Source organism: Elusimicrobiota bacterium (assembly GCA_016218575.1).
Taxonomy (GTDB): domain Bacteria; phylum Elusimicrobiota; class Elusimicrobia; order UBA1565; family UBA9628; genus JACRDN01.
Genome location: JACRDN010000020.1, coordinates 168,556 through 214,965 on the forward strand (window position 1 = coordinate 168,556; position 46,410 = coordinate 214,965).

The 46,410-nt window shown below is 62.1% G+C and carries 52 protein-coding genes, 1 tRNA gene and 1 pseudogene (1 of these 54 only partly in view); 26 read left to right on the forward strand and 28 right to left on the reverse strand.

Annotated elements, in window-relative coordinates:
- From HY921_11630 to HY921_11640, 3 genes are all read left to right on the forward strand, one after another.
- A protein-coding gene (locus HY921_11630; GenBank protein MBI5631520.1) for an ABC transporter ATP-binding protein crosses the window boundary here: on the forward strand, positions 1 to 68 show its end. The gene continues 859 nt to the left of window position 1, outside the view; the window shows 68 of its 927 coding nt (coding positions 860-927); its start codon lies off the left edge, out of view; its stop codon occupies positions 66 to 68.
- Positions 65 to 844 (forward strand): ABC transporter permease, encoded by a 780-nt coding sequence (locus HY921_11635; protein ID MBI5631521.1) that lies wholly within the window; start codon positions 65 to 67, stop codon positions 842 to 844. The genes HY921_11630 and HY921_11635 overlap by 4 nt, the downstream gene beginning before the upstream one ends.
- Positions 845 to 925: 81 nt before the next feature.
- Positions 926 to 1,666 (forward strand): hypothetical protein, encoded by a 741-nt coding sequence (locus HY921_11640; GenBank protein MBI5631522.1) that lies wholly within the window; start codon positions 926 to 928, stop codon positions 1,664 to 1,666.
- Between the two features lie 35 nt (positions 1,667 to 1,701).
- On the opposite strand, the gene HY921_11645 is transcribed toward HY921_11640, so the two are convergent.
- A complete protein-coding gene (locus HY921_11645) occupies positions 1,702 to 2,013 on the reverse strand; it encodes a hypothetical protein (GenBank protein ID MBI5631523.1) in 312 nt (103 codons plus the stop codon).
- 66 nt (positions 2,014 to 2,079) lie between these two features.
- Between HY921_11645 and HY921_11650 the strand changes: the two genes are divergently transcribed.
- Together HY921_11650 and HY921_11655 are read left to right on the forward strand one after the other, a co-directional pair.
- Positions 2,080 to 2,874 (forward strand): DUF1189 family protein, encoded by a 795-nt coding sequence (locus HY921_11650; GenBank protein ID MBI5631524.1) that lies wholly within the window; start codon positions 2,080 to 2,082, stop codon positions 2,872 to 2,874.
- A 5-nt stretch (positions 2,875 to 2,879) separates the two neighbouring features.
- Complete coding sequence (locus tag HY921_11655) at positions 2,880 to 3,281, forward strand: hypothetical protein (GenBank protein MBI5631525.1); 402 nt, start codon at positions 2,880 to 2,882, stop codon at positions 3,279 to 3,281.
- Between the two features lie 3 nt (positions 3,282 to 3,284).
- Here the strand turns inward: HY921_11655 and HY921_11660 are convergent, their stop codons facing one another.
- From HY921_11660 to HY921_11770, 23 genes are all read right to left on the reverse strand, one after another.
- Positions 3,285 to 4,634 carry a TldD/PmbA family protein gene (locus HY921_11660; GenBank protein MBI5631526.1) on the reverse strand — a complete coding sequence of 450 codons (1,350 nt, stop codon included), beginning with the start codon at positions 4,632 to 4,634 and terminating at the stop codon, positions 3,285 to 3,287.
- On the reverse strand, positions 4,631 to 4,849 hold the full coding sequence (locus HY921_11665) for a hypothetical protein (protein ID MBI5631527.1): 219 nt from the start codon (positions 4,847 to 4,849) through the stop codon (positions 4,631 to 4,633). Before HY921_11665 ends, HY921_11660 begins: the two co-directional genes overlap by 4 nt.
- On the reverse strand, positions 4,833 to 5,399 hold the full coding sequence (locus HY921_11670) for an aminoacyl-tRNA hydrolase (protein MBI5631528.1): 567 nt from the start codon (positions 5,397 to 5,399) through the stop codon (positions 4,833 to 4,835). Before HY921_11670 ends, HY921_11665 begins: the two co-directional genes overlap by 17 nt.
- An 11-nt stretch (positions 5,400 to 5,410) precedes the next feature.
- Positions 5,411 to 6,148 (reverse strand): 50S ribosomal protein L25, encoded by a 738-nt coding sequence (locus tag HY921_11675; protein MBI5631529.1) that lies wholly within the window; start codon positions 6,146 to 6,148, stop codon positions 5,411 to 5,413.
- Between the two features lie 21 nt (positions 6,149 to 6,169).
- Positions 6,170 to 7,147 (reverse strand): ribose-phosphate pyrophosphokinase, encoded by a 978-nt coding sequence (locus tag HY921_11680; GenBank protein ID MBI5631530.1) that lies wholly within the window; start codon positions 7,145 to 7,147, stop codon positions 6,170 to 6,172.
- Positions 7,148 to 7,185: 38 nt separating this feature from the next.
- The gene (glmU, locus tag HY921_11685; protein MBI5631531.1) at positions 7,186 to 8,574 is read right to left on the reverse strand and encodes a bifunctional UDP-N-acetylglucosamine diphosphorylase/glucosamine-1-phosphate N-acetyltransferase GlmU; all 1,389 of its coding nucleotides are present in this window, start codon (positions 8,572 to 8,574) and stop codon (positions 7,186 to 7,188) included.
- Positions 8,575 to 8,918: 344 nt separating this feature from the next.
- Positions 8,919 to 8,989, reverse strand: a tRNA-Gln gene (locus tag HY921_11690).
- A 1-nt stretch (position 8,990) separates the two neighbouring features.
- Positions 8,991 to 9,281, reverse strand: coding sequence for a septation regulator SpoVG (gene spoVG / locus HY921_11695; protein MBI5631532.1), 291 nt, complete (start codon positions 9,279 to 9,281; stop codon positions 8,991 to 8,993).
- A 4-nt stretch (positions 9,282 to 9,285) separates the two neighbouring features.
- A complete protein-coding gene (ispE, locus tag HY921_11700; GenBank protein MBI5631533.1) occupies positions 9,286 to 10,182 on the reverse strand; it encodes a 4-(cytidine 5'-diphospho)-2-C-methyl-D-erythritol kinase in 897 nt (298 codons plus the stop codon).
- Positions 10,160 to 12,313: a tetratricopeptide repeat protein gene (locus HY921_11705; protein MBI5631534.1), complete on the reverse strand. Its 2,154-nt coding sequence runs from the start codon at positions 12,311 to 12,313 to the stop codon at positions 10,160 to 10,162. The genes ispE and HY921_11705 overlap by 23 nt, the downstream gene beginning before the upstream one ends.
- Positions 12,310 to 12,753 (reverse strand): ribosomal protein S18-alanine N-acetyltransferase, encoded by a 444-nt coding sequence (gene rimI / locus HY921_11710; GenBank protein ID MBI5631535.1) that lies wholly within the window; start codon positions 12,751 to 12,753, stop codon positions 12,310 to 12,312. Before rimI ends, HY921_11705 begins: the two co-directional genes overlap by 4 nt.
- Positions 12,737 to 13,342, reverse strand: coding sequence for a tRNA (adenosine(37)-N6)-threonylcarbamoyltransferase complex dimerization subunit type 1 TsaB (gene tsaB, locus HY921_11715; GenBank protein ID MBI5631536.1), 606 nt, complete (start codon positions 13,340 to 13,342; stop codon positions 12,737 to 12,739). The genes rimI and tsaB overlap by 17 nt, the downstream gene beginning before the upstream one ends.
- Positions 13,343 to 13,369: 27 nt before the next feature.
- The gene (tsaE, locus tag HY921_11720; protein ID MBI5631537.1) at positions 13,370 to 13,885 is read right to left on the reverse strand and encodes a tRNA (adenosine(37)-N6)-threonylcarbamoyltransferase complex ATPase subunit type 1 TsaE; all 516 of its coding nucleotides are present in this window, start codon (positions 13,883 to 13,885) and stop codon (positions 13,370 to 13,372) included.
- A 12-nt stretch (positions 13,886 to 13,897) separates the two neighbouring features.
- Positions 13,898 to 14,812: an NAD(P)H-hydrate dehydratase gene (locus HY921_11725; protein MBI5631538.1), complete on the reverse strand. Its 915-nt coding sequence runs from the start codon at positions 14,810 to 14,812 to the stop codon at positions 13,898 to 13,900.
- Positions 14,813 to 15,355: an N-acetyltransferase gene (locus HY921_11730; GenBank protein MBI5631539.1), complete on the reverse strand. Its 543-nt coding sequence runs from the start codon at positions 15,353 to 15,355 to the stop codon at positions 14,813 to 14,815. It lies immediately after the preceding gene.
- A gap of 69 nt (positions 15,356 to 15,424) precedes the next feature.
- A complete protein-coding gene (gene acpS, locus HY921_11735) occupies positions 15,425 to 15,754 on the reverse strand; it encodes a holo-ACP synthase (protein MBI5631540.1) in 330 nt (109 codons plus the stop codon).
- Between the two features lie 7 nt (positions 15,755 to 15,761).
- Positions 15,762 to 17,633, reverse strand: a complete 1,872-nt coding sequence (glmS, locus tag HY921_11740; GenBank protein MBI5631541.1) for a glutamine--fructose-6-phosphate transaminase (isomerizing) — start codon at positions 17,631 to 17,633, stop codon at positions 15,762 to 15,764.
- A gap of 225 nt (positions 17,634 to 17,858) precedes the next feature.
- Positions 17,859 to 18,578 carry a pyridoxine 5'-phosphate synthase gene (locus HY921_11745; GenBank protein MBI5631542.1) on the reverse strand — a complete coding sequence of 240 codons (720 nt, stop codon included), beginning with the start codon at positions 18,576 to 18,578 and terminating at the stop codon, positions 17,859 to 17,861.
- A 2-nt stretch (positions 18,579 to 18,580) separates the two neighbouring features.
- Positions 18,581 to 19,975, reverse strand: a complete 1,395-nt coding sequence (gene glmM / locus HY921_11750) for a phosphoglucosamine mutase (protein MBI5631543.1) — start codon at positions 19,973 to 19,975, stop codon at positions 18,581 to 18,583.
- Positions 19,969 to 20,835 (reverse strand): dihydropteroate synthase, encoded by an 867-nt coding sequence (gene folP, locus HY921_11755; GenBank protein ID MBI5631544.1) that lies wholly within the window; start codon positions 20,833 to 20,835, stop codon positions 19,969 to 19,971. Before folP ends, glmM begins: the two co-directional genes overlap by 7 nt.
- Positions 20,807 to 22,612, reverse strand: a complete 1,806-nt coding sequence (locus HY921_11760; GenBank protein MBI5631545.1) for an ATP-dependent metallopeptidase FtsH/Yme1/Tma family protein — start codon at positions 22,610 to 22,612, stop codon at positions 20,807 to 20,809. The genes folP and HY921_11760 overlap by 29 nt, the downstream gene beginning before the upstream one ends.
- 5 nt (positions 22,613 to 22,617) lie before the next feature.
- Positions 22,618 to 23,169: a hypoxanthine phosphoribosyltransferase gene (gene hpt, locus HY921_11765; protein MBI5631546.1), complete on the reverse strand. Its 552-nt coding sequence runs from the start codon at positions 23,167 to 23,169 to the stop codon at positions 22,618 to 22,620.
- Between the two features lie 25 nt (positions 23,170 to 23,194).
- Positions 23,195 to 24,022 (reverse strand): hypothetical protein, encoded by an 828-nt coding sequence (locus HY921_11770; protein ID MBI5631547.1) that lies wholly within the window; start codon positions 24,020 to 24,022, stop codon positions 23,195 to 23,197.
- Positions 24,023 to 24,150: 128 nt separating this feature from the next.
- On the opposite strand from HY921_11770, the gene HY921_11775 reads away from it, so the two are divergent.
- From HY921_11775 to HY921_11785, 3 genes are read left to right on the forward strand one after another with little or no spacing between them, the layout of a single operon-like run.
- Complete coding sequence (locus HY921_11775) at positions 24,151 to 25,224, forward strand: D-alanine--D-alanine ligase (protein ID MBI5631548.1); 1,074 nt, start codon at positions 24,151 to 24,153, stop codon at positions 25,222 to 25,224.
- Entirely contained in the window at positions 25,224 to 26,606 is a 1,383-nt protein-coding gene (locus tag HY921_11780; protein MBI5631549.1) for a hypothetical protein, read from the forward strand. Before HY921_11775 ends, HY921_11780 begins: the two co-directional genes overlap by 1 nt.
- Entirely contained in the window at positions 26,581 to 27,345 is a 765-nt protein-coding gene (locus HY921_11785) for a TSUP family transporter (GenBank protein ID MBI5631550.1), read from the forward strand. The genes HY921_11780 and HY921_11785 overlap by 26 nt, the downstream gene beginning before the upstream one ends.
- On the opposite strand, the gene HY921_11790 is transcribed toward HY921_11785, so the two are convergent.
- Entirely contained in the window at positions 27,342 to 28,220 is an 879-nt protein-coding gene (locus HY921_11790) for a hypothetical protein (protein MBI5631551.1), read from the reverse strand. The genes HY921_11785 and HY921_11790 overlap by 4 nt on opposite strands.
- A 180-nt stretch (positions 28,221 to 28,400) precedes the next feature.
- Between HY921_11790 and HY921_11795 the strand changes: the two genes are divergently transcribed.
- The 14 genes from HY921_11795 to HY921_11860 all read left to right on the forward strand — a co-directional run bounded on the left by HY921_11795 (position 28,401) and on the right by HY921_11860 (position 41,232).
- The gene (locus HY921_11795) at positions 28,401 to 28,928 is read left to right on the forward strand and encodes a translation initiation factor IF-3 (protein MBI5631552.1); all 528 of its coding nucleotides are present in this window, start codon (positions 28,401 to 28,403) and stop codon (positions 28,926 to 28,928) included.
- Between the two features lie 4 nt (positions 28,929 to 28,932).
- Positions 28,933 to 29,130, forward strand: a complete 198-nt coding sequence (gene rpmI, locus HY921_11800) for a 50S ribosomal protein L35 (GenBank protein ID MBI5631553.1) — start codon at positions 28,933 to 28,935, stop codon at positions 29,128 to 29,130.
- 18 nt (positions 29,131 to 29,148) lie between these two features.
- Complete coding sequence (gene rplT, locus HY921_11805; GenBank protein MBI5631554.1) at positions 29,149 to 29,499, forward strand: 50S ribosomal protein L20; 351 nt, start codon at positions 29,149 to 29,151, stop codon at positions 29,497 to 29,499.
- A gap of 18 nt (positions 29,500 to 29,517) precedes the next feature.
- A complete protein-coding gene (gene pheS, locus HY921_11810; GenBank protein ID MBI5631555.1) occupies positions 29,518 to 30,573 on the forward strand; it encodes a phenylalanine--tRNA ligase subunit alpha in 1,056 nt (351 codons plus the stop codon).
- The gene (locus HY921_11815) at positions 30,573 to 32,993 is read left to right on the forward strand and encodes a phenylalanine--tRNA ligase subunit beta (GenBank protein MBI5631556.1); all 2,421 of its coding nucleotides are present in this window, start codon (positions 30,573 to 30,575) and stop codon (positions 32,991 to 32,993) included. The genes pheS and HY921_11815 overlap by 1 nt, the downstream gene beginning before the upstream one ends.
- Positions 32,990 to 33,223: a hypothetical protein gene (locus HY921_11820; protein MBI5631557.1), complete on the forward strand. Its 234-nt coding sequence runs from the start codon at positions 32,990 to 32,992 to the stop codon at positions 33,221 to 33,223. The genes HY921_11815 and HY921_11820 overlap by 4 nt, the downstream gene beginning before the upstream one ends.
- A complete protein-coding gene (zapA, locus tag HY921_11825; protein MBI5631558.1) occupies positions 33,220 to 33,525 on the forward strand; it encodes a cell division protein ZapA in 306 nt (101 codons plus the stop codon). Before HY921_11820 ends, zapA begins: the two co-directional genes overlap by 4 nt.
- Positions 33,518 to 34,825, forward strand: a complete 1,308-nt coding sequence (locus HY921_11830; protein ID MBI5631559.1) for a replication-associated recombination protein A — start codon at positions 33,518 to 33,520, stop codon at positions 34,823 to 34,825. The genes zapA and HY921_11830 overlap by 8 nt, the downstream gene beginning before the upstream one ends.
- Positions 34,826 to 35,003: 178 nt before the next feature.
- Positions 35,004 to 35,894, forward strand: coding sequence for a hypothetical protein (locus HY921_11835; protein ID MBI5631560.1), 891 nt, complete (start codon positions 35,004 to 35,006; stop codon positions 35,892 to 35,894).
- Positions 35,895 to 36,434: 540 nt separating this feature from the next.
- Positions 36,435 to 38,129: an FAD-dependent oxidoreductase gene (locus HY921_11840; GenBank protein MBI5631561.1), complete on the forward strand. Its 1,695-nt coding sequence runs from the start codon at positions 36,435 to 36,437 to the stop codon at positions 38,127 to 38,129.
- A gap of 469 nt (positions 38,130 to 38,598) precedes the next feature.
- Positions 38,599 to 39,273, forward strand: a complete 675-nt coding sequence (locus HY921_11845; GenBank protein ID MBI5631562.1) for a hypothetical protein — start codon at positions 38,599 to 38,601, stop codon at positions 39,271 to 39,273.
- A 5-nt stretch (positions 39,274 to 39,278) separates the two neighbouring features.
- Entirely contained in the window at positions 39,279 to 39,761 is a 483-nt protein-coding gene (locus tag HY921_11850; protein MBI5631563.1) for a hypothetical protein, read from the forward strand.
- A gap of 24 nt (positions 39,762 to 39,785) precedes the next feature.
- On the forward strand, positions 39,786 to 41,009 hold the full coding sequence (xseA, locus tag HY921_11855; GenBank protein MBI5631564.1) for an exodeoxyribonuclease VII large subunit: 1,224 nt from the start codon (positions 39,786 to 39,788) through the stop codon (positions 41,007 to 41,009).
- Positions 40,990 to 41,232 carry an exodeoxyribonuclease VII small subunit gene (locus tag HY921_11860; GenBank protein MBI5631565.1) on the forward strand — a complete coding sequence of 81 codons (243 nt, stop codon included), beginning with the start codon at positions 40,990 to 40,992 and terminating at the stop codon, positions 41,230 to 41,232. Before xseA ends, HY921_11860 begins: the two co-directional genes overlap by 20 nt.
- A gap of 84 nt (positions 41,233 to 41,316) precedes the next feature.
- Here HY921_11860 and HY921_11865 read toward each other — a convergent pair whose 3' ends face one another.
- Positions 41,317 to 42,063, reverse strand: a complete 747-nt coding sequence (locus tag HY921_11865; protein MBI5631566.1) for an SIMPL domain-containing protein — start codon at positions 42,061 to 42,063, stop codon at positions 41,317 to 41,319.
- Positions 42,064 to 42,381: 318 nt separating this feature from the next.
- Between HY921_11865 and HY921_11870 the strand changes: the two genes are divergently transcribed.
- The 4 genes from HY921_11870 to HY921_11885 are packed head-to-tail and all read left to right on the forward strand — an operon-like array spanning position 42,382 to position 45,622.
- Positions 42,382 to 42,861: a hypothetical protein gene (locus HY921_11870; protein MBI5631567.1), complete on the forward strand. Its 480-nt coding sequence runs from the start codon at positions 42,382 to 42,384 to the stop codon at positions 42,859 to 42,861.
- A gap of 25 nt (positions 42,862 to 42,886) precedes the next feature.
- Complete coding sequence (locus HY921_11875) at positions 42,887 to 44,065, forward strand: hypothetical protein (GenBank protein ID MBI5631568.1); 1,179 nt, start codon at positions 42,887 to 42,889, stop codon at positions 44,063 to 44,065.
- On the forward strand, positions 44,062 to 45,012 hold the full coding sequence (locus tag HY921_11880) for an RluA family pseudouridine synthase (protein MBI5631569.1): 951 nt from the start codon (positions 44,062 to 44,064) through the stop codon (positions 45,010 to 45,012). Before HY921_11875 ends, HY921_11880 begins: the two co-directional genes overlap by 4 nt.
- On the forward strand, positions 45,005 to 45,622 hold the full coding sequence (locus HY921_11885; GenBank protein ID MBI5631570.1) for an HAD family phosphatase: 618 nt from the start codon (positions 45,005 to 45,007) through the stop codon (positions 45,620 to 45,622). Before HY921_11880 ends, HY921_11885 begins: the two co-directional genes overlap by 8 nt.
- Here HY921_11885 and HY921_11890 read toward each other — a convergent pair.
- Together HY921_11890 and HY921_11895 are read right to left on the reverse strand one after the other, a co-directional pair.
- Positions 45,619 to 45,963, reverse strand: a complete 345-nt coding sequence (locus tag HY921_11890) for a rhodanese-like domain-containing protein (GenBank protein ID MBI5631571.1) — start codon at positions 45,961 to 45,963, stop codon at positions 45,619 to 45,621. The two genes, HY921_11885 and HY921_11890, sit on opposite strands and share 4 nt — an antisense overlap.
- 73 nt (positions 45,964 to 46,036) lie before the next feature.
- Positions 46,037 to 46,264, reverse strand: a pseudogene (locus HY921_11895) (DMT family transporter).
- Positions 46,265 to 46,410: the final 146 nt, after the last annotated feature.

Here is a 46,410-nt window from a genome sequence, read left to right on the forward strand (position 1 = left end):
CCAGCCTCGAGGACGTGTTCATCCACCACACCGGCCGGCGCTTCTGGGCGCCGGGGGAGAGGGCGTGAGCCGGCTTCTTCCGGTTTGGACCTTGTGCGAGCGGGAGCTCGTGCGCTTCTACCGCGACAAGAGCCGCGTCATCGGGGCGCTTACCCCGCCCATCGTTTTCTGGTTCCTCATCGGCTCGGGGCTCGGCGCCTCTTTTCGCATGCCGGGCTCCGCCCAGGGCATGACCTTCCTCCAATACTTCTTCTCGGGGACCTTGGTGCTGATCGTGCTCTTCACCTCGGTGTTCTCCACCATCTCCATCATAGAGGACAGGCATGGGGGCTTCCTCCAGACCGTTCTGGTGGCTCCCATCCCGCGCCTGAGCCTGGTGCTGGGCAAGGTCCTGGGGGCCTCGGTGGTGGGCTTCCTGCAAGGGCTGTCCTTCCTGATTTTCGCCCAGCCCGCCGGCATCCCGGTCACGGCCTCGGGCTACGCCTTGGCCGCGCTCACTTTGGGGCTTTGCTCTCTCAGCCTCACCGGGATCGGCTTCTGCATCGCCTGGCTGCTCGACTCAACCCAGGGCTTCCACGCGATCATGAACCTCTTCCTCATCCCCATGTGGATGCTCTCCGGAGCTCTATTCCCCATCGCCACGGCCCCCCATTGGCTGCAGGCCGTGATGAAAATCAACCCCGTGACCTACGGGGTCTCCGCCCTCCAGCAGTCCTTGGCCCTGGGCGGGCTCTCGGCCGCGCCCCTGGCTCCCCTGGGCTTTTGCCTCGTTGTCCTCACCGCCACGGGGGCCTTGGTCCTGGCGGGCTCGGCGTGGCTAGTCTGCCGGCGGCCTGGGCCTTAAGGGCAACTCAAACTGGGCCTTTAGTCTCATACTAGGAGGGAGGCAAGTTGATTATGATGAGTTGTGGTAAAGTCTTCAATCTTGATTCTTTCAGCCGCTCTCGGCCTGGCTTTCAGAGCGGAGGCCCTACTCCCCAATAAAATCAATTCAGACCCGCCGCATACCAGCGAGCGCGCGGTGGAGAAAGCGGTCGAGGCCAATCAGGATCTGAAGAATTTCGTCAAGACCCTCGACCTGTCTTGCGCCTCGGAAGCATTGATAAAAGCGCTCTACGACATCCTAGACGAGTTCGCCCAAACGACGCACCAAGCCCAAGAAGCATTCTTGGCCGTCCAGGAGACGCGCGAGGACGTGATCCATGGCGCTGACCCTGATTCGGTGCTGGAGACGGTCTGGGGCGGGCTGGGGCTGGTCAAGCCCAAGGGCGGGCATTATATATGGATCGAGCCCCATGTGCCTGAAATCAGGAACTTGCGGGAACGGCTTCTCTTCTCCAACCTAGCCCTGGCGCATTTGGCGACCAAGGTGGCGTTCAACAACATGGAGCGGGCTCAAATCGAGACTCTGAAGGAAATCAGGACCTTGGCCCTCGAGTTCAAGGCCAAAGGCTGGCAGGAAAGCCGGCGCCTGCCCGACTTTGCTCCCTACGAGGAGAATCTGGAGGCGGGTCTCAGGAATTGGGCGGAATTGGACCGGGAAATGGAGGCGCTAAAACCGGGCGCTCCCGCCGCCTTCCTTGAAGGGCTGGAAAGATTGTCCGGAGCCGCCATTTATCGCTTATTGCCGGTCCCCCAAGACGAGGGGGCCGGCGGAAGTTACTGACCTCCGCCGGCCTCGAAGCTCTCCCTTGCAACCGATTATTGATGGTCGCCGTGCTTCTCCCCAGCGGGGATGCCTTCGGCGTGCTGATGCATTTTCTCGGCCTTATGGTGCATGTGCGCGGCGCGGCGCTCCAGCTTCTCGGCGCGCTTTTCCAGCCTCTTGGCGCGGCGCTCCGCGCGATGGTGCTTGCGCGCTTTGGGATTGCCGGGAATGGCCGGCCTTTCACCCGGAACCGCGGGCTGGGTACCCGAGGGGGTCTGCTCCGGGGGAGCGGATTGGGTGTTCTCCTGGGCAAAGGCGGCCAAGGACAAGGAAAGGATGCCTGCCAACAACGCCATTTTTCTCATGTGAATCTCCTTGCGAAAGCGTATTTTGGACGCCAGACGCTTGCCCGAATATATTAGAATAAAAAAATGGTCTTGGAACCCTTGAGCAGCGTGGCAAGCCTCGCCTTTTACCGCGAGGTGGCCAAGAAATCCCTCGGGCGGGTGTTCCTCTATCTATGCTATCTATCGCTGCTTTTCTCCCTCGCGGCCACTGTGGCCTTCAAGGTCAAGGTCGGCCCGGCCATAGACGACACCTTCCAGTGGCTGGCAAGCTCAACACCCCCCTTGACTTTCGAGGGCGGAAAGCTTTCCTCTACCGCGCCCCAGCCGCTCACCATCCGGCACCCGAAGATCCCCGAGATCGCGGTCACCATAGACACGGCGCGCGCCGAGCCGGTGACGCCCGAGACTCTCGCGGCCGGAAAGGTTTCGGCATATCTTACCGCCAACGCCCTCTACATCATGAAAAACCGCGGCCAACTGGCCGTCCATGACTTCAGCACGGCCGTTTCCCCCAAGCCGGTGGTCATAGGCCCGGCCTTTTTCCGGGAGGCCCAGCAAGCCTTGAGCCGCTTCCTCTATCCCATCGTCTTCGCCGGGATTTTCCTGCTCTTCCTAGCCTGGAAGGCCTGGGCAACCTTGCTTTATTCCCTGCTGGCCCTGCTGTTCAACGCCGCGGCGGGAACAAATCTCTCCTATCGCTCTTTGCTTGGGATTTGCGTCTACGCCCAGACCTTGGCGGCGGGGCTACAAGCCGCGTGGTTCTTCCTGCCCGTGGCTCCGCCCTACTTTTTTCTGGCGGGGCTCGCCCTCAACAGCACGTACATACTTCTCGCCGTCCTCAAGAACCGGGAGCCGGCGGTTCCCATGCAGAACGTCTAGGCGCGATGGCGCGCTTCCTCCATCTGGCTTGGGCCCTGCTCTTGGGCGGCTGCTCCCTTATCGCGGGTCCCTTTTCCCTCTCCGGAACCATCACCATCGCGGCCCCGCTCCAGAACAAGCTGCCCCGAAACAACTCCGTGCTGTTCGTCGTGGCCAAGAATCAGGGAGGAGTGCCCGTCGCGGTGCGGCGCATCGTCAATCCGCAGTTTCCGGTCTCCTTCAGCCTGGGGCAGGAGGACTTGCTGGTGCCGGGCTCGCGCCCGCAAGGACCATTGAGCCTTCACGTCCAGATGAACACCCACGGCAATGTCGGCAAGCCGATCAAGGGAGATCTGGAGGGAAAGCTTCCCGATCCGGTCCGCGCCGGCGAGCGCGGCATCCATGTCGTGATCGACCGGGAAGTTTAAGGGCTAAGCCACGCTCATGCCCGCCACCCGGAAGGTGGGCGATCCCAGGCTCCCATAGAAGGCAAGGTCGTTTCCCACCGCGTCTATGCCGCCCAGAATTTCCAAGAGATTGCCGGAAATCATAGCTGATTTTACCGGGGAACCCAAGCGTCCCCTCTCGATCGAGATGCCGGAAACGCCCACGGAGAACTCCCCGGAGATGGGATCGGCCATATGCATTCCCATGACGTCGAGGACCAGTATCCCATCCTTGGTGTCCGAGATAATCTGCTCCCGGCTAACAGACCCGGGAGCCAAGTAGAAATTGGTGGAGCTCGGCCCGGGCAGGCCCTTATAGGACCCGCGGCCGGCGCTGGCGTTACCTCGGCGCCCCTCCTTATGCGCGGTGTAGGAGTCGTAAAAGTAGTCCTGGAGCATCCCCCGGTCGATCATGATCTTGCGCGCTGTCGGGCAGCCCTCATCGTCGTAAAGGGAGCTGGAGCTCCCTCCCAAGCGCCGGGGATCGTCCACGAAGGTGACAAGGCCGCAGGCCACTCGCTTGCCTATTTTGCCGGCCAAAAGGGATTTGCCGCGCTGGACTTGATCCGCGCAAAGAAGCCCCGCCACGAGATCCAGTATCTCGCCGGCCACCCAGGGGTCGAAGACCACGGAACGCCGGCCGGTGGGAAGCTTGCGCGCGCCCAACAGAGCGGCGCTCCGCCAAGCGCCCTCCTTGGCCGTTTTCCTAAAATCGAGATCCTTGCTATGGCGGGCCGACTGGTAGGCCGACCCCACCTGGGAGTCCTCCCCCTCCTTGGCTAAGGCCGAGAAGCCCACGCTCGCCGATCCCCCTCTTTCCAGAGCGGCGACGCCGCAGCTGTTAAGAATGGAGACCTCGCCCCGCGATTCGCCGTAGCCCAGGCGCAGGACCGAATTGATCCTCTTGTCGAAGGCCAGTATCTCGGACTGCATGGCCTCAAGCTGCGGCAAGACCTTCTCCCAATGAGCCGTAAAGAGGGATTCGTCCCATAAGGAAGCCTCGAGAGCCGTATCCGCAAGCGACGGGGCCGCCTCCGGGAACACCTTGTCGGGATCAGTTTCGAGGTGGGGCATTTGCTCCATGACGCGGGAAAGAAGCCCCCTGGCGGTCTCCACGCTGGCGCCTCCCGCGCAGGCGAATCCCATTTTGCCCCCCGCCAGGACGCGCAGGCCCAGGCCCTCGCTCGAGGACTGATGAGCCCCCTCCAGGCGCCCCTGACGAAGCTCAATGCCTCGCTCCTCGGCGCGGGAAAGATACAATTCCGCCTCCGCGCCGGGCTCAAGGTGAGACTCGACCCAGGAGAATATCTCCCGGCCCAGCTCGAGGAAGCTCATCTCCCGAGAGCGCTCAATCCCATGTAGAGCAGAAGGAATCCGATCAAGAGAAAAAAGGCCCCCCATTTCCTGCGCTCGAGCGCTATGTAGGCGTCATTGAGAAGGTACTCGCGCAGGAAGGTGTTCATTCTCTCGATAAGGTCGGGTCTGTACAAGTAGCCAAGGCCCAGGAGGAAAGAGGCCGTCCCGAGGCTGATTTTAAGCAGAGGATCCATGGTGTTCTCGATTGAACTCGCTCATCGCCGCCGGAAGGCCATCCCGGGCCGCCCGTTGCGCGGCGCTCGCGGCTGATTCTAGCACACTCGAGAGCTCCCTTTCCTGAAGGGGCGTGAACGGCGCCAAAACATAATCCGCGGAATCCACACCTGCCGGCTGGGGGCCGACGCCGATGCGCAGGCGCGCGATTTCCTGGGTCCCCAAGGCTTCGATGATGGACTGCATGCCCTTCTGGCCCCCGGCCGAGCCCTGGGGCCTCAGACGCAGCCTCCCCAGCGGCAGGGCCACGTCGTCGAAGCAGACCAGGATGCGGTTCGTCTCGATTTTGTGGTAATGGGCGAAAGCGGCCACGAAGCGCCCGGATTCGTTCATGTAGGTAAGGGGCTTGGCCAAAATCAGCGGGGAGAGGTGGGAGAACTCCCCCAGGCCCTTGAAATCCTTCCAAGAGGCCTCCGGCCCGGCCAGGAAATCGACCAGTCTGAAGCCCGCGTTGTGGCGGGTTCGAGCGTAGCGCGGACCCGGATTGCCGAGCCCTACGATGAGGCGCAGACCAGCCGCCGTTATTTAGCTCCCTCTTTCTTGGCCGGCTCCTTGCCCTTCTCGGGAGCCGCGGACGCGGCGGCCTTGGGCAAGGGTTTGCCTTCCTCGTCCTTTTTGCCCTTGGTGGCGCTGAGCTCGGGCTCGGCGGCGGTCGCGGCGGCTTCCTCGCCGGCCGCGGGAGCGGCCACGGCGGCGACCTCTTCCTTAACCTGGGTGACGTGCACCACGATGTGCTCGGCATCGTCGAGGATCTTGAGGTCGGATCCGACCTTCAAGTCTTTGACGTGCACGGCCTGGTTGAGCTCGAGGCCGGTGACGTCCACCTCGATGAACTGAGGGATGTGGGTCGGCAGGGCCTTCACGCTCAGGACGCGCAGCTCATGCTGGAGGATCCCGCCCGAGTTCTTGACCCCGGGGGCCTCGCCCATGATCTGAAGGGGCACCTTGGCCTCGATCTCCTGCGTAAGCAAAATCCTTTGAAAGTCGGCATGGACCAGCCGCTCGGTCACGGGATGGCGCTGGAGCTCCTTGACGATCACGGTCTCCTGCGCCTTGCCCAGCTGAAGATGGAGGATGGCGTTGACTCCGCCTTTCTTGCGCGCGGCCAGCAGCTCCTTCTCCGAGAGAGCCACCTGGACCGGGGGCTTGTCGCCTCCATAGATCACGGCCGGTATCTTGGCCGCGGCCCGCAAGGTGGACAGCTCTCCTTTGGTGTTTTTTCCGTCCCGTTTCTCGACGACTAGCTTAAGCTCTTCCATGGTGTCTTCTCCCAGATGCGGCTACACGAACAGCGCGCTGATCGACTTGCCCTGATGATTGCGCAAAATAGCCTCTCCCATGAGGGAGGCGATGGACAACACCTTGATCTTGCCGCCCTCGAGGTGGTGGACGGGAATGGAGTCGGTGAGGATCATCTCCTCCAAGGCCGACTGCTCCACCAAGTCCCGGGCCGCGCCGGAGAGAACTCCGTGCACGCAAGCCGCGTAGACCTTGAGGGCCCCGGCCTCCCGTATCTTGCCAGCGACCTTGGTGAGGGTGCCGCCCGTGTCCACCATGTCGTCCAAGATGACGCAATTCTTGCCCTTCACGTTCCCGATGATGTTGTAAACCGAGGCCTCGTTGGGCCGGGGCCGGCGCTTGTCGATGATGACGAGGTGGGCGTTCAAGCGCTTGGCGAATGCCCGTGCCCTCTCCACCCCTCCCACGTCCGGAGAGACGATGACGAGGCTGGCGAGCTTCTTCTTGCGGATGTAGTCGAGGAAAACGGGGGCCGCGAACAAATGATCCACGGGGATGTCGAAGAAGCCCTGGATCTGCGAGGCGTGCAGATCCATGGTGATGACGCGGTTGGCCCCGGAGGTCGTGATGAGATTGGCCACGAGCTTGGAGGAGATGGGCACGCGGGGCGCGGTCTTTCTGTCGGCCCGGGCGTAACCGAAGTAGGGAATCACCGCAGTGATGCGCCCGGCCGAGGCCCGGCGCAGGGCATCTATCATGATGAGGAGCTCCATCAGGTTCTCGTTGACCGGCCGGCAGGTCGGCTGCAGCACGTAGCAGTCGAAACCCCTCACGTTCTCGTCTATCTGGACGTTGATCTCCCCATCGGCGAAACGACCCACGTGGGCTTTGCCGCACTCAGCACCCAAGTAGCGGCCGATATCCTCGGCCAAGGGGCGGTTGGCGTTGCCGGAGAAAATCTTAAGCTGCCGGGAGGTCTTGCTAGGCGCGGCGAGGCTTGCCGCGGAGTTGTGCTTCATTCCCATGGATTTCTCCAGAAATTGGGTCTTGGCCATTTCTAAGTCTTGTTGACCTGGCGGGCCCGGGCGATAGCCAGGGCCGCGTCCGGGACGTCCTCCGTTATGGTGGAGCCGGCCCCGATCCGGGCGCCGCGCCCCACCTTGACCGGGGCCACCAGGTTCACGTTGGAGCCCACGAAAGCCTTGGCCGCTATGGTGGTCTTGTGCTTGAGCTTGCCGTCATAATTGCAGGTGATGGTTCCGGCGCCGATGTTGACGTCCTCGTGTATCTCGGCGTCGCCGATGTAGCTCAGATGGTTGACCTTGGAGCCGAAGCCCACCCGAGAGGCCTTGATCTCGGTGAAGTTCCCGATCCGGGCGCGAGGGCCCACCACGGAGTCCGGCCGGATGTTGCTGTAGGGGCCGACCGTGGTCTTCTCGAGAATGCGGCAATTGACCAGCTGGGAAAGGCGAATCTCGCTTTCGTTGCCGATCTGCGCGTGCTCGATGTAGCAGAAAGGACCCACGCGGCAGTGCTTGCCGATCCTGGTCTTGCCCTGGAGGATGGTGAAGGGATGAATGATGGTATCCTGGCCCACCTCCACGTCGGCATCGACGTGGGTGGAGGCAGGGTCGAGCACGGTCACTCCGGAAAGCATCAAGCGCTCCAGGAGCCTGCGGTTCATGACCCTCTCTGCCTGGGCCAGCTGGACGCGGCTGTTGACCCCCAGGACCTCCTCGGAGGTCTGGCTCAAGTAGGCGTTGATCTTGCCGCCCTTGCCGCGGATGAGCTCCATGATGTCGGTCAGGAAATGCTCCTTCTTGGGGCCCTTGGGCCCGATGAGCTTGATCCCCGCCAAGAGGGAATCGAGCTCGAAGCAGTAGGCACCGGAGTTGACCTCGCTGATGCCGAGCTCCTTGTGGCTGGCCACGGATTCCTCGACGATGCGCTGGACGTCTCCCAAGGGCCCTCGCACCACGCGGCCGTAGCCCTTGGGGCTGGCGAGCTTGGCCGTGAGCAAGGTGACCTGGCCTTTCTGCTCCTCATGGCTGCGCACCAGGCCATAGAGGCTCTCGTAGGTCAAAAGGGGAGTGTCGCCGCACAGGACCACTATGGTCTTGAATTTCCTGAGAAAGCCGACCGCCTCGAGCACGGCGTTGCCGCTGCCCAGGGCTTTCTTTTGATGGATGAAGGAGATGGGGCGGTGTATTCCGGTGTCCTTGGATATCTCGGCGACGGCGACCTTGACCCGCTCGGCCTCATGCCCGACCACGACGCCGATCGCCGTGGGCTTCAAGGCGTTGGCCACGCGCAGGACGTAGAAAAGCATGGGGCGGCCGCCGACCTGGTGCAGGACCTTGGGTATGGTGGACTCCATGCGGGTCCCCTCCCCGGCGGCGAGAACCAAGACGGCGAGAGATTTGGCGTTTTTCAGTGGCTGGCTCATAGGTGTCGTAAGGCCCTGTCAAGTAATAATATGATCAATTTGGAGGCCCGAGCTTGAGACGAGTTCGAGGCGCGACGAGGGAGCATAGCGGTAGCTATGTGACCGAGGAGCAACGAAGAAATCGGCCAAGCTCGGGCCTCCCCGTCCCTTTCCAAAATATTGGAAGGGACGGCCCCTTCCAGTATTCTTGGAGAGGGGCCGAAGGGGCCAAGCGTTTTTGGGCTGCGACCGCGTCGCTCGTCGCTCACATACCGCTGTGGGTATGCTCGCTCCTTGCTTCTTGTCTCGCTCCAAAATCGCTTGGCCAAATTGATCATATTATTACTTGACAGGGCCTAAATAAGTTCCCAGGCCTGGACTCGAACCAGGAATAGCGGATTCAAAGTCCGCTGTGTTACCATTACACCACCTGGGAGTCAGAAAGGTTCGCATGATTTGGCCGAGGGAGCTTCTTTTTTGATCTCGGCCTCGTAACAGGCCATGACTTTGTCCTCCAGCAGCTTGCGGAACTCCATGTTGATGGGGTGGGCTATGTCCTTGTAGCTGCCGTCGGAAAGCTTGCGGGAAGGCATGCATAGAATAAGGCCCTTGTTGCCCTCGATGATCTTCATATTCCTGACGACGAAGCAGTTGTCGAAGGTCACCGTGGCGAAAGCCTTCAACTTGTCCTCGTTGCGCAGATGAACTCGGATTTCCGTGATCTCCAAAGTGTCAACCATTACAGCAGGTAAGAAAAACCTTCCAGGGATAACCCTGCAGGCGCTTGAGCAGCCTGGCCCCCTCCTCATGGGAAGAGACGAATCCAAAGACCGAGGACCCGGAGCCGGACATCCTCACCCCCCTGGCCCCGAGCCGGCTCAATATGCGCCGCGCCCTCTCCACATGAGACAAGGCCGGCACCGCCGCCTGTTCCAAACGGTTGAACAGGAGGGATTCCCAGTCTTGCAAAGGCCTTTCCCGCTTGAGACTGCCGATGAGTTTATCAAGATGGGAAAGCCTTGTCAACACGTCGCAACGGGAGGGCTTGGGCAAAGCTTTATAGGACTCGGCCGTGGAAATCCCCACTTCGGGGTAGACCAGGACCATGTAGGGAAGGGGTCCCGCCACCCGGATGGGCTTCAAACGGTCCCCGATTCCCGTGCCCAGGCAAAACGGGGCGGGATGGAGGAAAAAAGGAACGTCGGCCCCGAGGCGCGCGCCCAGGGCCCTGAGCCTGGCCTTCTTGCGCGCGTCGAGTTTGATCTCGAAGAGCTTGGCCAGGCCCAGAAGAGTCCCGGCCGCGTCCGAGGAACCGCCCCCGAGTCCGGCCCCGACCGGGATGCGCTTGACGAGATGGATTTTAACCCCCCGGCCGACCCGGAAGGCGCGCAGGAAAGCCTGGGCCGCCCGCCAGACCAGGTTCTCGGGACCCGCCGAAACCGCGCCGCCCGTCACGTTACGGTCCCCCTCCACGGTGAGCTCGATGCCGGGCCTGGGCCCGATCGAGAGGTCGAGCACGTCGTAGAGGTTGATCTTGGCGAAAAGCGTGGCCAAGCGGTGGTAGCCGTCTGAACGCTTTCCCGTCACTTCGAGGAATAAATTGATCTTAGCGGGGCATTGGACTTTCATGTTCGATATTGGCACTTTCCCAAGAGAGGCTCATGGAAAGACCCTGGCCGCGCACGGTCAGGCGGCGCGGCACCAGGCGGCCCCTCACGAAATCGAACTCGTCCAGGGACAGCTCGTAGCGCCCCTCTTTGGGCTTGACCGAGACCGCGCGCGCCCCCGCTGAATCCAAGACCAGGACATGGCCCGCGGTCTCGACCTCGCGCCTTCTCCAGCCCTTATGGTAGCGCGCCGGCCGCTCCTGGAATAAGGCCCCGGAAAGATAATCGCGCATCAGGTCGAAGGTCTGGGAAGCCGCGTCCAGGACTTCCTCGGACCTCACCCCCTCGAGGTTCAGGGGATCCATGGAGAAGCTGTCGCGACCCGCCCGAATGCGGAAAAGCGGGATGTAGAGGGGGCCGAGGAGGTCCAAGGACAAGTCCTGGCCGCCGCTGAAGGTGATTATGCCCTTGTAAGAAAAAGCCTTGCGCCCGGCCCGGACCTCGAAAGCGCAGAGGGCGCTCAGCCTCGACAGCCCGCCCTGGGCGCGGGAAAGATAATCCAAATAGAAACCGCCCAGCTCTTCAGGGCTGAAGCCTTTCCCAATGGCTTCAGCCCTATCGCCGGCCCGGGCCGCCCCATGAAGCTGGGCCTTCTTGAACGTGAACCAGGCAGAGGGCTTCTGCCCCAGGGCTGAATAGACGGCCCCGAGATGCTCCCAGATATTCTCGTCCTGGGGAAGCTTCTCCAAAGCCTGAAGAAGCTCCCCCAAGGACTGCTGCAGGCGGCCCTGCTTGAAGTGAACCCATCCCAGGGAGTCGAGATACGCGCCGCTCTGGGGCTCCAAGCGCGCGGCTTGCGCCACCAAGGCCTCGGCCTCCTCGAGGCGCAGGCCCCGGTCGGCCAAGGAATACCCCAGGTAGTTGAGCGCGAAAGCGTCATCCGGCTTGCTCTCGAGCAATATCCTAAACTGCTGCTCGGCCCGGGCCACATCCCCGCTTCTCTCCAAAAGCATGCCCAACTGGTAGCGGGCCTCGCGGAAATCGGGTTTGAGCTCCAAGACCTTGCCGAGCATGCGCGCGGCCTTGGACTCCTCCTTGACGTCAATGAGGCCCAGGGCCAGGAAATACGCGACCTGGTCGTTGTTGGGCCAACGGGCCAGGGCCTGCTCGAGCTCGGCCACGGCCTCCTTGAGCCGCCCAGCCTGGGTCAAGTAATAGCCGAGCCTCAGGACCAAGGAGGAGTCATCCTTGAGGGCCTTGCTCGCCTTGACGCAGGAAATCGCCTGGGCATAATCCCCGCGCCTCTCCGCCTCCAGGGCCAGCCAGTGGTTGGCCAGGGGATCTCCCGGCTCCAAGGCCTTGGCCGCCTCGAAGCGGACCTTGGCCTGCGCCCAATCGCCCTTGAGGAAATAGAGCTGGCCCACGTGGTCGATCAAGCCGACGTTCTGGGGCTCGAACTTGAGAATTGCCTGGTACTGCGCCAAGGCCGAGTCCGTGGACTTGCTCGCCTCATAGGCGTGAGCCAAGGCATAGCGCATCGGGATCGAGTCTATGTCGGGATCGAGGGAGATGGCCGTCCTCAAATGCTCCTCGGCTTGAGGTATGCGCCCCACCCCAAGCTCGATCTTGGCGATCTCGAAATGGGCCTCAGGGGCCTGGGCGGGATTCTGCTTGAGGAAGGTCTCTAGCAGGCCCTTGGCCTTCTTGGGATCCTTGGCCGCGATGAGGCTGCCCAAGGAGAAAATGGAGTCGCTGGATTTCGGATCGAGCTTCAGGGCCTTCTCGAAGTAGGCCTGGGCCGATGAAAGGTCACCCTCCGCCCAAGCCACCTTGCCCATCAGTAGGTGGGACTGGGCCTGGCGCGGCTCGAGCTCTAGGGCCCTGCGGGCCCAGGGTTTGGCCTTGCCGAGATCCCCCAGTTCCAGGGCCAACTCCACGGCCTGGCGCGCGACATAGGCCGAGCCCGGATCAAGAGACAGAGCCTGGTCATAGGCCTCGAGGGCTTGGGCTCCCTCGCCACGCCTCTCCAAAAGGATCGCGCGCAGATACTGCCGCTGCGCGGCCTGGGCCTTCTCGGAGGAAGGCTGGTCCGCCCCGGCCGGAAGGCGGCACAAGACCATGACGGCAGCCAGAAGCACGAATTTGGGTTTCAAGGAAGGGCCAAGTCCATTAGGATAGCGTCGGAACCGTCATTATAGAACTTTGCCCGGCGGCCCACAACCCTGAAGCCGAACCCGCGGTACAACCTCAAGGCCCGCTCGTTCTTCGCACTGGCCTCGAGACTTATCTTCTTCAAGCCACGGCCGCGGCACAACTCGATCAAATGGCCCAGGAGCAGACGCCCGAGCCCTTGCCCGGCCGCCTCCGGCGCCACGGCCAAGGTCGTGACCTGGGCCTCTGGCGGCAGGATCCAGAGCCCGGCGTAGCCCCGAACCAGCCCGCCAAGCTCCAAGACCACGAAATAGGAACGCTCGAAATCAAGCTCCCTCTGAAATTGCTCCCGGCTCCAGCCCGGCGTGGTGGGCCAGCGCTTCTCTATTTCGAAAAGGGCTTCGATGTCCTGGGGCCTGGCCGGCCTAACGCTTGGCTTCATAGCCGGCCGGCTTGAGGTAGAGAGGCTCGAATTTGGGGAGCTTCTTGGCGGAAAGATGAAATAGGGCGGGCTCCAGAAGGTCGCGGGCGCGGATCGGGAACTCGACCAGGACCCATCCCCCCTTCTGGAGGTCCCGGAAGGACTTCTCCCACTCTGGCCGGCGCAGCCACGCGGGCTCCCCGGCGGGGAGCGGGACGCCGCCTGAGCGCTGGAAAAGCTGGTGGAATTTTTCCTCCCGAAAGCCCGGCGCGACCGCGCAGAGGCGCTCCGCGCAGGATTTGAAGGCGATGGCCTCCAGGCGCGAAACCGCCACGGCCGGGATTCCCATTTGGGCCGCGGCCACTGCGGCATAGGCCATCCCGACGCGGATGCCCGTGAATCGCCCGGGGCCGCTCGCGACGGCGATGGCGTCCAAATTCTTCAACACAAGCCCGGCTTTCTTGAGGATCTTTTCGACGCTCGGGATCAGTATCTCGTCCTGGCCCAGACGGCAGGAGCGCTCCAAAGTCAAGATATCTTCCCCCGACTTGAGCGCGAGACTCAAGGCGTCCGCCGTCGTATTTATGGCGAGAAGATTCCGAACGTTCATTGCTCTCTTGCAATCCACTTGCATAAATTATGCAGTATGACTGCAAATAAGTCGACGGGCAGCACGACCTACCCTAAGGCCTTTTTTAAACTCCTTCAGGAGAAAGCTCGAGCGCGGCCCCAGCGAGCGCAGGGAAAGCCTGCGGCCCCTACCTCCCCGCTCGTGCGAGAACCGGATCTCGAGCCTGTCGGCCGGATAGTAGGCCAGCCCAGCCTCGGGCCACTCGATGACGCAGACCCCCTGAGGATCGCTCAAGCAATCCTCGATGCCGATGTCTCCAGTTTCCTTGGAACCCACCCGGTACAGATCCAGATGGTGGAGGTTCCATTTTTTCCCCTGATAAAGACGCATGAGGCCGAAGGTCGGGCTCATCACTCTGGCTCTGCAGCCCATACCCCGAGCCAGCCCCGAGGTAAAGGTGGTCTTTCCGCTTCCGAGGTCGCCGTAGAGACAGACCAAGTCGAGTCCGGCAAGAATACGGCCGAGGCGCAAGCCGAGGGCCTGAGTTTCCTCCGGAGTTGTGGACTTGAAAAAAACTCGCACCGCAAAAATATATCATTTACTCTGCTCTTTTTTGGCCAAATCCCGGAAGGCCTGGGGGAGGTAGGAAATCACGTCCTCGGCCGTCATGGCCCAGGCGGAAAGATCCTTCTCGGCCAAGTCCCCGGCCCGTCCATGCAGCCAGCAGCCCAGAGCCGCCGGCCAAAACGGCCCTTTTTCAGCGAAGCGCCCCGAGGCCAGGCTCTGGGCCCAAAGCCCCGCGATGAGCCCGGCCAAAACATCCCCCGAGCCGCCCTTGGCCAGGCCCGGCCCGCCGGTAGGGTTGCGATGGACCTTCACGCCGTCCGTAATCAGCGTCCCGCGCCCCTTGAGCACCACGACCCCGCCCCACCGGCGAACCAGCGCGCGCGCGGATTTTCCCCTGTCCCGGGACACGTCTTCGGTCCCGCGTCCGAGGCAGCGCGCCATTTCCCCTGGATGTGGCGTGAAGACATAGGGGCTGCCGCGCCGGCGCAGGAGCTCGCGCACGCCAGGGGCCTCCTGGACCGCCAAAAGTCCCAGGGCGTCGGCGTCCAAGACCGCAGGAAGGCGGATTTTCTCGAGAGCGAGGAGCAGGAACCGCGCCGTGTCGGGATGAAGCGAGATTCCCGGGCCGATCAGCATGACCGCCAAGCGCTTGCGCGCGCAAAATTCAGCCATAACCCCGGCGGCCTCGGGCTTCAGCGTCCCCTCGGCGTTTTCGGGAAGCCCCAAAGTCATCGCGCCGAGAACGCGCGGCGCAAGCCCCGCCTGAAGGCCTTCCGGCACCGCCAAGGTGACAAGACCCGCCCCGGATCGCAGCGCGGACTGGGCCGCCAGCCCTGCCGCGCCCGCCATGCCCCGAGACCCCGCCACGATGAGGACATGCCCGAAGACCCCCTTATGGTCGCCCGGCCTGCGCCTTATCAGCGCTTCTTTGGTGCCAGTCATTTACATTGTTAACTTACTTAACATCCTGGGAGGCCGCGGCGCCGCCCGCCGGTCCTGGAGGGACAGCTGCCACCAGCCGACGTCGTGCCATCGGCCCAATTTATAGCCGACCGAGTCATAGATTCCGACGGGCCGCATCCCCATGGATTCATGGAGAGCCACGTTGGCGGGGTTAGGAAGAGCGAGGCCGGCATACGCCGCGTACAACCCCTGCGCTCTCAGAATTTTGAACAACTCAACGTAAAGCCGGCGGCCTATGCCGATACCGCGACAGCCCTCCCGCACATAAACGGCCAAGTCCACGGCCCATTGATAGGCCGCGCGGTCGCGATGGCGACTGGCATAGGCATAGCCACGAATTTTCCCGGCTTCCTCTTCGACAAGCCATGGATACTGAGGAAGGATAGTGGAAATTCGCCGCTTCATTTCCGCCGCCGATGGCGGAGACACTTCGAAGGATATCGCCGTCTTGATGACTATCGGCGCGTAAATGGCGCGAATTTGCTGAGCGTCCAACTTGGTTGCAAGCCGTATGCGGCCCATTTGCGTATTTTAACTTATTCACAAAACCTCGCCGCGAAGTTCGGTGGACAAGTCTCACCCTGAAACAGCCTATCTTGTCTTTATGGCGGCGGCGAGGGCGTAATGTTCGCTATGGGAAAGAGAGAGCTTAAAGCCCCGGGCGGGCTTGCCCTTGATGAGAACCCCCGGCTTGCCGCGGGCGTCGCGGTCCACGGAAATGTCCTTGAGGCTCACCCCGTCCGTTCCCAAGGCCTTCCAGACCGCCTCCTTGGCCGCGAAGCGCACGGCGAAGTGCTGCCAGGGATTTTTCTTGGCCCGGCAATAGGAGATTTCCTCGCGCGTAAAAACGCGGGTCAGGAATCTCGGCGTGCGGCGGGCAAGCTTGCGTATGCGCTCGATCTCTACGATATCCACGCCCAGCTCAAATTTATTCAACGGTGACGCTCTTGGCCAGATTCCGGGGCTGGTCCACGTCGCAGCCGCGCAGGTCGGCGATGTGGTAGGCCAGAAGCTGCAGGGGAATGATGTTGACGATGGGCGACAATATTTCGGGAACCGCGGGCACGGTCAGGACATGGTCGGCGCCCTTGAGCTTGGGATCCCCCTCAGTCATGAGGGCGATGAGCTGGGCGCCGCGAGCCTTGACCTCCTCGAAGCTGCCGATCATCTTTTCGAAAAGCCGGGAGCGAGTGACGATGGCCACCACGGGCATCTCGCTATCTATGAGCGCGATGGGGCCGTGCTTGAGCTCGCCCGCGGCGTAGCCCTCGGCGTGGATGTAGGATATCTCCTTGAGCTTGAGGGCCCCCTCGAGGGCGATGGCGTAATTGACGTATCTCCCAATGAAGAGGAAATGGTCCTTCTGGCTGAACTTCTTGGCGATCTCCGCGATGGCGGGGTCGAGTTCCAGGGCCTTGCGGATGTAGCCGGGCACCTTGATGAGCTCATCGACGAAGGCCTTGCCCTCTGCATCGGAGAGCGCGCCGCGGACCATGGAGAAATGCAGGGCGAAAAGGATGAGGGCCGTGAGCTGCCCCGTGAAGGCCTTGGTCGAGGCCACGCCGAACTCCGGGCCGCAGTGGGTGTAGAGTTGAAAGTCCGCCGCCCGGGCGATGGAGGAGCCCACTGTGTTGCAGACCGCCAGGACCTTAGCGCCTTTTTCCTTGGAAAGCCGCACCGCAGCCAAGGTGTCGGCGGTCTCTCCGGACTGGCTCACCGCAATGACTAGGTCCTCGGGGCCCAAGGTGGTCTCGCGATAGCGAAACTCCGAGGCCGTCTCCACGTGCACGCCCACGCCGGCCAACTTCTCGATCCAGTATTTGCCGATCAAGCAGGAGTGATAGGCCGTGCCGCAGGCCACCATGAATATCTGGCGGACCTTCTTCAACGCCTCCAGGTCCATACCGAGCTCGCGCTCGAGCAGGCCCTCCCTCAGCGGGAAAAGGCGGCCGCGCATGGTGTCCTCGCAGGCCTTGGACTGCTCATAGATTTCCTTGAGCATGTAGTGCCGGTACCCGGCCTTCTCGGCCATGGCCCGGTCCCATTGGATATGGGTGGGGGTTTTCTCAATTTTCTTGCCCGAGAGGCTAAAGAAGGTGCAGCGGTCGGCCCGAAGCACCGCCATCTCCCCATCCTCGAGAAACACCGCCCGGCGCGTGTGGTCCATGAAGGCCGGCACGTCCGAGGCAAGGAAATTCTCCCCTTGGCCGAGCCCGATGATGAGCGGGGAGGCGGTCTTGGCCGCAATGATGACCTGGGGCGTCTGGGACCAAAGCACGGCCAAAGCATAGGCCCCGCGCACCTCGCCCAGGGCCAGGCGCACGGCCTCAAATAGCAGCGGTTCCCGCAAGTCGGGAACCGCTGCCAGGGTGGGTCCTTTTAAACTCCTGATCTTTTCCTCGATCAAATGGGCCACGACCTCGGTGTCGGTCTCGGACTCAAAAACGTGCCCGGCGGCGATGAGAAACTGCTTTAAGTCCAGGTAATTCTCGATGATCCCGTTGTGGATGACCACCAGGTCCTTGGAGCAGTCGGCGTGGGGATGGGCGTTCTCCTCGGAGGGCTTGCCGTGAGTGGCCCAGCGTGTGTGGCCCAGGGCCACAAAGCCCTTGAGCGGGGATTCCTTGACCACGGCCTCAAGGCTGGCGATTTTGCCGGGAGCCCGGCAGCGCAGGATCTCTCCGACGCCAGCCACCGCGACCCCGGCCGAGTCGTAGCCGCGGTACTCGAGCCTCTTCAAGCCCTCCATGAGGAAGGGCAAGGCCTGCTTATTGCCCGCGTACCCGACGATCCCGCACATCGGGGACAGTATACCTAATTCGGTGACAGTTACTTAATTCCCCGAGTGTCTAAGAACGGAGGAACTTGAGCAATTCCGAGACCATACCACCAGCGGCCGACCGCTGGGCGATGATGGGTTCGTATCGAAACTGGAAAACGCGCTCGGCAGACCTTTCAAAAAGGGCAAACCCGGGCCAAAGTCAATCCAAGGACCCGTTTCGGTAATTCGGTAACTGTCACCGAATTACGAAATCAGGTTTTTCATCTCGGAGACGGCGGACTTGAGCCCGACGAAGACGGCGCGGGCGATGATGGAGAAGCCAATATTCAAGGCCGAGAGGTGGGGAATGCGGGCCACGGCTTCCACGTTGTGGTAGTCGAGGCCGTGCCCGGCGTGGAGGCTCAAGCCCAGCTCCTGGGCCAGATACCCGGCCAGTTCCAACCGCTCGAGCTCGTCCTGGACCTTGCCCCGGCCGCGGGCCTGGCAATAGGACGTGGTGCAGAGCTCCACGGTGTCTGCGCCCAACTTTTTGGCCGCGCGCACGCTGCCGGCCTCGGGGTCGATGAAAAGGCTCACCTCGATGCCGGCCTTCTTGAGGGCGGCGATGGCCTTGCCCAACCGCCTTTGCTCCGCCTCCAGGTTCAGGCCGCCCTCCGTGGTAATCTCGCGCGGGCGCTCCGGCACCAGGCAGACGGAATCGGGCTTGGCCTTGAGCGCGATGGCCGTCATCTCCGGAACGCTGGACAGCTCGAGGTGGATGTCGCCCTTCAGGCGGCAAAGTTTCATCAAGTCCTCATCCTGGACATGGCGTCGGTCCTGGCGCAGGTGCGCCACGATCATGTCCGCGCCGGATCGCAGGCAGACCAAAGCGGCGGCGACAGGATCGGGATCGATGTCGCGGCGCGCCTGCCTCAAGGTGGCGATGTGGTCTATGTTGACGCCCAATTTCACGCGATTGCCCATTTTCATCTTGGATTCCCCTTGCTTCCTGTTTCCTGCGCGTACGTCTGCGCCAAATCTTTGGCCATGGACTTGATCCGGGGCTGGCTCGGCCCCTCGATCATGATGCGCAAGAGAGGCTCGGTGCCGGAATAGCGGATCACGACGCGCCCCTCGCCCTTGAGCTCCCGCTCGCACTGCGCGACTTTTCTCCGAAGGCGCGGCAAGTCCTGGAGCGGGATTTTTGCCGCCACCGCGAGGTTCTTCAAAACCTGCGGCACGGCCTTGAAGCTCTTGCGGTGCTCGCTTAAAGGCCGCCCGGATTCCCGCAAGGCCGCCAAGGTTTGTAGGGCCGTCAAGAGCCCGTCGCCCGTGGCCGCGAAACGCCGGAAAATAATGTGCCCGGAAGATTCCCCCCCCAGGCTCAAGCCCTCCTTCTCGATCGCCTCGGTTACATGGCGGTCGCCCACCGGCACCGAGACCACGGATATCCCCTCTCTCTTGAGGAATTTGAGCAGGCCGAAATTGGACATGACGGTCAAGACCACTTTATTGGAACGCAGAAGGCCCAGGCGCTTGAGCCTCAAGGCAGAGAAGCAGATGAGCGCGTCCCCATCCAGCAAAACCCCCTTCTCATCAGAGAACAAGGCCCGGTCCGCGTCGCCGTCGAAGGACACCCCGCAATCGGCCCGGGACTCGATGACTTTCTTCTGCATGGCTTGGGGAAACAGGGCGCCGCAGGCTTTGTTGATGTTGCGCCCGTTGGGAGCGCAGCCCATGGCCATCACCTCGGCCCCCAAACCCTCGAAAAGGCGCGCCGCCAGGACCGCCGCGGCTCCGTGCGCGCAGTCCACCACGAGGCGCATCCCGCTCAAGTCCAAGGTTGGAGGGAAAGTGCTGCGCAAAAAATCCAGGTAATCCATGACATGCCGCGAGCCGTCCTCGCCTTTTAAGCCCGACCAGGATTTGCGCCAAACGCGGGGGGCACGCGCCGCCGCGGCCAGCCCTCTTTCGATCTCCTCCTCGCAGGCGGGATCCATCTTGTAGCCATCGCCGGTGAAGAACTTGATGCCGTTGAACTCCGCCGGATTGTGGCTGGCCGAAACCACCACGCCGCAAAGGGCGCGCAAGTGCGGGGTGAGGTAGGAAAGGGCCGGGGTGGGGATCACCCCCAAGTCCACGGTCCGGCAGCCCGCCTTGGAAAATCCCGCCACCAAGGCCCCGGACAGGCCCGGGCCCGAACCCCGGGTGTCCCGGCCCATCACGACCAAGGGTGCCGGGCCGTCGGCTCCCGCGGACCAGCGGTCGCGCAGGAGCATCGCCGCGGCGAAGGAAAGCTCGGAGACGAATTCCGGAACCAGGGGGAATCGGCCGGGAATGCCCCTGACGCCGTCGGTGCCGAAAAGCTTCTCGGTCAGCAAGAGATCGCCTCCCAAACCTTGAGGGCGCGGCAAGTCGCTTCGACATCGTGGACCCTAATAATGGAAACATTCTGGAGGCTCGCCCAGCAGGCGACCGCCAGCGACCCCTCCAAGCGGGCCTCCGGGCCGGGGGCGGGACCACCCGGCTTGGCCGCAAAATGCCCCAGGAAGGACTTGCGAGAAACTCCCAACAGCACGGGAGCCAGACGCGAAAATTTACTCAAATTCCTGAGCAAGGCCAAGTTATGCTCCAAGCTCTTTCCGAAACCTATGCCGGGGTCCACCCAAACCTGCGAGGCCCGGCCGCCGGCCGCGGCGAAAAACTCCATGCGTTCCTCCAGGAAATCGTAGACCTCCTCCACCACATCGTCATAGGCGGGACGGTCCTGCATGGTCTTGGGGGAGCCTCCCCCGCGGTGCATCAGGATCACATTGTCGAAACCGCAAGCCACCGCGGCCATGCCGCGGTCGTTTCTCAACGCCGAGACGTCGTTGAGCACCGCGGCCCCGGCCTTCAGGGCTTGGCGCGCGACTTCGGCCTTGTCCGTGTCCACGGAAATCGGAACCGAAACCCTGCCCCCCAAGGCCTTGAGGGCCGGGATCACTCGCCCCAGCTCCTCGGCCTCCGGCACGGGCTCCGAACCCGGGCGCGTGGATTGCCCGCCAATGTCCAGGAAGTCGGCCCCCTCCCGACAGAGCTCTAGGGCCCTTTCCACGGCGGCCACAACCCCGGGGGCGCGGCTTTCCGGGTAGAAAGAGTCGGGAGTGGCGTTCACGATGCCCATGACGCGGGGGACCCGCCGAACCGTGCCTTCCACCGGAGCCGAGGTTTTAGGCCAAGCCGGCCTGGAGGATGGCATCGATGTCTTCACCATTGAGGACCTCCCGGTCGAAAAGCCGGGCGGCCAGATCGTCGAGGATCTTCTTGTGCTTGGTCAGGAGTTCGCGGGCCTTGCTCTGGGCATCTGTGATAATCCTCTTGACCTCCTCATCAATGAGCTGGGCCGTGCGTTCGGAATACCCGCCTTTCTGGGTGATATCCCGGCCCAGGAAGACCTCCTGATCCGGCTTCTTCAAGGAAAGCGGCCCCACCTTCTCGCTCATGCCGAACTCCGTCACCATTTTCATGGCGTAGGCGGAGGCCTTGGACAAGTCGTCGGCGGCTCCAGTGGTCACTTCCTCGAAAATGAGCTCCTCGGCGCAGCGCCCGCCCAAAAGCACGGCCAGGCGGTTCAATATCTCGCTGCGGGTGGTGAGGAATTTGTCCTCGGTGGGCAGCTGCAAGGTGTATCCCAGGGCATGGCCGCGGGACACTATGGAAACCTTGTGCACGGGATCGGTGTTCGGGAGAAGCTTGGCCACCAAGGTGTGGCCGGACTCGTGGTAAGCCACAATTTTCTTCTCTTTGTCGGACATCAGGCTCGACTTCTTCTGGGGTCCGGCCATGACCCGCTCAATAGACTCCTCGAGGTCGGACATCTCCACGTGCTCCTTGGAGCGCCGCGCCGCGAGCAAGGCCGCCTCATTGATGACATTGGCCAGGTCCGCGCCCGAAAATCCCGGCGTGCGCCGAGCGATGATACCCAGGTCCACCTCCTTGGCCATTTTGACTTTCTTGGAGTGAACCTGGAGGATGGCCTCCCGCCCCTTCAGGTGGGGCACCGGGATGTGGATTTGACGGTCGAAGCGCCCGGGCCTAAGCAGCGCCGGATCGATCACGTCGGGCCGATTGGTAGCCGCGACCAGCACGATCCCCTGGTTCTGCTCGAAGCCGTCAAGCTCGATCAGGAGCTGGTTTAAGGTCTGCTCGCGCTCGTCATGCCCGCCCCCGATCCCCGCGAAGCGGTGCCGCCCCACGGCATCGAGCTCGTCGACGAAGATCACGGCCGGGGCCGCCTTCTTGGCCTGGTCGAAGAGGTCGCGCACGCGCGAGGCCCCCACGCCCACGAACATCTCCACGAACTCCGAGGCCGAGGCCGAGAAAAAAGGAACCCCGGCCTCGCCGGCCACGGCGCGGGCGAGCAAGGTCTTGCCAGTGCCGGGCTGACCGAAAAGAAGGACGCCGCGGGGCATCTTGCCCCCCAATTTTTGGAAGCGGTCGGGGTTCTTCAGGAACTCCACGATCTCCTGGAGTTCCTCCTTGGATTCGTCGCAGCCAGCCACGTCCGCGAAGGTGGTTTTCTTCTTCTTGTCGTCCACCATCTTGGCCCGACTGCGGCCGAAGGACAAGGCCTGCTTGCCGCCCAGCTGAACCTGACGGATCACGAAAAGCCACCATAATGCGAAGAAAAGCAGTATCCAGCCGACGTTCACTAGAAGCCCCGTCACCCAGGAGCGGTCGGGCTCGCCCTGGAAATTCTGGACTTTATAGGTTTCGAGATCATCCACCAGCTTCAGGTCCGGCAAGGGCAAGGTCCTGAAGTGCTGGACCTGGCCTTTTTCCGCCTTGTACTCGCCCCGGATGAGGTCAGGCCGGACCTTGACCTGGGAGACGTCCCCATTCCTGAGCTTGGCCTTGAAGGCGGAATACGGGATCTCGACCTCCACGGTGGGGGCCTTCAAATTCTGAAAAAGCGCTATCAGCAAGAAAAAGGCCAAGCCCCACAGAGCGAGTTGTTTGATGTTCTTGTTTTCCATGTACCTCAGGAGCTCCTGACCGCCTTCTTTTTGAGAACGCCCACGTAGGGCAAATTCCGGTACTTCTCCTGGTAATCCAGGCCGTAGCCGACAACGAAATGGTTCGGAATCTCGAACCCCACGTATTTGGCCGCTATGGGCACTTTCCGGCATTCCGGCTTGTCGAGGAGAGCGCAAACCTCGACAGAGCGGGGCTGCCTGGCCTGCAAGGCGTCCAAAAGATAATGCAAGGTCAGGCCAGTATCCATGATGTCCTCGACGACCAAAAGGTCCTTGCCTTGGGCGCTCTCGCGCAGGTCCAGGATCAGCCGCACGGCACCGCTCGAGCTGGCGCCGTTATAAGAGGAAACGCAGATAAAGTCGATCGAGCACTCGAGTTCCAAGGTCCGCATCAAATCCCCCAGGAACACCACGCTCCCCTTGAGTATCCCGACCAAGGTGAGCTTGCGCCCCGCGTAATCCCGCGATATCTGCGCGCCCAAGGCCCGGACCCGCTCCCGTATCGCCTCCTCATCCAACAAAACCCTCTCGATGTCCGGGTGGACTGGGGCTTTCATGGGAATCACTCGGGATAGGATAACTTTATTGCGTTTCCCAATCAAGAATCTCGGTGGGACGCGCGGGATTGCGGTAGCCGCCCACGGTCGCGTCATAGGCCTCCAACGGCATGATCCACCTCCGGCCGGTCTGGGGATCCACGAGCCCCTCGTCGTAACCGCTGGTCGCCTCGCGCTGGGCCTTGGCGATGCGGTCCTCGGAAAGGCCCTTTTGACGCCAGGTCTCAAGCAGCGCCGAATTATCCAGGGGATTGTTGCGGACCGGGATCAAGGAATCGTTTCCCGCGGCCTGGGCCTGGTTGGTGAGGACAATGCTGCGGGCCACCTCCACCAGCCAGGTTTTCGCCTTTTCCCATTTGGCAGCCTGGGCCTGGTAGCCCACGACCGCGGCATTGAATGTTCCAAAATAGGGCTGAATGCCGACCGTCCAGGCCGCCCGCGCCGGCCCATTCTTTGTCCGGCAGCTCATCTGGAACTCCTGTATCTCCCAGGGGCCGCCCAAGCCGGGCTGGGAGGGCAAAATCCCTGTCGAGAGTATCTTGACCTCCTGGTACTCGGGAATTTGACCGAACATCCAGAGCAAAAAGTCCCGCGGCGTGGTCTGGCCCGGCGCGCGCATCAAAATGTTCGAGGAGGCCAGCAGTTCCTCTCCGGGAGAGCTTAAGGTGACTCCGTTGGCCGTCTCGGTTTCTTTCCACCCCGCTGGAGAAGCCCAGCGAAAATACCGGCCTTGGCGAATCTCCAGCGCGGGGCGAGCTTCCCGCGCCGGCCTGGATGCGGCCTTGACGGCATGCCCAGGCCGCGGCGTCCAGAAAGACAATCCCGCGACCACAAGTCCGACTACTTTTTTCATGGGCTCTATAGATTAACAGGAATGCACGCCAGCCGCAAGGTCAGCTAGAAAAATGCTAGAAATAGATAAGAGTCCAACTGTGGGCGCCCACAGTTGCGCCCGCGGCCCCTGAAGGGCCGCACACGACAATGAAGAAGCTGCGTATTTTAATTCTCTGCGGCGGAAAGTCGGCCGAGCGCCAGGTGTCCTTGGTCTCGGCCAAGCAAGTCCTCTCCAAACTTGACCGCTCGCGCTGCGAGCCGGAGCTCGTGCTCATCGACGCCAAGGGCCGCTGGCTCAAGGCCGACGAGAAGCGTTTGAGCGGGAAGGTGGAGAGCGATTCCAATAACCTCGCCGCGGGAACGAAGGCCGTGATTCCCACCGAGAAACTCTCCAGCCCGAGCCGGCCCGACGTGGTTTTCCCGGTGCTTCACGGCCCCATGGGCGAGGACGGCACGGTGCAGGGCCTGCTCGAGTTGGCCGGGGTTGCTTACGTGGGCTGCGGGGTGCTGGGTTCCGCCCTGGGCATGGACAAGGAGGTCTCCAAGCGCCTGGCCCTGCAGGCCGGCCTTCCCCTCCTGCCTTACCGCGTCATCCGCCGGCCCAGTCAGGGCTTGGCGGCCCTGCGCGAGCTCGGCCTGCCCGTCTTCGTCAAGCCAGCGCGCCTGGGCTCCTCGGTGGGAGTGAGCAAGGTCAAATCCGAGGCGGAGCTCCTGGCCGCCCTCGAGTCGGCCTTCCTCTACGATGACAAGGTCATCCTGGAAAAGGGCATCGAGGCGCGGGAAATCGAATGCGCGGCGCTGGGCGATCCCTGGGCCGAGGCCGAGGACCCTCTGGCTCTCAAGGCCTCGATTTGCGGCGAGATCGCCCCGCAAGCCGAGTTCTACGACTATAAGGCCAAGTATCTGGACCCCGAAGGAGCGCGGCTTCTGATTCCGGCTCCCCTGCCTCAAAAAACCTCCGATGAAATCCGGGAGATGGCCTTGGCCGCCTTCAAGGTCTTGGATTGCTACGCCATGGGGCGGGTGGACTTCCTCATGGACAAGCACGGCGGCCGGGTCTACTTCAATGAGATCAACACCATCCCGGGATTTACCCCCGCCAGCATGTACCCCCTCCTTTGGCAGGCCTCGGGAATCGAAACCCCGAAGCTCCTCGAGCTTCTGATCGAGCTGGCCCTGCGCCGCGGCCGCGCCCGCTCCAAACTCAAGACGACCCCTTGATGGCCCGTGCCGATAGCCTCATCCTGGGAGCTTATCTTCTCCTTCTCCTGGCCCTGGGAGCCCGCGGAGCCCGAAGACGCCTTCCGGGGCTCTCGGACTACGTTCTGGCCAGCCGCAGCCTGACCTTGCCCGCCTTCGTGGCCACGTTGGTTCCCACCTTTTACGGCGGAGTGCTCGGGATCGGAGAATTCACTTGGCAAAATGGCCTTTCCAACTGGCTCGTCATGGCTTTTCCCTACTACCTCTTCGCCGGAATCTACGCCCTTCTCCTCGCCCACCGAGTGCGCCTAAAGCCCGGCCTCACCATTCCGGACCACCTGGAGGGGGCCTACGGGAAACCCGTGGCTATCTGGGCCGCCTTCCTGGTATTTCTTCTGGCCAGCCCCGCCGATGAGCTCCTGATGACCGGGGCTCTGCTCTCTCATCTCTCCGGCCTGGGCCTAGGAGCGGCCATGGCCCTCCTCGGCTGCTTGGCCTTCGCCATCCTTCTGCGCGGGGGCCTGCGCTCGGACGTCGCCGCCAATCTGGCGCAGTTCGCCATGATGTTCCTGGGGTTCGCTCTCATACTGCCCTTTGCCTTCAAGGAGATCGGAGGACCAGCGAGCCTCGCCCAAAAGCTGCCGGCGGGACACTTGAGCTGGACCGGGACCATCGGCCCCGCGCGCCTCATTGGCTGGTGGTTGATCGCGGTGTGGACCTTGGTAGACCCCGCTTTCCATCAGCGCTGCGCCGCGGCTCGGGACGGCCGCACCGCCAGGCTCGGCGTCGCGCTCTCGATCCTGTTTTGGGCGGCCTTCGATCTGATGACGACCGCGGCCGGTCTATACGCCCGCGCCGCTCTCCCTGACCTCGCGGATCCCCTTTTCGCTTTCCCCGCCCTGGCCGACCGCCTCCTGCCGCCCCTGGCCCGGGGGATTTTCCTGACTGGCCTATGCTCCTCCATGCTCGCCGCCCTCCAGGCCACGACCTTGATCGCCGCGGTAAGCCTGGGCAAGGACGGGGCCGGACGCTGGAGCGGCGCCGGCGAGGAGCGGCTCGAGCTTTGGTCCAAGGCCGGCCTGGCGCTCTCTTTGGCCGCGGCCTTTCTCATGGCCAAGCTCATCCCATCTGTAGTCGAGCTTTGGTACTCGGTCGGAAGCGCCGTGATCCCGGGGCTTCTGCTTCCTCTGTTAGGGGCTTACTTCCCGGCCCTGCGACTGAGCGCGGCCTGGGCTCTGAGCGCTTCCGTCGCGGCCTGGGCCGCCTCGAGCTCCTGGGTGCTCTGGGGCCTGGCCCTGGGACGCCCCCCTCTCGGGCTTGAGCCCATGTTCCCGGGCCTAGCCCTGTCGGCCGCCATCTACCTGATCGGCAAGAGGCATGCTCCCAGCGCTCCATTGGCCTGAGTTCTCCCTGCTGGGGCTCCTGGTTTTTTTCGCCGGAATCGTGGATTCCCTGGCCGGAGGCGGGGGCCTCATCACCTTGCCCGCCTATCTTTCCGCCGGCCTTTCTCCAGACCTGATTCTGGGCACCAACAAGCTCTCCTCCTCCATCGGGACCGTGGCCTCCAGCTATCAATACCAGCGGCGCAAGAAGGTTCCCTGGGAGGAAATTTCCCCGGCATTGCTCGCCTCCTGCGGCGGCTCGTTCCTAGGCGCGCGCCTGGCCGCCTTCATGGACCCGCGTTGGCTCAAGTTCCTTCTTTTGGCGGCCATGCCTCCCATGCTTTACTTCCTCTATTTCAAACCTCACTTCGGACACCACGACGAAAGCGAGGCTTTGCCCAAGAAAGAAAGGCGGCGGATATTGCTTCTGATCGCCGCGAGCCTCGGAGCCTACGACGGTTTTTTCGGCCCGGGCACGGGCACCTTCCTGGCCTTGGCCTTAAGCCGCTTCTGCCGCTACGATCTCCTGGGCTCGACCGCCCGCGCCAAAATCCTCAACCTGGCGTCGAATCTCTCCGCACTGGCCGCGTTTCTCTGGGCCGGCAAGGCGCACATTGCCTTGGGCCTCTCCATGGGAGTCCTGAGCCTGGCCGGGCATTGGACGGGCTCCCATTGGGGGTTCAAGAAAGGGGCCTCCGTGATACGGCCGGCCTTGCTTTGGGTTTGCGGGGGGCTGTTCCTGAAGCTCCTACTGGCCTAATGCTGCGATTCCAGGTCCTGGTCCGGCTTGTCATCGGGATGGAAGGGAATGTAGAGGCTCGCGTCGTATATCCTGTCCTTTTTTGAATGGAGCCGCAGGCGAGGCGCGGGATTCCGCCTGTAGCCTGGCTCCAGTTGGACGCCGAAAGCGGGAACCGAAAACTTGTCGCGGAACAAAAAGGGCTGGTTTCCCCTTCTCGCGTGCCACCCCCCGAAAAAGGCCGCCACCTTGATCTTTGGATCGTTGGGACGGCTTAGGAATATTCCCATGATCCTCTTGACCATCCCATTATCCCGCTCCTCCATCAAATACTCGTCCCCGGTCAGTCGAGTCAAATCGTCCATCTCCTTCTTGGCCATGTCCACGGTCAGCACTTCGATGCCTTGATCCATGGCCGCCCTCATGAGGTGCAGCTTGGACCAAATCACCTGGGGCAACCATCTTTGCTCAAGATAACTGCCGGGGGAGGTCAAATACCAACCGAGCTCATGAAGACCGCGAAGATTGTTTCGCTCCCGATACTCGTCCAGGAATTTTTGAAAAGTGTACGGATACTCAAACACCAGATGAGTCACCCCCGATTTCTTCATCAAGCCGAGAATGCTCTCCAGGTAGAGATGGCTGGTCATGTGTGTGTGGTCGAAGCCAAAGAGGATAACCGGGTAGTTTCGGAATATCGCCTCCAAGGCGGGCGCGGCGGGCAGGAGAGGGTCGGACTTGCGAAAAGCCTTGGTCGTTTCTCGTATCGCTGGGACCTCGCCCTGCATGCGCAAATCCGCCAGATCCCAGTCTTGAGGCCGAGGCTCGGCCGAGGCCGGGGAGAGCTCCAAAATCAAGAAAAGGAACGCCGACAGAGCCCTTCCAGTCGCGGTCATCCTGGAGATTATGCCTTTCAGGCAGCGCGAGGAACAGAGGCGGAAGGCCCAGAGTCAGCCGGGCCGAAAGGCCCAATCGATAAAAGCCCGTATTCATTTGACGCGGCCGTGCCGGGTTGGGTATAATACCTACCCGTTTCGCGGCGGGAGGGTATTTTTTATAAAAAGGAGCACCGTTCCATAAACAGGCCGAGCAAGGAAAGAGACAACACCCGCATCAACGCGCGCATCAACGCTCATCAGGTCCGCGTGATCGACTCGGATGGAACTCAACTCGGAGTCAAGCCCATGGCGGAAGCCATGGCCCTGGCCCGCACCCGCGGCCTCGATCTCATAGAGATCGCGCCGCAGGCCAATCCCCCGGTTTGCAAGATCCTTGATTACTCGAAATTCCGCTATGAGCAGGAGAAAAAGGTCAGGGAGTCCCGCAAAAAGCAGAAGGCGGGGCTCTTAAAGGAAGTCCGGTTCAAGCCGCATATCGGAGCCCATGACCTGGAGGTCAAGATCAAGCATATCTCCGAATTCATATCCCAGCACGACAAGGTGCGCATCATCGTTTTCTTCCGCGGCCGGGAAATGCAGCACACGGATCTGGGAATGAAGCTCTTATCCACGATTCAAGAACGGCTGCAGGCCGTGGCCTCGGTCGAGCAGGCCCCGATTCCGGACAGGAACCGGCTGATCATGACTCTGATCCCTAAACATTAAAACTATGCCAAAAATAAAATCGCACAGCGGCGCAAAGAAACGGTTTCACAAGACGGCCGGAGGCAAGTGGCGGCACCAGAAGGCGGGCCGGCGCCATCTACTGGCTCCCATGAGTTCGGCCCATAGGCATGAGCTCAGGAGAAAGGCCAGCCTCCCCAAAACAGAGGGAAAAATCCTTTCCACTTACCTGCCTTACGTCTAGGCCGACCGAGAGAGTGTTATGAGAATCAAGTCAGGCGTCACGACGCGCCAGCATAAGAAGAAGAAGTTCAAGCTCGCCAAGGGGTTTTACTCGGACAAGCGCACGCGCTGGCGGCAGGTTCTCCAGCAGGTCCAGAAGTCCCTGGCCACGGCCTACGTGGGCCGCAAGGACCGCAAGGGCGAGTTCCGCTCCCTCTGGATCGAGCGCATCAACGCCGCCTGCAGGCAGAACGACACCAGCTACAGCCGCTTCATGGCGGGCCTCAAAAAAGCGGGCGTCAACCTGAACCGCAAGATGCTCTCCGAAATCGCGGTTAGAGACGCCTTCTCCTTCAAGAAGCTCGTAGCCATCTCGCGCGGCTCCGCCTAAAACGCCGCCGCCGATATTATGGCGCAGGCCACGCGCAAACGCTGGACCACCGCCTACCAAAGCCTGGAAGACGCCTTAAAGTCCTGCGACCCCGGCTCCGCTTCCAATCTGGCGGAGCTTGAAGAGTTTCGCTTGCGCTTTCTCGGGCGCAAGGGAGATTTGACCGAGCTTCTCAAAGGCCTCAAGGAGCTCTCCCTCAATGAGCGCCGCGAGTTGGGCCCACGCGCCCAGGCCCTCAAGGTCTCCCTTGAGAAACGCATCGAGGCTCGAAGGAACGCCCTCGAGGCCACCCAGGACGAGGCGGCCTTGGCCGAGGGGGCCATCGACCTGACGTTGCCCGGCCTGCGCCCGCCGCGCGGGCGCCTGCACCCGCTTTCGCTCACCATGCGGGAAATGACCAAGATCTTGAGCCTGATGGGCTTCTCCTGGGCCGAGGGTCCGCAGGTCGAGTCCGACTACTACAATTTCACGGCCCTGAACATTCCGGAGCATCACCCGGCCCGGGACATGCACGACACCTTCTATCTGGAGGGCCTGCCCCTTCTCATGCGCACCCACACCTCCCCGGTCCAGATCCGGGCCATGGAGTCGGCTCGACCTCCCCTGCGCCTGATCTCGCCGGGACGGGTCTTCCGGCACGAGGCCGTGGACGCCACCCACTCGGCCGTTTTCCACCAGATCGAGGGCCTCGCGGTGGACAAGGGCGTCAGCTTCGCCGATCTCAAGGGGACTCTCCAGGTTTTCATGCAGAAGCTGCTCGGGCCCGGCACGCGGCTCAGGTTCAAGCCCTCTTATTTCCCCTTCACGGAGCCTTCCGCCCAGGTGGACGTGCAGTGCTTCTTCTGCGGGGGCTCAGGCTGTGCCGTCTGCAAGCGCACGGGCTGGATCGAGATGCTGGGCGCCGGGCTCGTGCATCCCAATGTTTTGAAGACCGCAAGTTACGATCCGGAAATCTGGTCGGGCTTCGCCTTCGGCATCGGGGTCGAGCGCGTCGCGATGTTGCGCCTCGGGGTCAAGGACATCCGGGCCTTTTACGAGAACGACGTTCGCTTTCTCGGGCAATTCGACGACTGATGAAGATCTCCTACGCCTGGCTCAAGGAGCACCTCCCCCTGGCCCTCCGCGCCGAGGAGCTGGCGCGCCACCTGGAGCAGCTCGGCATCGAGGTCTCGGGCTTGGAGCGCCGGGGGCCGGGATTTTCGGGCGTGGTTTCGGCGGAGATCCTATCCATCGAGAAGCACCCCAACGCCGACCGCCTTTGCCTCTGCGCGCTCCACGACGGGACGGAAAAGCTCTCCGTGGTCTGCGGGGCCAAGAACATCGCGGTCGGGCAGAAAGTCCCCCTGGCCAGGATCGGGGCCGTGCTCCCGGGAGGGCGCGAAATCGTCCGCGCCAAGATCCGCGGGGTCGAGTCCCAGGGCATGATATGCTCGAGCGCGGAGCTCGGCCTAGGCGAGGACAAGAACGGCATCCTGGTCCTGGATCCCGAAACGCTCCCCGGCCAGGATATGGCGCGACTCCTGGGCCCGGCCGATGATGTCTTCGATTTGGAACTCACCCCCAACCGCCCCGACTGTCTGTCCCACCTCGGGATGGCCCGGGAGCTCGCGGCCTACTTCAAGACGCCGCTCAAGAAGAGAGCTTTGGAAATCAGCCTTGAAAGGCTCTCCCCCGAGGCTTCTCCCGTCGCCGCGATTCCCTTCTCAATCGAGGACGAGCGGGCCTGCCCGCGCTACCGGGGCCAGGTCTTCGCCGGGCTCCAAATCGGCCCGAGCCCGGGGTGGCTTGCCGTGCGGCTCGAATCGGTGGGGCTGCGCCCGGTCAACAACTTGGTCGACATCACCAACTACATGCTCCTCGACATGGGCCAGCCTCTGCACGCCTTCGACTTGGACAAACTCGAGGGCGGCCAAATCCGGGTACGCTGCGCCAAGCCGGGCGAGACCATCCTCGCCTTGGACGGCAAGGAATACGCCCTCTCGGCGCAATGCCTGGTCGTGGCCGACGCCCGCAAGCCCGTGGCCGTGGCCGGGGTGATGGGGGGGCTTGAGAGCGCGGTCACCGCCAAGACCACCCGCTGCCTCCTCGAGTGCGCGCATTTCGCCGCACCCGTCGTTCGCAAGACCGGGCAGGCCCTGCGCCTGCGCTCGGACTCCTCCTACCGCTTCGAGCGCGGCACCGATGTCGCGGCGGTGGGTCCCGCGGCCCTGCGCGCGGCCGAGCTCATACTCAAGCTCTGCGGGCCCGCCGCGCAGGCATCGCGGGCCATGGACGTCGGACGAAAGGCCCCCGAGACAAAGCCCATTCTCTTCTCCGCTTCCCGGATAAACTCAATCCTCGGGGCGGAGTTTCCGCCGGACTCGGTGCGAGGCGTGCTCGGGGCTCTCGCCGACAAACTAGACCAGAAGAACGGCGAGCTCCGCTTCTGGCCGCCTTCCCATCGCTCGGACTTGGAAACGGTTTGGGACCTGGCCGAGGAGACGGGGCGGATGCTCGGCTACGACAACATTCCCTCCGCGGCCGCCGCTGTTGCGCTCAAGCCCTCTCGCGTCACGCCGGCAGCGGCCCTGGCCGAGCGTTGCCGCCGACGCCTGGCCGGCTTCGGGCTCATGGAAGCCTACAATTACGATTTCCTGGCGGAGAAAACTTTGGAGAAAGGCCGCCTGAACCTGGAAAATCGGGCCCGCTTGGCCAATCCCATTTCCGAGGATTGGACGATTTTGAGGCCCAGCCTGCTTTTGGGCCTTCTCCAAAATGCCCAGGCCAACCGCCGCCGCGGGGCCTCGGCCGTGCGCCTCTTCGAGATCGGCAAGGTCTATGCCAAGAGGGCCGAGGCCGTGGAGGAGAGAGCTCATTTGGCCGGCCTCCTTCAAGGCCCCGTAGCGCCCATCTCCTGGAAAGCGGCGCGCTCTCCCGATGCGGACTTCTACGACGCCAAGGGCCTGCTCGAGGAAATGCTCGCGGGCCTGCCGGGCCTCCAATGGTCCCCCATGAAGGAAGGCCCGGCCGGAGCCTCCGATCCCCTGTTCCATGCGGCAGCTTCCCTCAGGCTCAAGACGCCTAGGGGCGTTTTGGGCGCCGTGGGCCTTCTCAACCCCCAAGCCGCGCGAGCCTGGGAATTGGAGCGGCAGGCCACGGCCGTTTTCGAGCTCGATTTGGAGGTCCTGGCCGAGCTCCCCCGTCCGGACGGCAAATTCAAGCCCTACAGCCTCCTGCCCTCGGCCGCCCGGGATCTGTGCGTGGTGATGGACCAGGCGGTCCCCTACTCCCAGGCCGAGGAAGTCATCGGGGCCTGCGCCATCCCGGAGCTGGCCTCGGTGGCGCTCGTGGACGTATTCTCCGGCAAGAGGCTTCCCGCGGACCGACGCAGCCTGACTTTCCGGCTGTCGTTTTCCAGCCCCGAGCGCACCCTTACCGACGACGAGGTAAACTCGGCCGTGGACAAGATACTCAAAGCCCTTAAGGCACGGCTCGGGGCGGAGCTGCGTTCATGATAGGAAACCCCAAGCTCAAGAAGCTGGAGGGCCTGGTCGCCGAGGCGTCCCAGCTCCTGCAAAAGTTCACCCAGGAGAACGCCGAACTCAAGAAGGTCAACGCGTTCCTGAACGCGGACAACGAAAAGCTCCGGGAAGAGGCCCAGCGCTGGGCCGCGGTGGCCGCGCGCCAGGAGCGTCTGCGCTCGCGGCTCGAGAAACTGTCCCAAAAATTGGACAAAATCGCGTGAACGAGAAAGTCGACATAGAGATTTTTCGGCGCAAGCTCACGGTCGAGATGGAAGGCCTCACCCCCATCGAGATCAACGCCTTGGCGCAGAAGGTCCACGAAAAAATGGCGGAGATCTCGGAAAGCAACCCTAAAATCGCCGACAGCTCCAAGCTCGCCATCATCACGGCCCTGGATTTCGCCGCGGAACTCGAGAAAATTCGGGAAGCCCGCCAGACCGAGCTGCGCGTCGCGGAAAGGAAGATGGACGAAATGGCCCTTGCCCTCCAGAACGCCCTGGGCTCCGCCGCTTCCCGTGAATGAGGAGCTTTTCCCGACCCAATCCCCGCTCTCGGCCCAGCCCCTGGCCGCGCGCCTAGCCCCGCAAAACCTGGACGATTTCTCGGGTCAAGAACACCTTCTCGGCCCCGGCAAGATGCTCAGACGCCTCATCGAGGCGGGGAAATTCAGCTCCGCCCTCTTCTTCGGGCCTCCCGGATGCGGCAAGACGGCCCTGGCCCGATATATCGCGGGGAAAGCCGAGGCCCACGTCGTGGAGCTCAACGCCGTCACCGCCGGGGTGGGCGACCTCAAGAAGGCGATCGAGCAGGCCAAATACGATTTGGGAAGCTTGGGGCGGCGCACCTTGCTCCTGGTGGATGAGATCCATCATTTCAACCGAACCCAGCAGGACGTGCTTCTTCCGGCCTGCGAGCGCGGAGACGCGCTTCTCATCGGCCTCACGACCGAGAACCCCTCGTTTTACGTGAACGCCGCCCTTCTTTCCCGGATCACCGCCTTCGAGTTCAAACCGCTCGGGGAGGAGGACTTGGCCAAGATCCTGCGCCGGGCGGTCAAGGACAAGGAGAAGGGCCTGGGTGCACTCAAGCTGGAGGCAGCGCCCGCGGCGGCCAAGCACCTAATCCAGATGGCGGGAGGAGACGCGCGCAAGCTCTTGAACGCCCTGGAACTTGCCGCCCTTTCCACGGCTCCCAACGCCCAAGGGAATCGCGTGGTCGGCCTCGAGGTCGCTGAGGAATCCATCCGCCGCCGCTCCATACGCTACGACAAGAAATCCGACGACCACTACGACCACATCTCGGCCTTCATCAAGTCCATGCGCGGCAGCGACCCCGACGCGGCCCTCTACTGGATGGCCAAGATGCTAGAGGCCGGGGAGGATCCCCGCTTCATCGCCCGGCGCGTCCTCATCTGCGCGGCCGAGGACGTGGGCAACGCCGATTTCCGGGCCCTGGTCATCGCCAACGCCGCCTTCCAAGCCGCGGAGGTCCTGGGAATGCCCGAGGCCCGCATTCCCTTGGCGCAGGCCGTCACTTACATCGCGGCGGCCCCCAAGTCCAACGCCGCCTATCTCGGCATCGACGCGGCCATGAAAGAGGCCCGCCACGGCCCGGCCCGGGAGGTCCCCCTGCACCTGCGCGACGCCAGCCTCGACGCCGAGTCCCGCGGGCACGGGAAGGGCTACAAGTACGCCCACGACTACCCCGGCCACTACGTGGAGCAGGAGTACATGCCAGGCCCCAAGCGCTTCTACGAGCCCTCCGATGAGGGCGACGAAAAGCGCATCAAGGAGCGGCTCAAGAGCCTACGGCGCGAGCGCTAGCAAATCCCGGCCCGCCAGTTATCCACAAAACTTCCTGGGAAGTTTTTGTGGATAACTTTCCGCCATCCGCTTGGACATCCCTAGGCCTTTTTTCCCAATTAGAAGTGGGCCTTTTGCCGCGCCGCCTCTTCCCTAAAAGACCCCTGACGATATCCGTCCTCAGGGCTAAACTCCCGTCATGAAAAACAGTTTTATCGGCAAGGCTTTCTCGACGTTGATTTCCATTTCCCTGACCCCATGCTGGTCTTTGGCCAGCTCGGCCACGTCGGCCGCCGAGGGAGCGCATGAGGCCGCGCCCCTGCTGCATATCAAAACGCCTCATCTGAAATGGGCGGAAAGAAGTCTCAAAGAGCTCCCCGGTAGAATTCCAACGCCGGACGCCATCATGGCGCATCACTATAAAGGACATCCCGGCCTGGACCAAAGCGACGCCCTTCTCGAAAGAGCGGGCCTCACTCCCATCGGCCAAATCATGGCCGCTTATCAGCAGCAGGAGCCCGCCGCCGGCCTGGAGGACGGCCGCCAGGCCCTCGCGGACCTCCAGATGGCCATGGATCAGGCCCTTAAATTTAAAATCGAGTCAATCCCGGAGCCCGCCCCTTCCCAGCCGCAAATCGGGCTCATCTCCAAGACAAATGAGAAAGCCGCTCGGGTTGAACATGGGGCTGCAAGCTCGAAGTCTGCGAGACAAAGTTCTTGGAGGGACACCCTGTTCGTGGGAACCGCGGTGGGGCTTATGGCGGCAACCCTTTGGCATGGGAGGCTGCCGCCGGCGCAGCCGCAAACCGCTCCAGCGGATCGTTCTGTGAGCACTCCCGCCGTTCCGCGCGATGAGGTCGATTTCACGACTAAGTCCAACCCTTTTTTCGGCGTCAAGGGAGCGCGTTACAGCCACTATCGCCGGTTCGTGTTTTATAACGATGGCTATATCTACGGCGTTTCAAAATCCGGAGAAGAAGTGCAAATAACGCGCGCTGCGTCTCTTGAAAAGTTTCTCAAAGGGCTGAAAAATACGCAGTCCGCCAAGCCCGGAAAGAAGCGCCGCCCAACGCCCGCGCAATCCCGCTAAAACCTCTCCCCGCCTAATAGCCGCGGACTACACGGCCCATGCGCTACTAGGCCCTCTGCCGCTCTCTCTGTAGGCCTTTGGTTGCATAAGTCTTTTCACTCAGTTTTTTTAAATAGGGCAAGATTAAAAATGTTTTTTAAAGGACTTGTCATGAAAACATTTTCCACCTTGCTCAGTCTTTGCCTCCTGCTGCAAACATTTGTCAGCCCCCAGCTATGGGCCGCGCACAAAGCGCAGGAATACATCAGAAGGCCACCAACGATCATCCTTTCTCCAATTGGTATCCACTCCGAGACAACGCTTAAGCCTGGCCGCAAGCAAGCGAAGCTCATCTGGGTAACCAGGAATTTCCTGGTCCGAGGCGGAGCTCAAATCCAGGCCGGAATGGATTCCTTGGTCCAAGCCTCGCGCAGGTTTTTTGACTGCGCCGCCGGCCATTTCCCTCTTGCCGGACCCATTTTATCTCCAGCCTATGCCCCCCCCGGAGCGGCAGGCCGCCCTTCGGCTCATCCGCTGACGAAAAGCGCGAGCGCGGTTTACATGAAGGCTTCTAACAACGGAGGGCCCGGGGCTCGCAATCCCATAGGCCAAGGCTTCCCATCCCAACCGCAAAATTCCGAAAAACAGCGGCAATTGCTGCCGCGGCTCGGCACCGCATTGTTGCTGGGATCTGTTGTCGGGACAGGCCTCGTCCTTTCAACGCTTCGTCACTGGCAGGGCTTTGGCTGGGCATTCCTAGCCGCCTTGGGCAACGAGCGGGAAATCGGATTCGGCCCCAAGCTTGCCCTTGCCCCGGTGGTCATTGGCCTAGCCGCCTCCTTGCCGGCGTTCGCAGCCGTGGGAGGGGGGCTCGGCGGAGCGCTTCACGGCTACCGCGCTGAAAACGCTCGGCAAGCCTTGCGAGACGCGTCCGTATTCCTGTCCAAATTTAACGCGCAGTTCGCGCCGAACTTGATCAGCTTCCTCCCTATGGCCCGGCAGCCCGTCCCCTTGAGCAACAAGGCCAAGCTTGACACCAACACCCGCATCGCCATCATCGGAGCCGGAGCCTCGGGAATCGCGGCCGCGCGCCGCCTCATCGAGAAAGGCTATCGGCATGTAACTGTATTTGAATCCAAGCCCCAGGCCGGAGGAAAGGTCAATTCAACCCGCGATGAAGGACAGGCCTACGACATGGGGGCCGTCATCGTGGCAGGCCATTACCTGGAGATCAAGGAGCTCGCCAAACGCGTAGGTCTCCATGAAAGGACGGGTAGCCCAATAGGTTTTTACTCCTGGGCCAAGGGGCAACTCATGAGCCCCTGGGGAAGCGTCGCTCCCATGGAGTTGGCCTCGAATATCGCCAAATATATTTGGCTGCTTTTGACTGATTTCAACGACTCCATCAAATCGCGCTTTCAAAAAGTTCACCCGCTACTCGCCGCTCCCACAGGGGATTTCCTAAAAGCCATGGGGCTGTCGGCCCTGGGAACCTTGTGGAAGCCCATGGTAACTGGTTTTGCCTACGGCAACTATGAAAAAACCCCCGCCGTATACTTCCTAGAGTTCGTGACCCTCCGGGCAGCATTGAATTGGGGAGAATGGCGCTACTGGGAAGGCGGTTTTGCCGAGCTTTTTAGGCGCTTGGCGGCCTTGCCCGGCCCGGATTTCCGCTATAATTCGCCGGTCAAACACATGGAACGAACCCACCATGGAGTCATTATTGAAACCAAGCAAGGGCTTGAGGAATTTGACCAGGTGATCGTGACAACGAACCCCAGTGAAACCCTGAAATTTTTGGACTCGTCGCCAGAGGAAAAAGACCTCTTTCAACGGGTCGAAACCTACAACTTGCGCGTCTATCTCGTCAGGGCCGAGGGACTGGCGCCAGGATGGAACATGATCGCTGAGGACGTCGAAGAGGGCCGTCTCATCAGCTGGGACAGCCAACATCCCGGCTCGAACCTCTTCACGCTCTACGCATTCGCGGGCCACGGCATGAGCGACGAAGATGTTTTGACGAAGGTGCGCCAGGACGTGGAGCGATTGGGCGGCTCCATTAAAAGCGTGGAGGAAAAACGACGCTGGAGATACTTTCCTCACGTGAGACCTCAAGACATCCGCGCCGGGTTCTTCGAAAGAATAGCCGCGCTTCAAGGGCAAAACCGAACCACGTGGGTGGGCAGCACCTTGGGCTTCGAAACGGTTTCTACCACCGTGATATTCAGCCAATCCATGGTTGAAGACCGTTTTTGAGGAAGACTCTACCGCGGTCGGGAATGGGCCTTGTGGCGCTGTAGGCCTATTGTCTCTCCCCAAATAGGTCTTTCGCCTCTTTAGGCTTTGGTCTCTTATTCTTATAGTTTCTCATGCTGCTTGGCAGGCGCAAACGAACGGAGACTTTTTCTCTCGCTCTGACCATCCTTGGCCCAGCCAAGAGCTTGAAAAGCCGCCGCCGTAGCCTGCTTATGTCTCTTAGCGGCAATGCTGCCTTACATTACTTATCCGCCCTTAATAAGCTCCCCAACCTTGGCGCTAGGTTTTTTCCTGGGATATATAATCGCGCAGATACTCATAATGACGGCTCCTCCATCTCTGCGGCGCAAAAACTCGGGCCCAAACACCATTAGGCCTAAAGACTTCCTTCCTCATAGGCCTTTCGGCCCACTCCCGGCGAGAGTAAGTTAGCTAGATTAGCGGCACATTCGCGCAAGGAGAACAACTCATGCAAAGAAAAGCCGCCGCATCAAGCCTCGCCGCTTTCTTGGCCTTGGCCTGGACCTCTGCCGCCTGGTCCGCGCAGACCAAGAAGCTGTCGGAAATCCTGCAAGCCCCCCTGCCCCAGGCGCAGTCGGTCGAAACCCCGGCGGTTCCGGAGCTGGGACTGCCCTCCAAGACCCAAATCAAGGCCGTGGACGTCTATGACGATCCGCTCATGGCCGTGGACGACGTCCAGCTGACCTCCGGGCCGCAGGCCGCCTCCGTAGGGCAGAGCACCGTCGACGCCGGAAGCTCCCGGGCCGGAAGGATCCTGCGGGCCGCCGCCTCCTCCAGCCGCGCGAGCTACTCCTCGGCCCAAATATTCAACAACGTCTACAGCAGCCTTTATTCAACCCTCATTTCATGGCCCAATCCCGGCTATGAGTTCAGGGGCTGCAAGGAAGGCACCTTGGCCTTCGTGCTGAGCGGAACGAACATGATCTACCTCTGCTCGCGCAGCGTCTACGGAAGCTACTCCGGCAGCCATTCCTTGGCCCAAATACTCATCCATGAGTCCGCGCACCTCACCGGCTACTGGAACGAGTGCGACGCCACCGTGGTGGAAGTCGCGGCCATGCGCTTCTCCGGAGAGGGCCTGGCATTCCAGAACGGATACATGAGGCAGTGCGGGCTGGAATAAACGGCATGCTTTGGCGCGCAGGCCTGCAGGCCTGCGCGCTACTGGCCTGCTCCCTACTGCAATCTTGCACGGCCCTCCGCGAGCCCAAGCTCGCGGAGGGCCCGGTGCGGGACGTGGAAATTAAATTCTCAAGAACTCCCTGCTTTGGGGCCTGCCCCGTCTATTCCATCGCCATAGCCGGGAACGGAGCCGTAAGCTACCTGGGAGAAGGGCACGTAGCCGTCAAAGGCCCGGCCTCGGGCCGCCTATCCCCGGATCAAGTCCGCCGCCTGCTCAAGGCCTTGGACGAGGCCCGGTTTTTCAGCCTCCAAAACGAGTACACGCATATCCAGATCACGGACGCGCCCGGAACCGTGATCGAGGTCATCTCCAAAGCCAGGAGCAAAAAGGTAATCCACAACCAGGGAGACCTAAGCGCCCCCCCCGCCCTCGAGCGCCTCGAGGATGCGATCGATGAAATCGTGGGCTCCCAAAAATGGGTAAAATAGGCGTCGGCGCCGCGCCGCCGCCCAATGCCACTCCAGCCTCCGGTTAAAATATTCTCGGTTTCCGAGCTCAACGGCCAAATTCACGAGCTATTGGAATCTTCCTTCGCCGAGCTCTGGGTGGAGGGGGAGATTTCCAATTGCCGGGCCTATCCTTCCGGCCACACCTATTTCACCCTCAAGGACGAAAGCGCCCAAATCGCGGCCGTGCTTTTCAAGGGCTCGGCCTGGGGCCTGCGCTTCAAGCTCCAGGACGGGCTCAAGGTCCTGGCCCGGGCCCGGGTCTCTTCCTATATAAAGAGAGGAGAAGTTCAGCTCGTGGTCTCAAGCCTCGAGCCCCGCGAGAAGGGCGCCCTCCAGCTCGCCTTCGAGCAGCTCAAGGCGCGCTTGGCCGCGGAGGGGCTTTTCGATGAGGCCAGAAAAAAGCCCCTGCCGCGCTTTCCCTCGAGCCTGGGGATCATCACGTCTCTTCAAGGTGCGGCGGTCCACGACATGCTCTCGGTACTGGGCCGGCGTTGGCCGCGTCTGGCAGTCCTGATCCATCCCGTGAAGGTCCAAGGCGATGGCGCCAAGGAGCAAATCGCTCAAGCCATTTCCAACTTCAATAGGCATTTCCCCGAGACCCAGGTCCTGCTCGTGGGCCGCGGAGGAGGCTCCATGGAGGACCTCTGGGCCTTCAACGAGGAGATCGTGGCCCGGGCCATCGCCGAGTCCAAGATACCCGTCATCTCCTGCGTGGGACACGAGACCGACTTCACCATCGCCGATTTCGTCGCGGACAGGCGCGCCCCCACGCCCTCGGCCGCGGCGGAGCTGGCCGTGCCCGACCAGAGGGAGATCTTGGCGCGCGTCGGGGAGCTTAAGAAGCGCCTGGCGGATTGCGCCCGGGACCGTCTCAAGCGCCTCGAGGAGCGCCTCCTGCTCGCGCGCCGGCACCCCCTTCTTCAAAGCCCCCACCGGCTCTACGAGGAGCGCATCAAGCGCGTGGACGAGCTCTTGGGTAGGCTCCCCGAGGCCGTCAAGAGAGCCCTCCTGCACGCCGAGAAGGATCTCCGGCTCCAGGCCCACAAACTCGACGCCTTCAGCCCCCTCAAGGTTCTGTCCAGGGGCTACGCCATCGCCGAGAAGCTCCCCGGCGGAGAGATACTGAGAGCGAGCTCCCAGGCCGCGCCGGGAGACCGCCTGCGCCTGCGCCTCCACGAGGGCCACGTCTTTTGCGAGGTCATCCCCCATGAACAACAAAACTCCTAAAAAAGAGCCGTTCGAAACCTCCCTCGAGAAGCTCGAGGAGATCGTGCGCCAGCTTGAATGCGGCGAGAAGGGATTGGAACAGTCCCTCGAACTCTTCGAAAAAGGCGTGGTCCTGGCCAAGGAGCTCTCCCGTCAGCTCGAAGAGGCCAAGCGCAAGGTCGAGGTCCTGTCCAAGGAAAACGGGAAGCTCTCCCGGAAGGCCTTCGAGGAAGCCGGGGATTAGCCCGGCAAAGCCTGGTTTCCCAATCAAAAGCCCCTTGCCTAAAAGCAGGCAAGGGGCTTTGATATGAAGGAACTAACAAGTCAATTACAAAGTATCGTCAGCCTCCGCGCGACCGGCAGATGGAATCATCGGCCGCCGCACCGGCCTTACGATAGGCGCGTTCGTTAGCGTGACGGTGGCGCTCACCTCAACGGAACCGCCTTCCACCACGGGACCGTCGGCAGCCTCGGCCATCGCCTTGGCGCGAGCCCCATAATAAGGCCGCGGGCGATACTGCGAGAGATCGCTGACATCGAAGCTGACCTCGGCCTCATCGGCACGAACCTTCGCGCCCTCGGGAGCCGCAGCCGCGAGCATTCTTTCAGCCACGGCACGGGCCCGCTTCAACACCCTTTCCGAGGCCGCGACAGCCCTGGCCGAGCTTAAACCGAAGGTCGGCCTGGAAACCCCCTCCGCCTGGGTCTCATCGCCAGGCTGAAGCAGCGCCAAACGCCGGTCCAGGCTTTTCTTGCCTCCGCTCAGGCGCACTTCAACAGTCGACACGGCCCGGTGCCCGATGACGGGAATTGTGCCCGATTTTTTCTCCGGTTCCCCATAAGCAGGCCCATCCGAAGGGATAACAGAAATGCTGCCCCCCTTGCCTATGACTTCCTTAATGAAAGGCAAGCCTTGCCCCACCTTGGCGTCCCTGGCTTGCATCGCGTCCGCCTGCGCATTGACGCCCTCTTTCAACGCGACCTCCGAGCTGATGGTCAAAACCACGGTCGCCCGGTTGGGTTTTACTTTCACCACGCTGGAACCGCTTCCAGACACCACGGCTATCTGTTCCATGGCGGGAGGAAGTCTAGCCGGCCCCTGCCCACCACCGGCAAAGCTGAAGACCGGCAAGGATGCAATACCTACCGCCGCGAAGCGCAATATCGAATTCATTTGTGTTTCAATCCTCCTATATAAGCCTGATGCTACAGGAATATTAGAGACTATGCGTCTAGCGCTGGGATAAGTCCAAAGGCCCAGATTCATTCAAGTTTTAGCCCTATTCCCGTTTGGGACTTTTGCCAGTGCCAGGCTTATTTATTTCAACCCCGGCAGGGCCTAATTTTACCGGGCCCTCTTCTGCCCAGAAATCCCAGGCGCGCGGTGGATTCCGTGGGGCTCAATCACCAAAAGATCGTGGTGCGGGACTGGTCCTCGAGGAAGCCAAAAACGCCGAGCAATACGCGCAGGCCGCCTCGAACGCCCCTGGCCGAGGAGCCGCGGCGGGCGCTCGGCCGGGCGGTGGCCCTGGCGCCGCAAGACTCGGAGGCGTGGCTGGCGCGGGGGCAGGCGCATTTCAAGCTCGGACATTACAAGGCCGCAAGCCTACTAGATCCAAGCCTCTCCGCATTTTACGAAACCGCTCTCCTGCTCCATCACGAGGTATCCTCGCGTGATGGGGCGTCCGAAACCTCTGGGAAAGCCCCTGGCACGGCGGCCCTGCCAGCTTCGAGACTTTTCTTCTGGTTCAATCTGGCCCAATCGGGGAGCGAGAGGGGCGGCGCGTGGTTGGCGATTCTCGCCCTGATCCTAGCCCTATTGCTGCTGGCCCTCACCAAGCTAAGCAATAGGCCAAAAGGCCCAGGCATTTAAAGGCCAAGACTGTTACAATTGCGTCATGGCGGCCTTCCTTTTATGCCTGGGACTGCTCACGGCTTCGGCCTTTCCCGCGGCCTCTCAAAGGCGGGAAGCCCGCAAGCTGGACCGGATGTGCGCGCCAGAGCTTCAAACCGACCCCAAGGCGCAGGGCTCTTATTTCCGCAAGGTCGAGAGCCGAGCCCCCGAGGGGGTCAAGGACATGGTGGTCTTCGGCATCACGGGCACCGTTGCCTTGCCGCAATTCATCACCGATTTCCATAAGGACCGCTATTTCCTGCCTCTCGACCCCGACAAGGCCGATCTCGCCGGGCCCTTGGACCGAGCGAGCGTGTACCTCGGCGCCCAAACTGGAAAGGACGCCTGGAAGAAGGTCTTCGACGCTGGCCTCATCTGGGACAGGGTTTTTCGCCTCTACCGCCTGAAGGTCCACGCGACCTTCACCGACCAGCCCAACGGCTGCGATGGGGGCCAGAAGGGGCATCAGTTCATCGTCGCGGAAGACGAGGGGAAATGGTTCCTGGTAGACGGGGCGGACAAGAAGGTCAAGGCCCTGGCCACGCAGCAGACGACCCTCGAGGAGCTTGAAAAGCTCGGCCTGCGCCCCGACTACGCCTTCCGGCCGTTCTGGCGCACCACCAACGGCTACCGCAATCAAATGAGGAAGCCGGTGGAGGGCTCCCCGGAAAACGTCTACTTCTACCCGGGCCAGAAAGTCAGGATGACCTTGCTCCAACGGCCCAACCTGGACAAGAATACCCTCGAGCTCAAGCCGACGAATTTTTTCCACATCGACATAGACGCGCTCAAGGATCCTCAAGACGGCGCGGGGCCGTCCTTTGGCAAGTCCTTCGTGCAGGAAGGCTTCCTACGGAAGGACCGGATTTTAAAAAGAGTCAACGCCATAGACCAATTCTACGTCAACAGGATGGGCGAGCGGAAAAGCAACGAGAACAAGCCCGTGATCCCGACCAACGCCAAGGCCTTGGGCGCCGCCTGGGAATACGCGACCATGCTCGGGCCGCGGGGTCTCGACGATCCCCTGTTCCCGCTTTCCGGCGGCTTCTGCGCTGAGACCGTAGGCAAGGACACGGACGGGGCGTGGTACCAGATTCTCTACCATCCCCGGGATTTCGACGAAGGCGGAGCCGAGGCCTTGGATATCATCGGCAAAGAGCCGCGCCGACGCTCCGAGCCTTGATAGAGTCCCCTTGGGTCGAAGTCCCCTTTAAAGTGCAGGACCCCCAGGACGGCCTGCGCTTGGACCGGTACTTGACGGCGCGGCTCCACCGCTACTCCCGAAATAAGGTCCAAGAACTGATCGAGTCGGGCCAGGTCTTTCTGCGCGGACGTTCGGCCAAGGCTTCTCAACGAGTCTCTGCCGGCGAGACCATAATCATCCGCTACCCCCGCCGGGAGGAGCCGCCCTGCCCCCATCAAACCCTCCAGGTCCTCTATGAGGACGCGGAGATTCTAGCCGTCAACAAGCCCGGGGACACTTTGAGCCATCCCACGGACAAGGCCCACCGCAACACGGTGACATCAATACTGCGCGGCCAATTCCCAGATCTCGCGCCGCGCCTGGTCCACCGCCTGGACCGCGAGACGAGCGGGGTCTTGGTCCTGGCCAAGAGCCGGGAAGCCGCGCGGGCCCTGACCGAGCAATTCGCGGCCCACGTCGTTAAGAAGGAATATTGGGCCATCGCCTTGGGCCAAATCTCTTGGGCGGCGAAAACGGTGGATATCCCCGTAGGACGGGAGGACCTCGAGGTCAAGGTCCGCCAGAAGGCGGGAAGCGGGCAGGAGGCGCGGACCGAGTTTGAACGCCTGGCATTGAGCGACGGCTTCTCCCTCGTCAAGGCACGGCCATTGACGGGCCGGCTCCACCAGATTCGGGTCCACCTGGCTCATCTGGGCCATCCCATTCTTGGAGACAAGCTCTACGCAGGCGCGGGGGAGTACTACATGAAGGCCGTGCGCCGGCAGCTCACGACCAAGGACCGTCTGGCCCTCGGAGCCGAGCGGCAGATGCTCCACTCCAGGGCCCTCGGGCTCGCCCAGCCCAGTTCCGGCCGGGAGCTTCTCATCGAGGCGCCGCTCCCCCGGGATTTTGAAGATTGCCTCGCGAGGACGGGCCTCCATGGCTGAAGGGCGGATCACAGTCGTATTCTTCGACATCGGCAACGTGCTCCTCACGTTCAGCGCGCGGAAAGTGGCCCTCAAGCTCGCCGCGGCCGTGCGCTGCTCGCCCTGGAAGCTGGCGCGCGTTTTGTGGACCTCGGGGCTGGCCGAAAAAGTGGAGCGCGGGCAGGTAAGCCCGCTCGAGCTCTACCACATTTTCCGCTGGGAGCTCGGGTTTCAAGGCTCGCGCAAGGACTTCGAGAGGGCTTGGTGCGATCATTTCACCTTGAACCGCGGAACAGCGGCTCTACTCAAGAGACTGCGCAAGACCCACAAGGTGTATCTCCTCTCCAACACCAACGAACTGCATTACGACTACATCTCCAGGAATTACTCCTTCACCAAGCAGGTTCACGGGGCCGTTCTTTCCCATGAGCTGGGCCTGCGCAAGCCGGAGCCGGAAATATACCGCGCAGCCCTTAAAAAGGCCCGGGCCCTTCCGGCCCAGGCGGTGTTCATCGATGATTTGGCGGAGAACGTGGATGCCGCCCGGCGGGCGGGAATTCACGCCTTCCAGTACACGGAACTTCCGGCCCTGAGGCGGGAGCTCTCCCGCCTCAGGATGATAGACGCCTAAATGGTGGGAAAGCCCTCCGCGCGCCAGCGCTCGATGCCGCCCTTGAGGTTGTACGCCTTCTCAATGCCGAGCTCCCTCATCATCTGAACGGCCCGGGCGCTTCGCCCCCCCACCGCGCAGTGGACGATGTAGGTCTTGGTCTTGTCGAGGGCGGCCAGGCGCTCCTTAAAGTCGGACTCCTTGTAGTCGAGAAGCACTCCCTCCTCCAAATGGCTTTCGGAGAACTCGGCCGGGGTGCGCACGTCGAGGATAACGAAGGAGGGACTCCCCTTGTTCTTCGATATCATCTCGGCCGCAGCCGAGGGCTCGAGGTCGAAGGGACCGTGGTTGGAGATTCCCATGCCTAAGCGCATCGAAATGGAGTCGAACAATCCCATTCAAGACCTCCAAAATCCATGCACCTTCATACTACATTTATATCGGGCTCAAGGCCATGGCCGCCACGATCACTCCTCCGCCCAGGGCCTGAGCCGCCGAGAAGGCCTCTCCCCCCGCGGTCCAGGCGAACAGGGCCGCGAACACCGGCTCCAGGGAGAACAGAAGCGCGGCCTTGACGGGAGAGACTCGCCTCTGCGCGAGCATCTGAATGTAGAAAGCCGAGAGGGTCGGAAAGACCGCTAGGAAAATAATGACCCTCGAGGCCTGCCGGGCCGTGCCCCGATGTCCGGGGAAATTGCGTAGCGTAACCTAATTGGTGAGGGATTCATTCTAACTTTTTAGGCCGCGACTAGTTGCCTCACCTCCGCTTGCTCTTCGGTTCCAATCGCGGCCAGCGCAGGAACATTGCT

What these genes read in the sequence shown, in the direction of transcription:
- HY921_11785 (MBI5631550.1), top strand. Translation starts at nt 26,581, where the DNA reads ATGCTCCCAGCGCTCCATTGGCCTGAGTTCTCCCTGCTGGGGCTCCTG.
- HY921_11770 (MBI5631547.1), bottom strand. Translation starts at nt 24,022, where the DNA reads ATGAAAAAAGTAGTCGGACTTGTGGTCGCGGGATTGTCTTTCTGGACG.
- HY921_11650 (MBI5631524.1), top strand. Translation starts at nt 2,080, where the DNA reads ATGGTCTTGGAACCCTTGAGCAGCGTGGCAAGCCTCGCCTTTTACCGC.
- HY921_11655 (MBI5631525.1), top strand. Translation starts at nt 2,880, where the DNA reads ATGGCGCGCTTCCTCCATCTGGCTTGGGCCCTGCTCTTGGGCGGCTGC.
- HY921_11665 (MBI5631527.1), bottom strand. Translation starts at nt 4,849, where the DNA reads ATGGATCCTCTGCTTAAAATCAGCCTCGGGACGGCCTCTTTCCTCCTG.
- rplT (MBI5631554.1), top strand. Translation starts at nt 29,149, where the DNA reads ATGAGAATCAAGTCAGGCGTCACGACGCGCCAGCATAAGAAGAAGAAG.
- HY921_11820 (MBI5631557.1), top strand. Translation starts at nt 32,990, where the DNA reads ATGATAGGAAACCCCAAGCTCAAGAAGCTGGAGGGCCTGGTCGCCGAG.
- ispE (MBI5631533.1), bottom strand. Translation starts at nt 10,182, where the DNA reads ATGAAAGTCCAATGCCCCGCTAAGATCAATTTATTCCTCGAAGTGACG.
- tsaB (MBI5631536.1), bottom strand. Translation starts at nt 13,342, where the DNA reads ATGAACGTTCGGAATCTTCTCGCCATAAATACGACGGCGGACGCCTTG.
- HY921_11730 (MBI5631539.1), bottom strand. Translation starts at nt 15,355, where the DNA reads ATGGGCCGCATACGGCTTGCAACCAAGTTGGACGCTCAGCAAATTCGC.
- HY921_11840 (MBI5631561.1), top strand. Translation starts at nt 36,435, where the DNA reads ATGAAGGCTTCTAACAACGGAGGGCCCGGGGCTCGCAATCCCATAGGC.
- HY921_11815 (MBI5631556.1), top strand. Translation starts at nt 30,573, where the DNA reads ATGAAGATCTCCTACGCCTGGCTCAAGGAGCACCTCCCCCTGGCCCTC.
- hpt (MBI5631546.1), bottom strand. Translation starts at nt 23,169, where the DNA reads ATGAAAGCCCCAGTCCACCCGGACATCGAGAGGGTTTTGTTGGATGAG.
- HY921_11760 (MBI5631545.1), bottom strand. Translation starts at nt 22,612, where the DNA reads ATGGAAAACAAGAACATCAAACAACTCGCTCTGTGGGGCTTGGCCTTT.
- rpmI (MBI5631553.1), top strand. Translation starts at nt 28,933, where the DNA reads ATGCCAAAAATAAAATCGCACAGCGGCGCAAAGAAACGGTTTCACAAG.
- HY921_11680 (MBI5631530.1), bottom strand. Translation starts at nt 7,147, where the DNA reads ATGAAGCACAACTCCGCGGCAAGCCTCGCCGCGCCTAGCAAGACCTCC.
- glmU (MBI5631531.1), bottom strand. Translation starts at nt 8,574, where the DNA reads ATGAGCCAGCCACTGAAAAACGCCAAATCTCTCGCCGTCTTGGTTCTC.
- pheS (MBI5631555.1), top strand. Translation starts at nt 29,518, where the DNA reads ATGGCGCAGGCCACGCGCAAACGCTGGACCACCGCCTACCAAAGCCTG.
- HY921_11775 (MBI5631548.1), top strand. Translation starts at nt 24,151, where the DNA reads ATGAAGAAGCTGCGTATTTTAATTCTCTGCGGCGGAAAGTCGGCCGAG.
- HY921_11865 (MBI5631566.1), bottom strand. Translation starts at nt 42,063, where the DNA reads ATGGAACAGATAGCCGTGGTGTCTGGAAGCGGTTCCAGCGTGGTGAAA.
- rimI (MBI5631535.1), bottom strand. Translation starts at nt 12,753, where the DNA reads ATGAAGCCAAGCGTTAGGCCGGCCAGGCCCCAGGACATCGAAGCCCTT.
- HY921_11745 (MBI5631542.1), bottom strand. Translation starts at nt 18,578, where the DNA reads ATGGGCAATCGCGTGAAATTGGGCGTCAACATAGACCACATCGCCACC.
- HY921_11860 (MBI5631565.1), top strand. Translation starts at nt 40,990, where the DNA reads ATGAACAACAAAACTCCTAAAAAAGAGCCGTTCGAAACCTCCCTCGAG.
- glmS (MBI5631541.1), bottom strand. Translation starts at nt 17,633, where the DNA reads ATGTGCGGGATCGTCGGGTACGCGGGCAATAAGCAGGCCTTGCCCTTC.
- HY921_11675 (MBI5631529.1), bottom strand. Translation starts at nt 6,148, where the DNA reads ATGGAAGAGCTTAAGCTAGTCGTCGAGAAACGGGACGGAAAAAACACC.
- HY921_11790 (MBI5631551.1), bottom strand. Translation starts at nt 28,220, where the DNA reads ATGACCGCGACTGGAAGGGCTCTGTCGGCGTTCCTTTTCTTGATTTTG.
- HY921_11660 (MBI5631526.1), bottom strand. Translation starts at nt 4,634, where the DNA reads ATGAGCTTCCTCGAGCTGGGCCGGGAGATATTCTCCTGGGTCGAGTCT.
- HY921_11885 (MBI5631570.1), top strand. Translation starts at nt 45,005, where the DNA reads ATGGCTGAAGGGCGGATCACAGTCGTATTCTTCGACATCGGCAACGTG.
- HY921_11835 (MBI5631560.1), top strand. Translation starts at nt 35,004, where the DNA reads ATGAAAAACAGTTTTATCGGCAAGGCTTTCTCGACGTTGATTTCCATT.
- HY921_11725 (MBI5631538.1), bottom strand. Translation starts at nt 14,812, where the DNA reads ATGACTGGCACCAAAGAAGCGCTGATAAGGCGCAGGCCGGGCGACCAT.
- HY921_11780 (MBI5631549.1), top strand. Translation starts at nt 25,224, where the DNA reads ATGGCCCGTGCCGATAGCCTCATCCTGGGAGCTTATCTTCTCCTTCTC.
- HY921_11645 (MBI5631523.1), bottom strand. Translation starts at nt 2,013, where the DNA reads ATGAGAAAAATGGCGTTGTTGGCAGGCATCCTTTCCTTGTCCTTGGCC.
- HY921_11890 (MBI5631571.1), bottom strand. Translation starts at nt 45,963, where the DNA reads ATGGGAATCTCCAACCACGGTCCCTTCGACCTCGAGCCCTCGGCTGCG.
- HY921_11845 (MBI5631562.1), top strand. Translation starts at nt 38,599, where the DNA reads ATGCAAAGAAAAGCCGCCGCATCAAGCCTCGCCGCTTTCTTGGCCTTG.
- HY921_11875 (MBI5631568.1), top strand. Translation starts at nt 42,887, where the DNA reads ATGGCGGCCTTCCTTTTATGCCTGGGACTGCTCACGGCTTCGGCCTTT.
- xseA (MBI5631564.1), top strand. Translation starts at nt 39,786, where the DNA reads ATGCCACTCCAGCCTCCGGTTAAAATATTCTCGGTTTCCGAGCTCAAC.
- HY921_11850 (MBI5631563.1), top strand. Translation starts at nt 39,279, where the DNA reads ATGCTTTGGCGCGCAGGCCTGCAGGCCTGCGCGCTACTGGCCTGCTCC.
- folP (MBI5631544.1), bottom strand. Translation starts at nt 20,835, where the DNA reads ATGCCATCCTCCAGGCCGGCTTGGCCTAAAACCTCGGCTCCGGTGGAA.